We start from the raw sequence: 55,530 nt of genomic DNA, 5'->3' as shown, positions 1-55,530 counted from the left end.
CGACGGGCGCGGTGGCGGGCGGCAGTCCCCGGGAGCCGCCGGGCCCGGCCTGTGCCTGCCCGGTGCCGGACCCGGTGCCGGTGGTCAGGGCGGTGACGGCGATCCCGGCACCCGCGACGGCGAGGACCGCCACGAGCGCGACCACGAGCCGGCGCCGCGTCAGGGGCCGCCGCTCCCGGTGGCTCGCGGGACGACCGTCCCGGGGCCCGCTCTCCTCCCGGTGGCCGCTCGCGAGGTGCCCCCGGTCGCCGGCCGCGCCGCGTTCCCGGTCGCCGGCCGCGCCGTGTTCCCGGTCGCTCATCGGGCCACGCCCTCGCACTTCTTCATGGCCTTCTCGAACGTCTGCTTCCCCGCGCCCTGCGGCATGGGCAGGGCCTTCTGCATGCCGCCGTCGAAGTTCGGGTCCGGCATGTCGTAGCCGTTCTCGCGCATGCAGCGCGCGTAGGCCAGCGCCTTGTCCTTGTCGGCCTGCGTGGGCTCCTTGCCCCAGCCGGCGCCGCCCGCCTTGTCCTGGCAGGCCTTGAACGCCGCCTCGATCTTCTCCTTGCCGACGCCGTCGCCGCCGACGGTGAGGCCGACGCCCTGCTCGCCCGGCTTGGGCTCGGGCACGTCGAGGCCGTGCTCGCGCAGGCACTTGCGGTGCTCGAAGGCCTGGTCGGCCTTCTTTCCCTCCTCGCCACCGCCCGCTCCGGGCGGCGCCTCGCCGCCTCCGCCGGAGCAGGCGGTGGCGGTGGCGGTGGCGAGGAGGGAGAGGAGCGTGAGGGCCGCGAAGGCGGCGGGCCGTGTGGTCTTCCGTGAGGTCGTCATGGCGGCGAGGGTGCCGCGAAGGGATGTTTCGCCTCTCTCAGCGGTTTCGCTTACGCCGGCGAAAGGTGCCCCTCGGGTACACAGGGGCCATGCGCGTACTGCTGGTGGAGGACGAGGCGTTCCTCGCCGAGATGATCGCCGAGGGGCTGCGCCGCGACGCGCTCGCCGTGGACGTCGCGGCCGACGGCCTCGAAGCGCTGCACAAGCTCCGGTTCGGGGAGTACGACGTCCTCGTCCTGGACCGTGACCTGCCCGGGACGCACGGCGACGAGGTGTGCCGCCACGTGGTCGGACAGCGGCTGCTGACCCGGATCCTGATGCTGACGGCGGCCGGAAGCGTACGGGACCGGGTCGAGGGCCTCGGCCTGGGCGCCGACGACTACCTGACCAAGCCCTTCGCGTACGACGAGCTGCTCGCCCGGGTGCTCGCCCTCGGCCGGCGCGCCAGGCCCGCGCTGCCGCCCGTCCTCGAACGGCGCGGGATCGTCCTGGACACCGCCCGCCGCCAGGCCAGCCGCGACGGACGGCACCTGCACCTGTCGCGCAAGGAGTTCGGGGTCCTGGAGGCGCTGCTGCGGGCGGAGGGCGCGGTGGTGAGCGGCGAGGACCTGATCGAGCAGGTCTGGGAGGAGCACACCAGCTACCGCACCAACGCGGTACGGGTCACCTTGAGCAAACTGCGGGCCAAGCTGGGCGAGCCGCCGGTGGTGGAGACGGTGCCGGGCGCGGGCTACCGGATCGGTGCCTCGTGAACCGCGTGGTGAGGAGCGAACGGGCCCGGCTGACCGCCCTGTACACGGGACTGCTGGTGCTCGCCGGCGCGGTGCTGACCGGCGTCGTGTACTGGCTGGTCCGGGAGGGCCTGTACGCGTCGATCAGCACGGCCGTCACCACCGCCGTACCGGCCCGGCGCCTGGAGGACCTGCCGGACGGCGCCTCCACCGCCCTGCCCACCGGTCTCCCCACGCCTCTTCCCAGCGCCTCGCTGGTGACCCCGGCGCCCAGCACCGGACCCGGCGTGGGCCGGCTCCCGGTCGCCATCGCGATCACCCGGACCGTCAGCGACGCCGCCGAGTCCGCCGCCCTCGACCGGCTGCTCACCGTCTCGGTGATCGTCCTCGCCTGCTACGCGGTCCTGTCGGTCGCGCTCGCCTGGTGGGCGGCCGGCCGGGTGCTCCGGCCGATCGCCGTCATCACCGACACCGCGCGCCGGCTGTCCGGCGAGGACCTGCTGAAGGCCCCGCCCGGCCAGGGCCCGTGGGGGCGGATCGCGCTGGACGCGCCGCCCGGCGAGCTCAAGCGGCTCGCCGACACCTTCGACGCCATGCTCGGGCGGATGGAGCAACTGGTCTCCGCCCAGCAGCGGTTCGCCGCCAACGCCGCGCACGAGCTGCGCACACCGGTGGCCGTGCAGCGCGCGGCGGCCGAGATCGGGCTGGCCGGTGACCCGTCGCCCGAGCGGGTGGCGCGGATCCGGTCGAAGCTGATCGAGGTCGCCGACGGCAGCGACCGGATCATCGAGGGCCTGCTGCTGCTCGCCGCCTCCGGCCAGGGCATCCGGGAGCGCCGCCGGGTGGCGGTCGACGAGCTCGCCCGCGCGGCGGCGGCCGCCCTCGCGGACGAGGCGGACGGACGCGGGGTGAGCCTCGCCGTCCGGGCCGGTCCGCTGGCCGTCGACGGGGACCCGGTGCTCCTGGAGCGGCTGCTGCACAACCTGGTCGCGAACGGCGTACGGCACAACGTCCCCGGCGGCCGGGTGGAGATCCGCACCGGCCCGGACGGCATCGCGGTGTCCAACACGGGCCCGGCGGTGCCACCGGACACGGTCCCGCTGCTGTTCGAGCCGTTCCGGCGGGTGAACGAGCGCACCCACGGGCCCGGCGAGGGCGCGGGGCTCGGTCTGTCGATCGTCGACGCGGTCGCCCGCGCGCACGGGGCGACGGCGGCGGCCACGGCGAACGAGGAGGGCGGCGGCCTGACGGTGACCGTCCGGTTCTAGCCGCACGCTCCTCCGGTCCGGCGTCCGGCCGCGTGCGTCTCCGGGCCGGGCGTCCGCCCGCGGGCGTCTCGCGGTCGCGTGTCTCCCGGTCGCGTGTCGTCCGGTCGCGTGTCGTCCGGCCGCGTGTCGTCCGGCCGCGTGTCGTCCGGCCGCGTGTCCTCTAGCCGTACATCCCGTCGATCTCCCGGGCGAAGTCCCGCAGCACCGCGCGCCGTTTGAGCTTCAGGGAGGGCGTCAGGTGGCCGCTGCTCTCGGTCCACTCGGTGGTCACGACGCGGAAGGCGCGGATCGACTCGGCCCGCGACACCAGGCGGTTGGCGTCGTCGACGGCCCGCTGGACGACGGCGAGCAGCTCCTCGTCCCTGGTGAGCTCCCACAGCGCGAGGTGGTCCTTGTGGCGCATCCGCCGCCAGTGCATCAGGCCCTCGTGGTCCAGGGTGACGAGCGCCGTGACGTACGGGCGGCCGTCGCCGATCACCATGCACTGGGCGACCAGCGGATGGGCGCGCAGCCACTCCTCCAGCGGGGCCGGGGCGACGTTCTTGCCGGCGGAGGTGACGATCATGTCCTTCTTGCGGCCGGTGATCCGCAGATGGCCCTCGTCGTCGAGGCTGCCGAGGTCACCGGTGGGGAACCAGCCCTCGTCCGTGTACGGCAGGGCGACGCCGCGCTGGGAGTCCCAGTAGCCGGCGAAGACGTGGCCGCCCTTGAGCCAGACCTCGCCGTCGCGGGCGATCCTGACCGCTGTCCCGGGCAGCGGGCGGCCGACCGTCCCGGGGCGCGGGCCGCGCAGCGGGGTGACGGTGGCGGCGGCCGTGGTCTCCGTGAGGCCGTAGCCCTCGTAGACGTCGATGCCGGCGCCGGAGAAGAACTCGGCGAGCCGGGCGCCGAGCGGTGAGCCGCCGCTGATGACGTGCCGGACGCGGCCGCCGAGGGCGGCGCGGATCCGCTTGTAGACGAGCGGTTCGTAGAGGGCGTGGGCGGCGCGCAGCCCGAGGGACGGACGGGTGCCGGCGGCGGCGGACTGCTGCCCGTAGCGCTCGGCGACCCGGGCGGCGCGGTCGAACGAGGCCGCCCGGCCCAGGCGTTCGGCGCCGGCGCGGGCGGTGTGGAAGACCTTCTCCAGGACGTACGGGATGGCGAGCAGGAAGGTCGGCCGGAAGGAGGCCAGGTCGGCGAGGAGCTCGTCGCCCTCGGCGGACGGCGCGTGGCCGACGCGGACCCGGGCGCGGACGCAGCCGATGGCGACCATGCGTCCGAAGACATGGGAGAGCGGCAGGAAGAGGAGGGTGGAGGCGGGTTCCTTGCTGAGGGAGCGGAAGACGGGGTGGAGGAGGGCGACGGCGTTGTCGACCTCGGCGAAGAAGTTGGCGTGGGTGAGGGCGCAGCCCTTGGGGCGGCCGGTGGTGCCGGAGGTGTAGATGAGGGTGGCGAGGGTCTGCGGGGTGAGCAGTCCGCGGCGGGAGGTGACGGCCTCGTCGCCGACCCGCGCGCCGGACCGGCGCAGCTGGTCGACGGCGCCGGTGTCGAGGACCCACAGGTGGCCGAGCGAGGGCAGTCGGCGGCGCTCGCCGGAGACGAGCCGGGCCTGGGAGGCGTCCTCGACGACGCAGGCGGCGGCGCCGGAGTCCTGGAGGATCCAGCGGACCTGGTAGGCGGAGGCGGTCGGGTAGAGCGGCACGGTGATCAGCCCGGCGGCCCAGGCGGCGAAGTCGAGCAGGGTCCACTCGTACCGGGTGCGGGCCATGAGGGCGAGCCGGTCCCCGGGCCGCAGGCCCTGGGCGATGAGGCCCTTGGCGACGGCGTGCACGTCGGCGGCGAACGCGGCGGCGGTGACGTCGTCCCAGCCGCCGTCCGGCCGCTTGCGCGCGAAGAGCGCGGCGCCGGGTTCGTCGCGCGCGGTCTCGTACGGCAGGTCGGCGAGCGATCCGCGCCGTGGGGGCGGCACGAGGGCGGGCGCGGACACCTCGCGTACGGTCCCGTCGACGCGGACCATGGCGAGGCGGCCCGACTCGGGCGTGGACTCGGGGACGGGCACGTGCGGCTCCTCGGCGTCGAGAACCGGCCAGTAACCTTACTTCCGAGTAAATGTAGGGCGCCGTACGCCATTTGGACAGGAGCGGTCCTCGCGAGGCACCCGCCGGGCACGCTCCCGCCACCCCGCGCCCTTCCGCGCGCACCCGCGCCGCACGCCCCGCGCCCTTCCGCGCGCGCCCGCCCCGCACGCACCGCGCCCTTCCCGCCCGCACCCGCGCCCCGCACGCGCGGGCGCCCCGGACCAGGGGCGCAGGGGCGGTCCGGGGCGCGTCGCGGTGGGTCGCGGTGGGTCGCTTGGTGTCGGGCGGATCAGGCGGCGGCCGGGACCGCGACCTTCTGCTCGGCCTCGCGGGCGTCCGTCGGCTCGTCGACCGGGGAGGCCGAGGCGGACTCGTAGGCGGCGACGTCCAGGATCTTCTCGCGGGCGGAGACGAGGACCGGGACCAGGGCCTGACCGGCCACGTTGGTGGCGGTGCGCATCATGTCGAGGATCGGGTCGATCGCCATGAGCAGGCCGACGCCCTCCAGCGGGAGGCCCAGGGTGGACAGGGTCAGCGTCAGCATGACCGTCGCGCCGGTGAGGCCGGCGGTGGCCGCCGAGCCGATGACCGAGACGAAGGCGATGAGCAGGTACTCCTTGACGCCCAGCTGCACGTCGAAGATCTGCGCGATGAAGATCGCGGCGAGCGCCGGGTAGATCGCGGCGCAGCCGTCCATCTTGGTCGTGGCGCCGAACGGCACGGAGAAGGAGGCGTACTCCTTCGGGACGCCGAGGCGCTCGGTGACCCGCTGGGTGACCGGCATGGTGCCGACCGAGGAGCGGGAGACGAAGGCCAGCTGGATGGCGGGCCAGGCGCCCTTGAAGAACTGCAGCGGGTTGAGCTTGGCGACGGTCGCGAGGAGCAGCGGGTAGACGCCGAAGAGGACCAGGGCGCAGCCGATGTAGACGTCGGCGGTGAAGGTGGCGTACTTGCCGATCAGGTCCCAGCCGTAGTTCACGATGGCGCGGCCGATGAGGCCGGCGGTGCCGATCGGGGCGAGCCGGATGACCCACCACAGGGCCTTCTGCAGCAGCTCGAGGACGGACTCGGAGAGGGTGAGGATCGGCTGGGCCTTCTCGCCGAGCTTGAGCGCGGCGATGCCGGCGACGGCGGCCATGAAGACGATCTGGAGGACGTTCAGCTCGGTGAAGGGCGTGATGACGTCCGTCGGGACGATGCCCGTGAGGAAGTCGATCCAGCTGCCCTTGTGCTCGGGGAGCTTGCCGTCCTTCGGCGTGAGGCCGGTGCCGGCGCCCGGGTTGGTGAGCAGGCCGATGGCGAGGCCGATGCCGACCGCGATCAGCGAGGTGATCATGAACCAGACGAGGGTCTGCGCGGCGAGGCGGGCCGCGTTGTTGACCTTGCGCAGGTTGGTGATGGACACCAGGATCGCGAAGAAGACGAGCGGGGCGACCGCCAGCTTGAGCAGCTGGACGAAGATGCCGCCGACCTGGCTCAGGGTCTCCTTCAGCCAGCTGACGTCCTGGCTGCGGGCGATCCAGCCGAGCAGCACGCCGAGGACGAGACCGGCGACGATCTGGGCCCAGAACGGGATCTTGGGTATGCGGGACTTCGCCACGGGCGCGGACGCGGACGAGGACGCGGACACGGGCACACTCCACTGGTGCGTATCGGGAAATACGGGACGGGGGGTGCGGTACACACGCTCTCAACGCGCGGACCGCTGCATGATGCCGGGTCAGAGCGCGCGGCAACAGACCGCGGACAGGCAGCGGCACAGATCGACGTGCAGGCGCGCCACGAGCGGGGTGCTCACGGCATCGGGGAGGTGCACTGCGGTCGTCATGCCGGTCACGTTAACACTTGAACTTTGAGAACCTCAAAGCCCTTCTTTGGGGTGGTCGAGCACGGCGAGTCCCTGGGAAACGCAGAACACCCCAGGTGGAGAGCCTTCGAAGCTCCACCCGGGGTGTTCCGTTACGTCCGGTCGCGTCCTGGTGTGAGGTACCTTACGCAGCCTTTACGGCGCTCAGGCGAGGTCCTCTGCCGAGCGGTTCGCCTCCAGGCGACCCTTGGCGCGGTCGACCTTGTTCACGATCTGCACGCTCATCTCGTCGCGCTGCTTGCGCAGCAGCACGAAGCTCAGCGGCGCGGAGACGACGACGGAGAGCAGGAGGACCCACAGCAGGTTGGAGTCGCCGAGGCCGCGCGGCAGCACGCCGGCGTAGACCAGGCCCCAGAGCGCGAGGAAGCTGCCGGCGAAGATGCCGAGGCGCAGCAGGCTGTAGCGAAGCATGTGAGTCCCTCCCATACAGGACAAGCGTCCCTCCAGTGAAGCACGGCCCCTGCCGGGGTCCGCCGCCGACCCTTGAACCGCAAGGGAAGTAATAGATACCCTCCACCTATGACCCTTACGTTCACCCTGGATCCCGCCGTCGACCGCGAGCTCCGCGACGGCGTGCTCGCCCTCTGGGCCGACGTGTCCAACGCGGGCGGCGCCGTCGGATTCGTCCCGCCCGTGACGCCGGAGGAGATCCGGCCCGCGCTGCTGCGGCACCTGGTCGGGATGGCGGAGGGCACCACGCGGCTGCTCGTCGGGCGCGACGAGGACGGCGCGGTCGCCGCGACCGCCTTCTTCACGCACAACAGCCACCCCCTGATGACGCACTGGGTGTGGCTGTACACGGTGATGGTGCACCCCCGGCACCAGGGCAAGGGGTACGGGCTCGACCTGATGGCCGCGGCCGAGCGGGCGGCCCGTACCGGCGAGGGCTTCGAGCACGTCGAGGCGATCCGGCTGACCTGCCGCGGCGGCACCGGCGTCGACGCGTTCTACGCGCGGGCCGGCTACAAGGAGGTCGGACGCGTCCCGGCCGCCATCCGGGTGGCCCCGGGCGACGACCGCGACGACATCATCATGCTGCTGCCGCTGGGACGGTGAGTCCGCGCGGGCGGGGCCTCCGCGTCCCTCGGGGCGTCAGACCCGCATCGGCTGCGGCGACTCGCGGCGCAGCGGGTCCGGGCCCGGGTACTCGCGGATCACCTCGTAGCGCGTGTTGCGCTCGACCGGGCGGAAGCCGGCGTCCCGGATCAGCTCCAGGAGGTCCTCCCGGGTCAGCTTGTTCGGGGTGCCGTAGTTGTCGGCGTCGTGCGTGATCTTGTACTCGACGACCGAGCCGTCCATGTCGTCCGCGCCGTGCTGGAGGGCGAGCTGCGCGGTGTGGAGGCCGTGCATCACCCAGAACACCTTGACGTGCGGGACGTTGTCGAAGAGCAGCCGGGAGACGGCGAAGGTCTTCAGCGCCTCGGCGCCCGTCGCCATCGTCGTGCGCGCCTGGAGCCTGTTGCGGACCTTGCCGTCCCGCATGTCGACGAAGTCGTGCTGGTAGCGCAGCGGGATGAAGACCTGGAAGCCGCCGGTCTCGTCCTGGAGCTCGCGCAGCCGGAGCACGTGGTCCACGCGGTGGCGCGGCTCCTCGATGTGCCCGTAGAGCATCGTGCTCGGGGTCTTCAGGCCCTTCTCGTGCGCGAGGCGGTGGATCCGGGACCAGTCCTCCCAGTGGGTGCGGTGGTCCACGATGTGCTGCCGGACCTCCCAGTCGAAGATCTCGGCGCCGCCGCCGGTCAGCGACTCCAGACCGGCCTCGATCAGCTCGTCGAGGATCTCGGAGGCCGAGAGGCCCGAGATGGTCTCGAAGTGGTGGATCTCGGTGGCGGTGAAGGCCTTGAGCGAGACGTCCGGCAGCGCCTTCTTCAGCTCGGAGAGCGAGCGCGGGTAGTAGCGCCAGGGCAGGTTGGGGTGGAGGCCGTTGACGATGTGGAGCTCGGTGAGGTTCTCGCTCTCCATCGCCTTCGCGAGGCGCACGGCCTCCTCGATGCGCATGGTGTACGCGTCCTTCTCGCCGGGCTTGCGCTGGAAGGAGCAGTAGGCGCAGGAGGCGGTGCAGACGTTCGTCATGTTGAGGTGACGGTTGACGTTGAAGTGGACGACGTCGCCGTTCTTCCGCGTCCGCACCTCGTGGGCGAGGCCGCCGAGCCAGGCCAGGTCGTCGGACTCGTACAGCGCGATGCCGTCCTCACGGCTCAGCCGCTCTCCGGCGAGAACCTTCTGTTCCAGTTCCCGCTTGAGCCCAGCGTCCATCTCCGGCCGCCTCCCATGTTTCCGAAATCAGGCTTCCCCAACCGTACTCCCCCGCCCTCCGCGCGGGAGCGGCCCCCGTCGGCGCCGCCGGTCAGGCCTCTTCCGGCAGGTCGCCGACCCGGTTCTCCCACTTCGTGGACAGCACGATGGTGGTACGGGTGCGGGAGACGCCCTTGGTGCCGGAGAGCCGGCGGATGGTCTTCTCCAGGCCGTCGACGTCGTTGGCGCGGACCTTGAGCATGAAGGAGTCGTCGCCGGCGATGAACCAGCAGTCCTCGATCTCGGCCAGGTCCTTCAGCCGGCGGGCCACGTCCTCGTGGTCGGCGGCGTCGGAGAGGGAGATGCCGATGAGTGCGGTGACGCCGAGGCCGAGCGAGGCGGCGTCGACGGTGGCGCGGTAACCGGTGATGACCCCGGCCGCCTCCAGACGGTTGATGCGGTCGGTGACGGAGGGGCCGGAGAGCCCGACGAGCCGTCCGAGCTCGGCGTACGAGGCTCGGCCGTTCTCCCGCAGGGCCTGGATGAGCTGCCTGTCCACGGCGTCCATAGGTACGAAGCCTTCCATTGTCCAGCGATACCGCGAGTTTGGGTATAGAATCAAAGGTACACAGGGTCCGACGCCCTGTGAATCGTTCATTCAGATCAAAGACGATCTTCAGGAGTGGTGTTCACCGTGTACACGATCGAGATGGCCTACGCCCGTATGCGCGAGCTGCAGGAGATGGCCAACCGCTCGCGTGCCCACCAGCCGTCCGCCTCGAAGCGCGCCGCCGCCAAGCGCCCCGCCAAGAAGCGCTAGCCCAGGCCCGGGACCAGGCCTTCGCCCTGGTCCGCGCCCAGCGGGAAACGCCCTTGGGCGTGTTTCGAAAGTCCCGTCTGCCCTTCGGGCAGACGACGCCACTTTCGAAACACGCCCTAGTCGGAACGGGAAGCGGCTCCACCGAGCTCCCCCTTCCACCGGCGGTACAGCTCGTGCGGCACCCCTGCCGCGTCGAGCACCCGCCCCGCGACGAAGTCCACCAGATCCTGGATGTGCGTCGCCCCCGCGTAGAACGCCGGAGAGGCGGGCAGCACCACGGCGCCCGCCTCGTCCAGCGCCACCATGTGCTTCAGCGTCTGCCCGTTCAGCGGGGTCTCCCGCACGGCGACGACCAGCGGCCGCCGCTCCTTGAGCGTCACGCTCGCCACCCGCTGGAGCAGGTCCTTCGAAAGCCCGAGCGCGATCCCCGCCACCGCGGCCGTCGACGCCGGCACCACCAGCATCCCCTTCACCGGGTACGACCCGGACGACGGCCCCGCGGCCAGGTCCCCGGCCGGCCAGTACCGCACGTCCGCCAGCCGGTCCGACACGTCGAAGGCGTCCGGCTTCCCGTCCGCGCCCCGCGCCAGCCAGGCCGCCAGGTCCTCGCGCCAGTGCGCGTCCCGGAAGGCGGCGCCCGTCTCGTCGAGCAGCGTCAGCCGCGAGGCCCGCGACACGACGAGATCGACGCTCTCCCCCGCGTCGAGCAGCCCCCGCAGCACGGCGGCGGCATACGGCGTACCCGACGCCCCGGACACCCCGACCACCCAGGGACGACGCTGCTGCTTCTCTACCGGCTCCACGCCGACGAGCCTATCCGGCCACTAGGGGGTCAGCCCGCGCACCAGCAGGTCGAGCAGGGCGCACACGAACAGGGCGATGCCGATGAAACCGTTGACCGTGAAGAACGCGCGGTTCAGACGGGACAGGTCGTGCGGGCGCACGATCGTGTGCTCGTAGCAGAAGGCCACCACCACGATCACCAGGCCCGCCCAGAAGAACGCACCCGCCTGCGTGGCCAGCGCGTACCAGACGAGCAGCCCGGTGGTCACGACCGCCGAGGCCCGCGCGCCCCACAGCGCCGCCGGGATGCCGAAGCGGGCCGGGACCGACATGACGCCCTCGGCGCGGTCCGCCTGGACGTCCTGGCAGGCGAAGATCAGGTCGAAGCCGCCGATCCAGATGCCGACCGCCAGACCCAGGATCACCGCGTCCCAGGACCACTCGCCGGTCACCGCCAGCCAGGCGCCGACCGGGCCGATCGACTGGGCGAGGCCGAGGATCGCGTGCGGGAAGTTCGTGAACCGCTTGCCGTACGGATAGACCACCATCGGGACGACGGCGAGCGGCGCGAGCGCCAGGCACAGCGGGTTCAGCAGGGCCGCCGCGCCCAGGAAGACCACGACCGCGACGCCCGCCCCGGTCCACGCCGACCGCACCGACACCGCGCCGGTCACCAGCTCCCGGTTCGCGGTGCGCGGGTTACGGGCGTCGATCTCCCGGTCGATGATCCGGTTGCAGGCCATGGCGAAGGTCCGCAGGCCCACCATGCACACGGTCACCAGGAACAGCGTCACCCAGTGGATCTTCCGGTCCAGCTGGTACATCGCGGTGAGCGAGGCGATGTACGCGAAGGGCAGCGCGAAGACCGAGTGCTCGATCATCACGAGCCGGAGGAACGCCTTCGTACGGCCCGGCCGCGCGCCGGGCACCGCGGCCGTGGTCACAGGCCGTACTCCTTCCAGCGGCGGTCCACCAGGGCCGCCGTCGCCGGGTCCGACTCGACCATGTCCGGCCAGCCGCCGTCCCGGGTGTAGCCCTCCTCGGACAGCTTCCGCGTCGCGTCGATGCCCGCCTTGCCGCCCCAGAACTGCTGGTAGGAGGCGTGGTCGAGATGGTCGACCGGGCCTTCGACGACCGTGAGGTCACGGGCGTAGTCGGTGTTGCCCAGCGCGCGCCAGGAGACCTCGTGGAGGTCGTGGACGTCGCAGTCCTTGTCGACCACGACGATCAGCTTGGTCAGCGACATCATGTGCGCGCCCCAGATGGCGTGCATCACCTTCTGCGCGTGCTTCGGGTACTTCTTGTCGATCGAGACGATCGCGCAGTTGTGGAAGCCGCCCGACTCCGGCAGGTGGTAGTCGACGATGTCCGGCACGATGATCTTGAGGAGCGGCAGGAAGAAGCGCTCCGTGGCGCGGCCCAGCGGGCCGTCCTCGGTCGGCGGCCGGCCGACCACGATCGACTGCAGCAGCGGACGCTTCCGCATCGTCACGCAGTCGATCTTCAGGGCCGGGAACGGCTCCTGCGGCGTGTAGAAGCCGGTGTGGTCGCCGAACGGCCCCTCCGGCAGCATCTCGCCCGGCTCGAGCCAGCCCTCCAGGACCACCTCGGCGTTGGCCGGGACCTGGAGCGGCACGGTCTTGCAGTCGACCATCTCGATCCGCTTGCCCTGCACGAACCCGGCGAACAGGTACTCGTCGATGTCGCCCGGCAGCGGCGCCGTCGACGCGTACGTCACGGCCGGCGGGCAGCCGAAGGCGATCGCGACCGGCAGCCGCTCACCGCGCCGGGCCGCCACCGCGTAGTGGTTGCGGCTGTCCTTGTGGATCTGCCAGTGCATGCCGATGGTGCGCTTGTCGTGCCGCTGGAGGCGGTAGAGCCCGAGGTTGCGGATGCCGGTCTCGGGGTCCTTGGTGTGGGTGAGGCCCAGGTTGAAGAAGGAGCCGCCGTCCTTCGGCCAGGTGAACAGCGCGGGCAGCCGGTCCAGGTCGACGTCGTCGCCGGTCAGGACCACCTCCTGCACAGGGGCGTTCTCCGACTTCACCTTCTTCGGCGGCACGTGGACCATCGAGCCCAGCTTCCCGAAGGCCTCGCGGACCCCGACGAAGCCGTGCGGCAGCTCCGGCCTGAGCAGCCCGCCGATCTTGTCGCTGATCTCCTCGTACGACTTCAGGCCGAGCGCCTTGAGGAGCCGGCGGTCGGTCCCGAAGACGTTCATCGCGAGCGGCATGGCGGAGCCCTTGACGTTCTCGAAGAGCAGCGCCGGGCCCCCCGCCTTGTTCACCCGGTCGACGATCTCCCCTACCTCCAGGTACGGGTCGACTTCGGCCTTGATGCGCTTGAGGTCGCCTTCGCGCTCCAGCGCCCGGAGCAGCGAGCGGAGATCGTCGTAAGCCATGGGGCCCAGTATCGGTCACCGGCTAGTCTTGACCTGTCACCGGGGCCGTCCCGATCGCGTCCCGTCACCGCTTCCAGGGGGCTGTCCCACATGCTCAGGGCACTGATGTTCATCCTGCCGCTGGCGCTGGTCATCTACTCGCTCATCGACTGCCTCAACACCCCCGAGGACGAGGTCAAGCACCTGCCCAAGGTCGTCTGGGTCATCATCATCCTGCTGTTCTGGATCGTCGGCCCGATCGTGTGGTTCGCCGCCGGCAAGCTGCGCCGCGGCCCGGCGGGCGGCTCCACGCCCAGCGCGTGGCACCGCAACCACCGCCCGGAGTGGGTGGCCCCCGACGACAACCCCGAGTTCCTGAAGTCGCTCCGCGAGGAGGCCGTGCCGGAGGAGAAGGGGGCGAAGGACGAGTCCCTCCTCAAGGACTGGGAGGCCGACCTGCGCCGCCGCGAGGAGGAACTGAAGCGCCGCGAGCAGGGTGACGGGACCCAGCGCGGCGAGGAGCTGCGGGGCGACGAGCGGCGCGGCGGGACCCAGCGCGGCGAGGACGTGGACGGCAAGGACGCCTGACATGGAGCTGCGGCTCCTCGTCACCTTCGAGAAGGTCGCCACGGTCCTCTCCTTCACCCGGGCCGCCGCCGGACTCGCCTACGCGCAGTCCAGCGTCACCAGTCAGATCCGGGCCCTGGAGACCTCCCTCGGCACCGAGCTGTTCGAACGGCTAGGCTCCCGCATCCGCCTCACCGAGGCCGGCGAACGCCTCCTGCCGTACGCCCGGCAGATCATCGCGCCGCCGAGCGCCTGGACGAGCCCGAACTTCCGGACCGTGAACCCGTGCCCGGTGAAGAACCCCCGGGCCAGGCTGTACGCGCCGAGCGCGACCGCGCCGAAGAGGCACCGGAAGAACACGACGGTGAACGGGGAGGCACCGGACTCGACGACGAAGATCCCGAGGGTGCCGGACAACACCATCGCCAGGGTCAGCTCGACCGTCCCCCGGACCTGCCCCGCCCCGGCCCGACTGACGCCGCTCTCGTTTCTCATGCCCCCGACGCTACGAACGCCCCCCTCACCCGGTCCACGAGCCGGTGGGGCGTCCTGCCGATGGCCCCATCGGGGCCGCCGATCGAGCCTGCCCGGCCCACCGGAATAGCCGAGCGGGAAGCGGAGTTGGCAAGGGTCGTCCCACGACACCGGAGTGACACATGACCCTCGACGCCGGAAACGGCTCCCCCCGTTCGTTCCTCTTCGTCCTCGGCAGCTCCCGAGCGGACGGCAACTCCGAGACACTCGCCCGCGCCGCCGCCGCGCACCTGCCCGCCGACGTCCCGCAACGCTGGGTGGACCTGAACCGGCTGGACCTGCCGGACTTCCAGGACGGACGGCACGACACGGGGGACCACGGGCCCTCGGCGGCCGAGGAACTGCTGTGGCAGGCCACGAGGGAGGCCACGGACATCGTCATCGTCTCGCCCCTGTACTGGTACAGCTTCTCCGCGCAGACCAAGCGCTACCTGGACTACTGGTCGGGCTGGCTGAACGCGCCCGGCTCCGACTTCAAGGAACACATGGCGGGCCGCACGCTGTGGGGAGTGACGGTCATGGCCGACTCCGACCACGCCGTCGCGGACGGCCTGATCACCGGCCTGAGCCATTCGGCGGCCTACATGCGCATGCGCTTCGGCGGCGTCCTGACCGGCACGGGCTCCCGCCCCGGCCGGATCCACGCCGACGAGACGGCGATGAACCGCGCCCGAACCTTCTTCCGCGGCGAGACCCCACTGGCCCGCTTCCCCTACGAGGAGGAGGCCGACGCCGTCGCGTGAGGCGGGGAGCCGGGCGGGGAAGGCTCCCCGCATGGACGAGGCACAGGCCGGACGGTGGCTGAGCACCGCGCTCGACGAGGCGCGGGCCGGGCTCGCGGAGGGCGGGGTGCCGATCGGGGCCGCGCTGTACGGGGCGGACGGGGTGCTGCTCGGGCGGGGGCACAATCGGCGGGTGCAGGACGGGGATCCGTCGGCGCACGCGGAGACGGCCGCGTTCCGGGCGGCGGGGCGGCAGCGCTCGTACCGGGGGACGACGATGGTGACGACCCTGTCGCCGTGCTGGTACTGCTCCGGTCTGGTCCGGCAGTTCGGGATCTCCCGGGTGGTGGTCGGCGAGGCCCGCACCTTCCACGGCGGGCACGACTGGCTGGCGGAGCAGGGGGTGGAGGTGCCGGTCCTGGACGACCCCGAGTGCGTCGCCCTGATGCGGGGGTTCATCGCGGAGCAGCCCACCCTGTGGAACGAGGACATCGGCGAAGGCTAATTCGCATAAATGTCCTACGCTTCGCGCATTTGTGTTAACCCTCGTGCTCTCTCACTCTGCAGCTCGCAAGGGCGCTTAGCGTGGATCGCGTGAAGCTGGTGATTCAGGTCAAGCTGTTACCAACACCCGAGCAGGCGGCGGCGCTCCGGGCGACACTTCACGCGTGCAACAAGGCTGCGAACTGGCTGTCGGAACAGGCCTTCACCCACACGCGGCCGACGCGAGCGGCACTGCAGGCATTGGCATACGGCGAGTTGAAGGCACAGGGGCTGTCGGCCCAACCGTCACTCCACGTACTGCGAAAGGTGGCCGATGCCTACACCACGCTGCGGGCGAGTCAGCAGACCAGGCGCCCGTGCCGGGCCGGCTCGAAGGGGAACGCCAAGCCCGCCGCCAAACCGATTTCGTTTCGGCCTGCTGCGGCGCAATCGTTCGACGACCGCTGTCTGTCCTGGCAGATGGGCGAACGTACGGTGTCGATCTGGACGACCACCGGGCGGATGAAGAACATCAGCTTCACCGGCCAGCCTGAGCGTCTGGCACTGCTTGCCATGTACCGGAAGGGCGAGTCGGACCTCTTCGAGCGGGGTGGCATGTGGTTTCTCGCCGCTACCTGCGAGATCCCCGAGGCGGAGGCCAAGCCCGCACCGTCCGGCTTCATCGGGGTTGATCTGGGGATCGTGAACATCGCAACGACGTCCACCGGCATCCGCCACACCGGACGTCAGCTCACTCGCCGACGAGCGGCGGACCGCGAGTTGCGTGCGAAACTCCAGCGGAAGGGCACGAAGTCGGCAAGGCGACGAGCAAGGCGCCACGCGGGCAAGGAGACTCGTCGGAGTCGGGACATCAATCACAAGATCAGCAAGCACATCGTGACGGAGGCTCAACGCACCGGTCGTGGAATCGCCCTGGAAGACCTCACGGGCATTCGCGAGCGGGTACGGCTACGCAAGCCCCAACGCGTCACTCTGCACTCCTGGGCGTTCCGCCAGCTTGGCACGTTCATCGCCTACAAGGCGAGACGCGCCGGCGTGGCGGTCGTACATGTCGATCCGGCCTACACCAGCCAGGAGTGCTCCCGGTGCCACCACATCGACCGGCGCAATCGGCCTTCCCAGGCCATGTTCGCCTGCAGGTCCTGCGGCTTCGTTGAGCACGCGGACCTGAACTCGTCCCACAACCTGGCTGCACGCGGCTGGTGGACGTGGGTCCGCGGGGCCGAGTCAGCGGCCCCTGCCCTCACACTCATGGCGTGAGGCTGGACGCAGCCGGGATGCGCCGAAGCCATCGGCGCCCCGAGCAGCAAGCCGGGAATACTTTTCCGCGCAGCTGACCATCAACTGGTACCGCCGAACTGCAACTCGCTCGCCCGGCCCGTCGAAAACCCTGACAGATGGCCAACTACCCGTCGATAATTTGGACTTGAGGATGTGATGGGGCACGTCTGGTGGGATTCGGGGGGTGGCGGGTGGACAGGGTTCTTCACGGCCGCGAGGCGGTGCTCCACCGCACGGGACTCGCCGCCCGGCTGATCGGGCTCGGTGGCGAAGGGCTCGCCCGCGTCCCGTACGAGCACGGTGACGACCCGCCCGTGGTCGTGTTCACCGGCGGGCGCGGCATGGGCAAGACCGCGCTGCTCAAGCAGCTGCGCAACACCTACAAGGGCGCCACCCCGCTCGCCCTGCTCGACTGCGACCGGATCGAGCCGCCCGCGGACCACGGGCCCGGCTGGACCGAGCTGACCGGCGCGCTCGCCGAGCTCGCCGTCCAGCTGGCGCCGCGGGTGACCGGGGCGAGACCGGTGCAGTTCCCGCGGCTCTCGCTCGGTCTGGTCGCGGTCGCCTCCACCGGCTGGACGCGGGACGACGACGAGCGGGCGCAGCGCGACCTCCAGCGGCTCGGCCCGGTGCTGTCCACCGTCGACGCCACCAAGGGCGCGGCGGCCAACTGGGTCACCAAGGTCCTCACCAAGCTGGCCGCCCGGTTCGCCGACGCCGCCGCACCGCTCGCCGGGCTGCTCGCCGAGGCCACCGTGGAGACGGTCCTGGAGGAGGTCTTCGGCAAGTTCCAGCAGAAGTCCGAGAGCTGGTACGGCAGTTACCGCAACGCCGGCGGACGCGGCAAGGCCGGGCTCCAGCAGCTCGCCGCCGACTTCGCGCAGGGCGGCCGGCGCCGCCACGAGGCCGAGGGCTTCCTCGTCGGCGCGCTGGTCGAGGACCTGTGCCAGGCCTACCGCGGCCTCACCCGGCTGGGCACCCGGCGCGGCCGGCCGCTGCTCCTGCTCGACAACGCCCACGGCGAACTGGGCCGCCGGCTCGTCGAACCGGTCCTGCGGGCCCGCCACGACGGACTGCGCGACAAGGTCGTGGTGATCGCCGCCTCCCGGGTGCGCGAGCACGAGGGCCTGCGCCACGCCCACCGGCTGCGGCTGCCGGAGACCGCGCACCGGGCGCCCGCGCCGCGCGGCGGCGACGTCACCTCCGGCATCCTCGCCGTCGACCTCGTCCCGCTCTCCCCCGCCCAGACCCAGGCGGCGTTCGACCGCCTCGACCCGTCCGGCCTCACCCCCGCCGACCTGGCCCGCGGCGTCCACCGGCTGACCGGCGGCCGGCCACTGGGCGTCACGCTGCTCGGGCAGGCCGCCGCGGAGGCGCCGCGCGCCGCCCGGCCCCACCTCACGCCCGGCGCCCTGCTCGACCTGACCGTCGAACTGCGCGAGGACGCCCACCCGGTGCCCGTCGCGCCCGCCCTGCTCGGCGCGCTGCTGCCGCAGCCGCGCCTCGAGCCGTTCACCGTGCTCGCCGCCGCCCACGACGAGGAGTCGGCGCGGCTGCTCGCCCGCACCCGGCTGCACACCGAGTCCCGCGACGGCGACATGGCCCTCCTCGTCCGCGACGCCTTACGCGCCGAGGACTGGCCCGAGGGCCCCGAGCACTTCGTCGCCGACCCGCTGCTGCGCGCCCTGCTGCTGCACCGGCTGCGCTTCGAGGACGCCGACCATCCGCGGTACGCGGTGTGGCGGGCGGTGCACGAGACGCTGCACCGGCACTACGGGCGGGAGGCCGCGCCCGCCGCGCACCTGCCGTACCGGCTGCACCACGAGCTGGCGCTGGGGCGGACCGAGGAGGCCGTGACCCATCTGCGGGTCACGTTCCCCGATCCCGACGTGGTCGGCTGGCTGGGCCGGCTGCGGTTCATCGCCTCCGCGCCGTACCCGCGCGAGCCGGGAGCCGGCGGGCCGGACCCGCGGCGGGCCGTCGCGCTCGGGAGACCGGCACCGGACCGGCCGCCGGGCGCCCGCGGCGCGGACGCGGGGCGGGACGGGCAGGGCGGGTGGGACGGGCTCGGCGGACCCGACACCGCCCCCGCCGCCCCGCCCGCGGCGCTTCCCGACGGACTCGGCGCCGAGGAGACCGCGCTCCACCTGTCCGTACGGCGCCTACTGCACGCCGTGTGGCTGCTGACCGATCCGCTCGCCCTGCCCGACGGCGAGGTGACCGAGAAGCTGGCGCACGAGCTGCGGCAGCTGTCCGGGCGCCATCTGACGGGCAACAGCCCGCTGTGGGACGCGGCCACCCACTGGCCGAGGGACATCCACGCCTGGCGGCGGCTCTCCCTGCCGCCCGGCCGCGAGGACGGAGTCTGAGCGATGACCGACCGGCTGCGCCACCGCTATCTCTACACCCCGAGGCAGAAGTTCTTCGCCGCCGTGCTCGCGCTGCTCGTGATCGGGCTGCCGCTGGGCTGGGCGGTGAAGACCTGGACCACTCCGGAGAACCGTTCCTGCGCGGCGGGTGTCGAGCGCCCGCAGGGCTCCGACGAGTGCGTCGGCGTCAACGGCGACGGCTTCGACTTCCGCGTCCCCGAACTCGCCGAGGTCGCCGGCCTGATCGGCCGCGAGAACGCCGCGCTCAAGCCCGACCAGTACGCCACCGTCGCCGTCCTCCTGCCCCTCACCTCGTCCGACCCCGGGATGCGCGTCAAGGTCCTGCACGAACTGCAGGGCGCCTACGCCCGCCAGTACCGCGCCAACCACGAGTCCAACAGCGAGACCCCCCGGATCCGCCTCGTCCTCGCCAACACCGGCAAGGGCAACGCCCACTGGAAGAGCACCGTCGACCGGCTCACGGCCATGACCGGGGCGCCGCACCGGCTGCGCGCGGTCACCGGCGTCGCCACCTCCTCCACGGAGGTACGGCTCGCCGTCACCGAACTCACCAAGGCGGGCATCGCCGTCGTCGGCACCACCATCACCGCCGACGACATCGCCAACGGACCCGGTCCCGGTCACAACCGCTTCCCCGGCCTCGCCCGCGTCTCGCCCACCAACGGCGACGAGGCCAAGGCCCTGGCCCACTTCGGCCGGGTGAACGCCGCCAAGGCCCTGCTCGTCCAGGACACCCGCACCGGCGACCACTACACCGACACCCTCAAGTCGGCCTTCGCCGCCTCCCTCAAGGGCGCGCCCTACGAACCGCAGCTGTTCACCTCGCCCGCCGACCCGACCGAGGAGGGCACCACCGCGAACACGTTCAAGCAGATCACCCACCTCATCTGCGACACCCGCGCGGAGACCGTGTTCTTCGCCGGCCGGCACACCCAGCTGCGCCAGTTCATCAACGCGCTGGGCGCCCGCGGCTGCGTCGAGCGCCCCTTCACGATCCTCACCGGCGACGAGGGCTCCTACCTGGGCGCCGACGCCAAGCTGAACCGCAAGGCCCTCAAGGCCAGGCTGACCGTCCGCTACGCGTCCCTCGCCCACCCCGACGCCTGGCGCCCCGCGCCCGGCCGACCGGTGCCGGCGACGGGCGGTTCGGCGGTCGCGTACGAGACGTTCCTGACGGACATCGCCCGCGCCGCGAAGGAGCCGGTCCCGCTCGCGGACGGGCAGGCCATCGTCGCGTACGACGCGATGGCGACGGCCGTCCACGCGATCCGCCAGGCCACCCCGGACGGCGCGGCCCACCCGGAGCTCGCGGACGTCGCGACCCAGTGGCCGCAGGTCAAGGGCTCGCTGCGGGTGCAGGGCGCGAGCGGCTGGATCTGCCTGGACAACTTCGGCAACCCGTACAACAAGGCGGTGCCGATCGTGGAGCTCGCGGAGGACGGTTCGCAGCGCTTCGTCGCCATCGCCTGGCCGGAGGGCGCACCCCCGGCGGCGAGCTGCCTGCCGCCGCGGCGGGGCTGACGCGGCCGAGGGGCCTGAAGCGCGCCTTCGGGCCCCCTACGGCGCTACCGCCGCCTTCGCGTCCCCACGGCCCTACGGCACCCACTTCGGCCAGGGCGCGTCCTCCCGCTCGTACAGCTCGCGCAGCTCGTCGCGGCGGTCCTCCGTCCAGTCGAGCCAGTCGGTGGGGTGGCCGTCCAGGGCCCGGGCGAGCCGCTCGAAGCGCTCGTGCCAGGCGGCCAGCATGCCCAGCCTGTCCTCGCGGGTGCCGCGGAACTCGTACGTGAAGCGCAGGACGGTCGCGGGCTCCAGGTGGAAGCGGATCCGCCGGTGCCCGGGGTCGACGGTGTACTCGGCGACGTTCTCCATGTCCCAGGCGGTCACCTGCCCGGACAGCACGGTGTCGCTGGTGAACCAGCGCAGGGCGACCCGTCCGCCGAGTCTGGGTTCGAGGAGGTCGGCCGCGCAGAGCCACTGCGGCAGGCCCTCCGGTGTCGCGACGGCCGCCCAGACGGTCACCATCGGATGCGGCAGCTCGATCACGAACCGCAGGTGATGCCGGTCGTCGTGGGTCTCGCTCCTGCCCCGGGGTATCTCGCTCATACCTCCAGCGTGGCCCCGGGGCGGGGCGGGTGCCATCCCGGAACCGGCCCGTGGCCGGTCCAGGGCCGGCCCGGGAACGGCCCGGGCCGGCGGCGGGGCCGGGCTCAGACGCCCGCGTACGAGTGCTTGCTGCTCACGAAGATGTTGACGCCGTAGTAGTTGAAGAGGAAGCAGGCGAAGGCGATGAGCGCGATGTACGCGGCCTTGCGGCCCTTCCAGCCGGCCGTCGCGCGGGCGTGCAGATACGCGGCGTAGCCGACCCACGTGATGAAGGACCAGACCTCCTTGGCGTCCCAGCCCCAGTAGCGGCCCCAGGCGTCGCCGGCCCAGATCGCGCCGGCGATGATCGTGAAGGTCCACAGCGGGAAGATCGCCGCGTTGACCCGGTACGAGAACTTGTCGAGGGAGGCCGCGGCGGGCAGCCGCTCCAGGACGGAGCGGGCGAAGGCGCCCGGGTTGCCGCCGGTCGCGAGCTTGTTCTCGTACGAGTCGCGGAACAGGTACAGCAGGGTGGCGACGGCGCCCAGGTAGAAGACGGCGCCGCAGAAGATGGCGGTGGAGACGTGGATCCACAGCCAGTACGAGTCGAGCGCCGGGACCAGCTGGTCGCTGGGCGTCTTCAGCCAGGTGACGGCCATGCCCAGGTCGAGCAGGACCGTGGTGACCAGCGGAAGGCCGATCCAGCGGACGTTCTTCTTCGCGACGAGCAGGGCGAGGTACGCGCCGACCGCCACCGTGGAGAAGGTGGTGGAGAACTCGTACATGTTGCCCCACGGGGCCCGCTGCACGGAGAGCGCGCGGGAGATCACGCCGGACGCCTCGATGAGGAAGGCGAGCGCGGTCAGCGAGATCGCGATCCGCCCGTAGAGGTCGCCCTTGACGGTGCCGCCGGCCGCGCCGGGGCCGTCGGGCACGTCGCGGGCGCCGACCGCGGCCCGGGTGATCACCTTCGGCTTGTCGAGCACGGCGGTGCCGCCGGCGGCGCCCTTGACCTGGACGGTCACGGCGGGTGCCGGGGCTGACCGCTGCGTGAGGGCGGCGGCGGTGCGGCCGACCTTGCTGCGGCTGCCGAACACCCACTCGGCGATGTGGGCGAAGAAGGCCAGGGTGTAGACGGCCATCGACGAGTAGACGAGCAGATCGCTGATCTGCGCCAGGCTCTCGTTGGTCTCGGCGGCGAGGATCACTTCTCAGCCCCTTCGGACTTCGCGGCGGGTTCCGCGGCAGGGTCTTCTGTGGATGCGGACTCGGGATCGGGCTCCGGCGCGGTGGGCGCCTTCGCGTGGAGCGCGAGCGCGAGCTCGGCCAGCTCCTCGGGCAGGCGGGCGGACTCGCTGCGGCCGAGGCCCGCCATCCCGACGACCGTGACGCCGTCCTCGCCCCGTACGGCCCGGACCCAGACCCGGCGCCGCTGGATGAACAGCGAGCCGGCGAGTCCGGCGATGGCGGCGATCGCGCCGGCGAGGGCGAGGCCGTTGCCCGGCTGCTGCGAGACCTGGAAGCTCGCCCACTCCTTGATCTCCTTCTCGAAGGTGATCGAGCCGGCGCCGTCGGGCAGCGTCATGGTCTCGCCGGGCAGGAGGCGGTTGGCCTTGCCGGTGCCTCCGTCCACCGCGAACTGCTTCATCTTCGCGGTGTCGAGCTGGTACACGTTCTGCGGCAGGCCGGAGTCGACCCGCAGGTCACCGTGGTAGCCGGTGAGCGCCAGGACGGGGAAGTCGAGCGCGGGGAACTGGGAGAACATCGTCCCCTTGCCGGCGCCCGCGAAGGTCGGCACGAAGAAGGCCTGGAAGCCCAGCTGCTCCTTCTTGCCGTTCTTGTCGCGGTAGCCGTCCATCACCTTGATCGCGCCGGTCGAGGTGATGTTGTTGTCGATCGGCAGCAGCGGCACGGGGCCGCTGGTGACGACCTTGCCGCGGCCGTCCCGGACGGTGATCACGGGCGCGTAGCCGTGGGCGATCAGATAGACCTTGGAGCCGCCGACCTCCAGCGGCTCGTTGACCCGGATGACCGTCTTCTTGTCCGGGCCGCCGTCCTCGGAGTAGCTGACGGCCGCCTCGAAGGTGCGCGGGGTGCCGCGCTGCGGGCCGTTCTTCTCGTACGTGCCGGTGAAGCTGTCGAGCCGGAAGCTGAACGGCGCCAGGTCGTCGACGGAGAACTGGGAGCCGGACCTGAAGTCGTCGTACTGGGTGAGCGTGTTGGAGAAGCCGTCGCCCTCGACGATGAGCTTGCCGCCCTCGGACTTGAAGAGCTGGCCGACGGCGAAGGCCACGAGGATGACGATCAGGGCGACGTGGAAGAGCAGGTTGCCGGCCTCGCGCAGATAGCCCTTCTCGGCGGCGACGGCGTCGCCCGCGGTGTGGGCGCGGAAGCGGCGGCCCGTGAGGGTCGCGAGCGCGGCGGCCCTGACGTCCTCGGGAGCGGCCTCGGTGCGCCAGCTGGTGTACGCGGGGAGCCGGGTGAGGCGCTTGGGGGCGCCCGGCGGGCGGCTGCGGAGCTGGCCGACGAACTGCCAGGTGCGGGGCACGATGCAGCCGATGAGCGAGACGAAGAGCAGGATGTAGATCGCGGAGAACCACACCGAGCTGTAGACGTCGAAGAGCTGGAGCTTCTCGTAGAGCGGCGTGAGGGTCTCGTGCGCCCTCTTGAACTGCTCGACCTTCAGCTCGTCCGCGCTGGTCTGCGGGATGAGCGAGCCGGGCACGGCGCCGAGCGACAGCAGGAAGAGGAGGATCAGCGCGACCCGCATGGAGGTCAGCTGCCGCCAGAACCAGCGGATCCAGCCGATGACGCCGAGGGCGGGGCCGCCGAGCGCCGTCTCCTCGGCCGGAGCGGTGGACAGCTGCTCCCCGGCCTCGCCGAGGTGGTCCTGCTCCGTCGGGTGCCCGGTCGTCTCGGTCTTGCCCGTTTCGGTCTTGCTCATGGATCAGATCCCCGGAGTGAAGTCGGCCGCCCAGGACTGCATCGTGGAGACGATCCCGTCCCAGGCCCCGGTGACGAGCAGGAGTCCGGTGACGATCAGCATGATGCCGCCGGTGCGCATGACCCAGACATAGTGCCGCTTCACCCAGCCGAAGGCACCGAGCGCCCGCCGGAAGGCGATGGCGGTGAGGATGAACGGCAGACCGAGGCCCACACAGTAGGCGACGGTCAGGAGCGCGCCGCGGCCCGCGCTGGCCTCGTTGGAGGCGAGGGCCAGGACGGCGGCCAGGGTGGGGCCGATGCAGGGGACCCAGCCGAGGCCGAACAGCACGCCCAGCATGGGGGCGCCGAGGAGGCCGGCCACGGGGCGCTTGTGGAAGCGGAACTCGCGGCGGGTCAGCCCGGGCATGGCGCCCATGAAGAAGGCGCCGAGGAGGATGGTGAGGGCGCCGAGCACCTTGGAGATGACCTCGCGGTGCATCTGGAGGGCGCCGCCGAAACCGCCGAACAGGGCGCCGCCGGAGACGAACACGACGGTGAAGCCGAGTACGAACAGCGCGGCCCCGCTCGCCATCCGGCCGCGCCGGGCCTCGGCCAGGTCGGTGCCGGTGACCCCGGTCACGTAACTGAGGTAGCCGGGGACGAGGGGCAGCACGCAGGGCGAGAAGAAGGAGACGAGTCCTCCGAGCACGGCGATGGGGACCGCCAGGAGGAGCGCTCCGCTGAAGACCGTCTCGTTCACGTCACTTCTCCGCGACCAGCGGGTCGATCACGGACTTCAGCCTGGCCTCGTCGAGCGCCATCAGGGAGCGCGCGGCGATCTTCCCCTGCTTGTCGAGGACGATGGTGGAGGGGATGGCCTGGGGCGGCAGGGAGCCCTTCGGGAATCCGCCGAGGATGAGCTTCCCGGCCGGGTCGTACAGGCTCGGGTAGGTGATGCCGTAGTCCGACTCGAAGTTGACGGCGTTCGACTTCTGGAAGTCGCGGGTGTTGATCCCGACGAACTCCACGCCCTTGGCCCGGTACTCCTCGGAGACCTTCGCGAAGTGCGGCGCCTCGGCCCGGCACGGCGCGCACCAGGAGCCCCAGACGTTGAGGACGACGACCTTGCCCTTGAAGCCCGCGACGTCGAGCCGCTTGCCGTCGAGCGTCTCCCCGGCGAGCTCGTTCACCGGCTTGCGCTCGCCCTTGGCGACGGTGGCGATACCCCCCGTGTTGGTCACGAAGTTGGTGTCGCCGCCGCCGCCCGACTTGCCCTTGGAGTCGGAGCTGCATGCGGTCAGCACCAGCGCGGCGGCCACGAGGGCGACCGCCGGCAGGGTGCGACGAGGGGCATGGCTGAGGCTCATGTGAAAAGTTTCGCATGGGCGTTTCGCCGATCTTGGGCACCCCCACTACGTGCCCGTAACGCCCCTTGTCAAGATCGTCTAAGCCGGGCGGGACGGGGCCGCGCTGCGCGGCCGGACTGCGCGGCCGGGCTACGCGGTCGGGCTCGCGGTCGGGCGGAGGAATGCGCTCCAGCCGCCCGCCGGGGACTGGCCGACCCCCAGGGTACGCAGCTTGGCGAGGATCTTCGGGTCCTGGACGTCCAGCCAGTCGACGAACTGCCGGAAGGAGACGAGTCGCACGTCCTTCTTTCCGGCCATTCCCTTCAGGGCCTCCTCGACGGCGTCCATGTAGATGCCGCCGTTCCACTGCTCGAAGTGGTTGCCGACGAAGAAGGGGGCCCGGTTGGTCTCGTACGCGCGCCGGAAGCCGGACAGATAGGCCTCGGTGGCCTGCTTGCGCCAGCCGGGATAGCGGGAGGGCACGCCCTTGGTCGTGTTCTTCGACTGGTTGGCGAGCATGTTGTAGTCCATGGACAGGACCTCGAAGGAGTGGCCGGGGAACGGTACGGCCTGGAGGGGCAGGTCCCACAGGCCGCCGCGCTTGACGGGCCACGTCTGCCGGCCGCCGGGCGAGCTGGCGTCGTAACGCCAGCCGAGGCGCTTGGCGGTGGGGAGCAGGTTGTCCTGGCCGAGCAGGCACGGCGTGCGGCCGCCGACGAGCTCCTTGGTGTAGTCGAAGGGCAGCGGGTCGAGATCGGTCCAGCCGCTGTGGGTCTTCCACTGGGTGACGAAGCCGACGGCCTGGTCGATCTCGTTCTGCCAGTCGGCCGGGGTCCAGTTGGCGACGGAGCCGGAGCCGCCGCAGAAGTGGCCGTTGAAGTGGGTGCCGATCTCGTGGCCCTCGAGCCAGGCCTGGCGGACGTACTTCAGGGTGTCCTTGATGTGGTCGTCGGTGAGGTAGCCGATGTCGGAGGCCCCGACGCGGTTGTTCGGCGGTCGGTAGAGGCTCTTCTTCGACTCGGGCAGGAGGTAGAGCCCGGAGAGGAAGAAGGTCATCGCGGCGTCGTGGTTCTTCGCGAGTTCGAGGAAGCGCGGGAAGAGGCCGTTGCCGACCTCGCCGGCGCCGTCCCAGGAGAAGATCACGAACTGCGGCGGGGTCTGGCCGGGCTCCAGCGGCACGGGGGCGTCGGGCTGGTGGGGCTGCTTGCCGGTGTCGGCGGTGGAACCGTCGCCGATGGGCCGGGCGTCGTCCTTGCCGGGAGTGGCGGAGGCGTCCGGCGTGCCGGTGACGTCACCCCCCTTGCCGGGACCGGAACGTCCGGGCTTGTCCTGGTTTCCACCACTACAGGCGGCCAGACCCAGTGCCGCCGCGGCACCAACTCCCGCCCCGAGCAGACTCCTTCGATTGATCCCGCGCATGACATCCCCATTCGCGCTGACACATGACCTGAACGTCATCCAAACCGACAATGGGTGAGATGCCGGGAGGAACACGGAGGTTCCCGGAAATTCGCACAAAAATTTCAGGGCGGTCGCACGACATGCCGTCGTCCGACCGCCCTGAGATCTACTCCCCGGGAACCCCGGCGTCCAGGGGTCCGGCGTCAGGAGGACCGCCGACCGGGGCGCGGGCCCCGGTCGGTCAGGCCCCGAACGCCTTCGCCTTGCCCCTCACCGGCTTCGCGCCCGCACGCAGGTGCACCGGCACGAGGTCCAGGGCCGGCTCGCTGTACCCGACCGACACGATCGTGTCGCCGCGGTACGTGAACGTGGTCAGCGAGGCGAGCGTGCACTGCCGGCGCCGCGGGTCGTGCCACAGCCGGCGCTTCTCCACGAAGCTGCGCACGATCCAGATCGGCAGCTGGTGGCTCACGCACACCGCCTCGTGGCCGCGCGCCGCGTCCTTCGCCGCGTCGAGCGCGCCCATCATGCGCACGACCTGCTCGACGTACGGCTCGCCCCAGGACGGCTTGAAGGGGTTGGTGAGGTGCTTCCAGTTGGCCGGCTTCTTCAGCGCGCCGTCGCCGACGCCGAAGGTCTTGCCCTCGAAGACGTTCGCCGCCTCGATGAGCCGCCCGTCCGTGGCCAGGTCCAGGCCGTGGGTCTTGGCGATCGGCGCGGCCGTCTCCTGCGCCCGCTCCAGCGGGGAGGCCACGACATGGGTGACGTCCCGGCCCGCGAGGTGCTCGGCGACCCGGTCCGCCATCTGCCGGCCGAGCTCGGAGAGGTGGTAGCCGGCCCGGCGGCCGTAGAGCACGCCGTCCGGGTTGTGCACCTCGCCGTGCCGCATCAGGTGGACGACGGTGATGTCGTCGGCGCCCGCCGCACCGTTCGCGGCGCTCACGCGGTGGCCTCCGCGGCGGCGCGGGCGGCGGCCGGCAGCGCGGCCGCGACCCGCTCGACGGCCCGCTCGTCGTGGGCGGCCGACACGAACCAGGACTCGAACGCCGACGGCGGCAGGTAGACGCCGTCCGCGAGCATCGAGTGGAAGAACGCGTTGAAGCGGAAGGCCTCCTGCTTCCTGGCGTCCTCGTAGTCGCGCACCTCGGTGGAGGTGAAGAAGACGGAGAACATGTTGGACGCGGTCTGCAGGCGGTGCGCCACGCCCTCCTTCGTCAGCGCGTCCGTGACGAGGCCCTGGATCTCGGCCGAGACCGCGTTCACCTTCTCGTACGCGGCCTCGTCGAGCAGCCGCAGCTGCGCGAGGCCGGCGGCGGTGGCGACCGGGTTACCGGAGAGGGTGCCGGCCTGGTAGACCGGGCCCGCCGGGGCGAGGTGGCCCATGACGTCGGCACGGCCGCCGAAGGCCGCGGCCGGGAAGCCGCCGCCCATGACCTTGCCGAAGGTCATCAGGTCGGGCTTCACGCCGTCGACGCCGTACCAGCCGGCCCGCGAGGTGCGGAAACCGGTCATGACCTCGTCGGAGATGAACAGCGCGCCGTTCTTCGCGCAGGCGTCCTTCAGACCCTGGTTGAAGCCCGGCAGCGGCGGCACGACGCCCATGTTGCCCGGCGAGGCCTCGGTGATCACGCAGGCGATCTCCCCCGGGTACCGGTGGAAGGCCTCCTGCACCGCCTCCAGGTCGTTGTACGGCAGCACGATGGTGTCGCCGGCCTGCGCCCCGGTCACGCCGGGCGTGTCGGGCAGGCCGAAGGTGGCCACGCCGGAGCCGGCCGCGGCCAGCAGCGCGTCCACGTGACCGTGGTAGCAGCCCGCAAACTTGATCACCTTGGCGCGGCCGGTGAAGCCGCGGGCGAGCCGGATGGCGGACATGGTCGCCTCGGTGCCGCTGGACACCAGGCGCACCTGCTCGACCGGCTCGATCCGCGCGACGATCTCCTCGGCGAGCGCGACCTCGCCCTCGCCGGGCGTACCGAAGGAGGTCCCGCGCGCCACCGCCGCCTGCACCGCCGCGGTCACCTCGGGGTGCGCGTGGCCGAGGATCATCGGTCCCCACGAGCAGACCAGGTCGACGTACTCGCGGCCGTCGGCATCGGTGAGGTACGGACCGGTACCGGACACCATGAACCGGGGCGTTCCGCCCACGGCCCGGAAGGCCCGCACCGGTGAGTTCACGCCGCCGGGCGTCACAAGGGAGGCGCGGTCGAAAAGCGTCTGTGAGACTGGGGCTTCGTATGAATACGGCACTGTGATCCTGACCTGATCCTGACCTGCGAGGACGACGTCGAGTACGGGGGGAAGGTGTGGGCACCCTGTGGACTACGCCGGGGCGTGTCTCCGTCGCGTCTGCGAAACTGGGGCGTCATAAGGATGGCTCACGGAATCCATGGTGTCAGAGGCCACGGCGATCTTGCGGACAGGTGTTTCACCGTACGACCGTGGGGGAGGTCACTGTCACGATGATCGGGCCGCACGCGGAGACGGCGGCCGGAACAGCAGTCGGGTGGAGATATGCATCGCGGTGGCGGACCGGGCGAGGGGACTGACGACCTGGGTCCCGACCCTGTCCGGAGGGGGAGGCACCGGCGCCGGCGGACGGAAGAGCCGAGGGCCAACGAGCCGAGGACGGGCGGTGAGCCGCGTGCCGACGCACGCGGCGCCGACGCACGTCCCGACGCACGCCCCGAGTCGCGGGGCGCCGAGCCACGCGGCACCGAGCCCCGCGGCACCGAGCCCCGCGGCACCGACCCCCGCAAGCCTGACGGCCCGGTCGCGGGCGCCCCGAGCCAGGCCCCGACCCCCGGCGCGGGGTCCGGTCCCGCGCCCAGCCCCGCCCCCGGTCCGACGGCCGGTCCGGTCGCGGACGAGTCACGGCTCGGCCGGGCCCGGGCCCGGCGCGCCGCCCGGGCACGCGAGTCCGGCCCGGTCGAGGGACCGGCGACGCCGGGAAACGGGGGCAGCCGCTTGGGCGTGACCTACAAGTACTTCGGCGCGCCCAACAGCGCCACGGCCGCCCAGGTCCCGATCTCCATGCGTCCCGAGGAGCTCGGCGGCGACGAGCTCGGCATGGGCGGCATGTTCACCAAGATCAAGCCGGAGACCATAGCCGCGATGGTCCTGACCGGCATCCAGGGCATGCCGCTCCACAAGGTCCCGCCGCTGGAGCTGGTCGTCCTGCACCCCGACTACGCCGTGGTGAAGCTGCCGATGACCGTCGTCGACCCGCTCCGCGGCATCGGCGAGGAGTCCGTCGGCGCCGCCGCCTTCATCTGGTCCACGGTCCCCGACCGCGGCGGCCCGCAGGACGCGTTCAACGTCTACCAGCTGCTGCACGAGTGGCAGGACTTCAGCCACCGGCTGCACGAGGCGGGGCACCAGCCGTACTGCCTGGTCTGGCCGTAGCCCGTTCCGGGTCCCGGCCGGCGCCCCTCCCCGCCCCGTCTCCGGGGCCGTACGCGCTACACCACGAACTCGGCGGCGTCGGCGTCCGGGTCGGTGTCCGCGCGCTTCGTCACGACCACCGCCGAGGGCGTCCCGCCGGTCCGGTCCGTCCGCGTCGCCGCGCCGGTGGCCCTGCGCGCGTCGTCGACGATGCCCTCGGCCAGCTCGGCGGCGAGCAGGAACGGCAGGAAGCGGTTGGTCGGCGTCTCGTGGTCGCGGTAGCGGGCGAACGGCAGCAGCGAGGCGAACAGGGCCCAGCGGTACTCGAGGCTGCTGAACGCCCAGTTCGGCTGCTCACAGCCCTTGAGGATGGCCCGCAGCCGCTTCACGCAGGTCAGCACCCGGCGTACCTCGGGATCGGCCTTCTCCGGGATCTCCGGGTCCCACAGCGCGTCCCCGCTCAGCGCGTCCGCGAACCACGGCCGGATCTCGGCCAGCTGCTCGGGCGTCCAGGCGAAGGTACGGGACCACAGCGCGGACTCGAAGCGGGCGAAGTCCTTGCAGATGTGGCCGCGGTGGGTGGTCTCGAAGTCGATGAGGTACAGGTCGGGTTCCTCCCGGCCGGTGCCGCCGACCAGGACGTTCTCGCAGTGCAGGTCGCCGTGGGAGACACAGGTGAGGTACGAGCGGGTGGTGAGGCCCTCGTCGCGGTTGTAGAGCAGCCACTCGAGCAGCTCGGACGGGTCCTCCTCGTCCTCCCCCACCGCCGGCGCCTCCGCGTCGGCGCCCGCCCTGGCCACCTCGGCGATGTGCGCCACCAGCCACAGCGGGTTGGTCAGTTCCGCGTCGCGTGCGGTGAACAACGGGTGGGCCGCGAACGAGGAGCCCGCGAACAGCGCCCCGAGGGTGCGCGGCCGCCAGCCGAGCCCGCCCGGGACGCCGAAGACGCCGGCGACCTCGGGCGCCTCGAAGTGCTTCAGCTCCGTGCCGGCGTCCTTGCCCGGGGCGTAGCCGGTCCGCTCGTAGTCGTCGGGCCGCAGCGCCGGGTACTCGCCCCGCAGGTCGCCCATGGCGCGGCTGGCGTTGCTCAGCCACGGCCCGAGGGCCTCCAGGAGGAGTTCCCTGACGACCTTGCGGAGCGCCTCGTCCTCCAGGTCCTCGGTCTTGACCAGCCAGGCGCGCAGCGTGGTGGGCTCGTCGCGGTTGCGGAACACGTACGAGGTGAGGATGCCCTGGTAGCGGCCGCCGTTGGTGCTGTTGATGACGGTCGCGGTGGACACCGTGCACTTGCTCGACCGGACGGCGGGGTGCAGCAGCTCGCCGTACTCGTCGAAGTTCCGCTTCTCCCGCTGCACCTTGGCGGCCTCGTCGATCTTGAGGACGCCGATGGGGCCGAAGACGTTGGACGCGAGGAAGGTCGGCACCGGCCGGTCCGCGAACAGGGCGCCCTGCATCACCGCGCCGTTCGTCTTCGGGGCCAGCTCGACGGCCATGCCCTGGAGCAGCCGGCTGGGCAGCACGACGGAGTCCCGCTCGCTCAGCGACATCGAGGTGGACGACGCGCCCTGCCCCGCTCCCGGCTCCCACGCGTTGCGGATGACGCGGACGCCGCGGGCGGCGCCGAGCATGTCCAGGGCGCGCGCCCGCCAGAACTCCTGGACCTCGTCCTTGGTCTCCGGGCCGCTCGACGCCTCGTGCTGCTTGGAGTAGTACACGGCGGCGAGCAGCCGCTCGAGCCCTTCGGCCTTCCAGTTGGAGAGCAGCAGCAGGATGAAGGCGATGCTGTTCCAGCGCTCGGGCTCGACCGCCCACTGCCGCAGCAGCTCTCCCGCCCACGTGTCGGGGTTGTCGTAGCCGCCGGGGTTGACCTGGCTCTGGACCCGCCGGTGGTGCTTCATCCCGCCGGGCTCGACCGGTTCGGGACCGCCGACGAGAAGCTGGATGCCCACGGCGTGCCGCAGCCAGCGGCAGGCGAAGTCGATCTTCGGCAGGTGGTACACCTGCAGTTCGCCGACGGCGACGAGCGTCGTCGCCTCCGAGACGGCGAGGAGCAGTTCGCGCCGGTCGTTGTTGTAGCGGTGCTCCACCTGGAGGGTCTGGAGGTAGCCGAGGACGTCGGCGACGATCTGGTGGTCGTTCTCCGGCAGGTGCACCCGCAGGGACAGGTTGTGCAGCGCGGTCGCCAGCCACTGCAGCCGGATCCGCTGCCCGTCGTACGCCGTCCCGCCGCGGGTGAAGACGCGCAGGGCCCGGGAAGCGAGCTGCCGGACCTCCTTGGCCCGCTCGTGCAGCGGCCCGTAGACCTCGGTCGGCACGGAGACGCCGGTCAGCTGCTCGCGCAGCAGGGCCAGGTCCTTGTCGAGGATCTCCTCGAGCCGCCGGGCGGCCATCGGCGCGTTCCGGTCGATCATCCCGGTGACGTGCTCGGCGAAGGCGCCGAAGAGGTCGTCGGCGGGCGTCTCGTCGTCCCCGCCCGCCCGCCACTCCTCCAGGAGCTGGGCCCAGGTGACGGGCCGGTAGTCGCGGGACCCCGGCCCGTCGCCGTCGCCGTCGTCGCCGAAGTCGTCGTGCGAGCGGCGCCAGGACGACGGCGAGGACGGTGAGGCCGTCCGGGCCGGCCGGGCCGCGGGGGCCGCGGGCGGGGCCGAGGCCTGCTGCGGGAGCGGCGGGGCCTGCGCGGCGGGCGGCAGCGGGAAGGCGTCCTGTGACGCGGTGGAGTGCTGCGGCGCGGTGGAGTGCTGCGGCGCCTCGGCCGCGCGGGCCGGGGTGTGCGGCGGGGCCGCGGTGGGCGTCGGAGCCGGGGCGTGGGCGGGGGCGGGGGCGGGCGCGGCGGCGGCAGGCCGCCGGGGGCCCAGCTGCTCCAGGTTCTCCTCGCACTTGGCGATCGACCGGGCGTACCTCTCCGGATTGCGGAAGTTGTACAGCCGGATCGCGAGCTCGAACAGCTCGCCCGCCCGCTCGGGGTCGGTCCGCATGAGGTACTCCGACGCCACGGCGAGCGCCGTGTTGGCGATCTTGTAGGCAGGGCCGACCAGATTGCCTTCGAGCAGTTCCCGTCCGGCCTCGGCCATGACGGTGCGCGACCGGGCGAGGACCGAGGACAGCTGCGGCTCGGCGGCCAGCGCCTCCCTCATGGCCGCGTCGACCGTCGTTAAGTAGTGGTCGAAATCGTCCGCCGAGATGTATGGCGCCATTGCCATGCCCCCTTCGTGCCGCGAGCCCCGTGTGCTCGGTGTGCTCCACGGGCACCCCCCGCTCCGCGTGCTCCGCGATGTCCGCGCGACGCCGGATCGTTGGCAAGGATCTATCGCAGATCCACCGGGCGCGGGAGGCGCCATTGCGCCACGCGACCGTTGCCGCCCCGGAGGCCGCACAGGCCGTCCGGCGCCCCGGCGCGGGGTCACCGGACGGGCCCCTCGGACCGGCTCGCGGACAGCCGTCAGGATGCCGGCGCGAGGTCCTCCCGGAACCTCTTCTCCCCGGCCAGGAAGGCCGACTGGGGCAGCACGACGTTCACCCCGGCCCGCCCGCGGGTGATCTCGGCACGGCTCGCGCCGATCACCGTCCCCGCCTCGGCGTCCGCCGCGAGCGCGAGCAGCGCCTCGCGCAGCCGGGTCGCCTCCGGCTTGTCCAGGACCAGGTCGTACACCTCGAAGAAACGGATCTGCCGGTACGCCTCGCCCGGAACCTTCAGTGGTCCGTCGATGACGCGCCGAACTGACCGAAAACCGACCTCCCGGGCCAACGGGACCAGTTCCTCGTGTCCCACCTCGCCCAGTTCCTCGACGAGTTCACGGCGCAGACAGTCGGCCGAGGTCTCCCGGTCCACCTCCTTGTACAGCCAGCGGGCGAAGCCCAGGACGCGCAGCGCGCCCAGGAAGCCGCGCAGGTCGTGCCGCATCACCTCGCGGCTGCGCCCCTCCGGCTCGAAGCCGAGCCGCTCCAGGAACCGCTTGGCCGACTCCTGGTACTTCACGACACCGCCGGGCGGGCCGAACGCGCCGGGCCGGTTGACCGAGGAGAACAGCACGTAGTGGTCCTCCTCGTGGACCCGCAGCAGCACCGCCACGGACACCCGCGCCCGCGCGAACGGCGTCAGCAGCAGCCGCAGCAGCGTCAGATGCCTCCGGTTCTGCCACAACAGCCGACCCACTCCGGTCAGCAGAGCCACGACGATGCCGCCAACGATCTTCTCGACCACGGGGCGCCCCCTCCGTCACACACCGCATCACGCCACGCCACATCCCGAGCGCACCAATGTACGCGGGTCGGCAGGAGCGCCAGGGCGATCCGGAAGAGACGCCATCGGGGGCGCCCGGAGGGTCCGCAGGCGTTTCACCGCGGCTCTCGCGCTCATAAGTGCTGAAGTTAGGACGAATCGGATGTACTGCACGGAGTGCGTGTCAGCAGATCCCGAGAAAGGACCCGATGTGGCGAGCCCCGACATCCTGAACACCGTGCGCCCCCGCGCCATGAAGATCGGCGAGGTCGCGGCACGGACGGAACTGTCCCTGCGCACCATCCGCCAGTACGAGGACAGCGGCCTCGTCGTCCCGTCCGCCGCGTCCGAGGGCGGCTTCCCGCTCTACACGGACGCGGACGTCGCCCGGCTGATGGTGATCCGCCGGATGAAGCCGCTCGGCTTCACCCTCGACGAGACCCGCGAACTCCTCGACGCCGTCGACCGCCTCGCCGCCGACAGCCCCGGCACCCCCGCCGAACTCGACCCCGACACCCGCACCGCCCTCGTCGCCCGCGTCCGCGGCTACGAACGCGCCGCGGCCGGACGCGTCGCCGAACTGCGCGCCCAGCTGGCCCGCGCCGAGGAGTTCGCGGACTCCCTGAGGGCACGCGTGCCGTAGACCGCCGGGGCGGGCCGGGGCGAGCCGGGGGGCGGGGCCCGGCCGGGCCGAGCCGGGGTGGGCCGGAGGCCCGGAGGCCCGGAGGCCCGGAGGCCCGGAGGCCCGGAGGCCCGGAGGCCCGGAGTGACCCGGCCGGAAGAACGGCGGGGCCGGCGGTGGCGCGGCGCGGCCGGGCCGGGGCGGGGCGGTCCGTGGAGCCCGGTCCTACGGCTGGTTCTCCAGTGCCGCCGTCAGGTTCTGGAAGAAGCGGGCGTACGCGGCCGGGCTGGGCGGTGTCTCCGGGTTCCACGGCGCGAGCCGGGCGCCCGGCGGGACCACCTGCGGCGGCACCGCGTTGGCCCGGCTGTCGAAGAGCACCAGGCCCGGCGCGAGCCCGACGGCGTGCTCCCAGTCCGTGGTCAGCCAGCTCGCGCCCGGCCCCGGGCCCGGATCCACGAACCGCACGCCCAGCTCCGCCAGCCGCGCCAGCTCCGGCCAGGCGTGCGGCCGCGCCAGGTGCACCTGCTCGGGCCCCGCGCCGGACAGCGCCAGCACACCGAGCCCCGCCTGCCCGGCAGCGGCCCGTAACGCCGCCTCCGCGTCGCCCATCCGCCCGGTCGCCGCACCCGCCGTCCCCGCCGCCCCGAGGGCCCCCGCCAGCTCGCCGAACCGCGCCACGACCTCCGACAGCGTGTGCTCCCCGCCGACGGACAGCGTCACGAGCGGCACCCCGAGCCGCCCGGCGAGCTCCTCGTCCAGCGCGTACGGGCTCTTCCCGTCGTACGTCACGTCCACCACGAGGTCCACGCGGCCGGCCCGTTCCCGTACCCGCGCCTCGTCCAGGGCCCGACCGGCCCCCAGGTACGGGACGCCCGCCTCGGCCAGCCCGCCGGCCTTGACCGGGTCCGGCAGCTCGCCGTCGTGTGCGGAGCCGTAGACCGCGACCGGCCGCACGCCCAGGTCGAGCAGGGCCGCCCCGGCCCGTACGTACGCCAGCACCCGCTCCGGCCGGCGCGCGGCGGACGACGCCGCGCCCCGGTCGTCCGTGAACTCCCACCCGCCCGTGCCCCCGGACGCGCCACCCGACATGCCCGTGCCCGTTGCGTCCGCCATCGCGGCAGCTCCCTCCCGGCCGGAAATCTCCGTCCCCGCCACCTTGAGGCGCTTCCCGGACCCGCACAAGAGGGCCTGCGCGGCGGCGCGGGACGGGACTCCGGCCCCGATTCCCCCTGTCGGAAGACCCCCGGGGTGGTGTTGAGTGAACAGGTCGGGAGGAAGCAGCAGGAATCGTCAGCGCCGTACGGGCGTGGGGGCGGGTCACCCGCCGTCCGCCGTGGCGGACCGGGCCACCGCCGTCTGCCGTGGCGGACGGGACCTCCGCCGTCTGCCGTGGCGGACCGGACGATCGCCGTCGCCGTCGCCGTACGGACAGGTACCCCCGGAGTCAGCCATGACCGTGCCCGGCCCGTTCTCGGACCCCCGAGTGATCACCCTCTTCGGCCTGCTGGCCGTCTCCGCCGCCGCGTGGGTGGCCTTCGGTCTGCGGACCCGCGCCCGCCGCGACCACGCGGACGTCCCGCTGGAGCGGGTCTGGCACCCCCAGGAGTCGGTCGCGCTCACGCCGGCCGAGGAGCACGCGTTCGGCCAGGTCGTCTCACGCCTGTCCCTGGGCGCGGCGGGCCGCCCGCGCCAGATGTGGTGACCTGCGGCGTCGGCGGCACGGCTGATCGCCGGGCGTCCGCCGGTGGTGGCGCGGCCGTCGCCCTGGGGCTCGTCAGAGGGCGGCCGCCCAGGTCCGCGGGTCGCGGCCCGTCACCGCGAGCAGCCGTTCGAACGCGGAGGCCCCCTCGGGCAGCTCCACCTCGGCGCCGAAGACGCCCATCGCGCGGGCCGTCGGTGCCATCCCGGCCACCTCCCCGGTCAGCGCCGTCACGACCGCCGGGTCCGGCTCGTAGGCGCGGCCGGTGGCCCGGGCCAGGTCCCAGACGTGCACGGTCAGGTCGAGCAGCACCATCGCGCCGACCGTCCGCGCCGGCAGGTCCATCGCACCGGTCGTGCCCTCCTCCGCACCGGGTGCCGACCAGGCGTCGACGAGCAGTCCGGTCTCCTCCTCGAAGCGCTTCCGCCACTCCGGGCCGGCGAGCCGGTCGGGGTCGGCGCCGGAGAAGTCGGACGGCTGCTTGGCGGCGAGGAGCCGGAAGTTCTCGACGACCCGGAAGAGGTGGTTGAGCAGCCCGCGCACGTCGTACTCGGCGCAGGGCGTGGGCGCGCCGAGCTCCTCGTCCGCCGTGTCCCGCACGACGGGCACGGCGAGGGCGGCGGCGGAGCGGAGCAGAGGGGCGATGCGGTACTCCGCCCGCTGGTCCGGGCGGTGCTGCTCCTGTCGCGGTTGCTGCTGTTGCTGTTGCTGCTGGTCTTCGTACGTCGTCATGGTCCCGACGCTAGGCGCGACGCCACCGCCGGTCTTGAAGAAACACGCCAGTGCCGGCCGGGCCGTCGAGGGGCGCCTTAGCATCGGACCATGTCCGCCTCCGGTCCCGCGCCGCGCCGTGACACACGGGGCATCGTGGACCCGGCCGAGCTGCTGGCCCGGGTCCGTTTCCGCCGGTATGCGCCCGCGCCCGGGCTCCGCCCGTACCTGGAGCACTACTGGCTGATCGACTGGGACCTGGCGGAGCCGTACGCGACCCATGTCGTCCCGCACCCGTCCGTGAACGTGGTCTTCGAGCGCGACGGCGACACCGAGACCAACACCGGCACCGGCACCGGCACCGATTCGGCGGTGGTCTCGGGCATCGGTCTCGAGCTGTTCACGAAGGAGCTGACCGGCAGGGGCCGGGTCTGCGGCGTGCAGTTCCGGCCGGGCGGCTTCCGCCCGTTCGCGCCCGCGTGGCCGGTCTCGCACTGGACGGGCAGGACCGTCCCGCTGGCCGAGGCCTTCCCCGGCCGGGCCGCCCCGGAGCTCCCGGGCCGGGTCCTGTCGCCCGCCGGGGACCACGCGCGCGTGGCGGCGCTCGACGCGTTCCTGCTGGCCCACGGCCCGGCCGCCGATCCGGCTGCCGGGCAGGCGACCGCCCTGGTGGACCTGGTCCGGACGGACCGCACCGTGCGGAGGGTGTCCGCGCTGGCCCGGGCCGCCGGGCTCTCGCCGCGTTCGCTCCAGCGCCTGTTCGCCGCGTACGTCGGCGTCGGCCCGAAGTGGGTCATCCTCCGCTACCGCATTCACGAGGCCCTGGAACGCGCCGAGTCGGCCTCCCCCGCCGGGCCTCCGGACTGGGCCGCGCTCGCGGCCGACCTCGGCTACAGCGACCAGGCCCATCTCGTACGGGACTTCACCGCGACCATCGGCGTGCCGCCGACCGCGTACGCACGCGCGCGTGCGGCCGGACTCACGGCAGGGGCCTGAGCTCCCGGGTGAAGTGGAAGGCGACGATGTCGAAGCGCTCGCGCAGGTAGAAGCGGTGGGCGCCGGTGCGGTGGGTGCCGGAGTCGAGGTTGAGCTCGTAGCAGCCGGCCTCGCGGGCGTGGGCCTCCAGGTGCGCGATCATCGCGTGGCCGACGCCGCCCGAGCGGGCGTCCTCGCCGGTCACCAGGTCGTCCACGTACAGCTTCTTCAGGGAGCTGGTGTTGACGACGATCCGCCAGCCGGCGGCGCCGACGCAGCGCCCGTCGTCGGCGTACGCGGCGCTGAAGCGCAGGCCCTGGGCGTGTCCGGTCGCGTAGACGTCGCGGAACAGCTCCGCCGTGAGATGCGGACGCAACTCGCGGAGCACCGGCAGCAGCTCGGCCTCCAGACGCGGGTCACCGGGCTCGAGATCGATGATCTTCATACCGCCGACCGTACCCGCACACCGACAGCGGACCCGCACCGGCAGACCGACAGCGGACCCGCATCGGCAGACCGACAGCGGACCCGCACCGGCAGACCTGCGTCAGCCGGGTGCGGCGTCAGCCAGGTGCGGCGTCAGCCGGGCGCGGCGGAATTGCCTGGCCGGGAGGTGACGCACGGTGCCATCCTGGCTGCGTGAACGGACCGGAGATCCAGATCAGCTTCGCCCCCGCCCTGGGGCTCTTCGTCTCGGCGGAACGGCGCGGCGGGCACACCCCCGTCACCACGGACGGCGCCTCCTCGCTCGGCCACCTCGTGGAGTCGCTCGGCGTGCCGCTGACCGAGGCCGGACGGCTGCTCGTGGACGGGCGGCCCGTGCCGCCCTCGCACGTCCCGGCGGCCGGCGAGACCGTCGACGTGGAGGGTGTCCAGCGGCCGCAGCCGGTCCCGGGCGCCCCGCTGCGCTTCCTCCTGGACGTCCACCTCGGGACGCTGGCCCGGCGGCTCCGGCTGCTCGGCGTCGACGCCGCGTACGAGAGCGAGGACATCGGCGACCCGGCCCTGGCCGCGCTCTCCGCGAAGGAGCGGCGCGTGATGCTGTCCCGGGACCGCGGACTGCTGCGCCGCCGCGAGCTGTGGGCCGGCGCCTACGTGTACAGCGACCGCCCGGACGACCAACTGCGGGACGTCCTGGAGCGGTTCGCGCCGCCGCTCGCGCCGTGGACCCGCTGCACGGCCTGCAACGGGCCGCTCGCGGAGGCCGACAAGGACGCGGTACGCGAGCGGCTGGAGAAGGGCACGGAGCACACGTACGACGTCTTCGCCCAGTGCACCGCGTGCGAGCGGGTCTACTGGCGGGGCGCCCACCACGCGCGCCTGGAGGCGATCGTGACGGACGCGGTCCGCGAGTTCGGCGGCACACCGGCGGCCGGCTGAGCGCCCGCACTCAGTCGGCGTCGAACTCGCCCGCGCGCAGCCGCTCGACCTGGGTAGCGCTCAGGTCGATCGTGCGCCGCATGTAATCGGTGAGCAGGGTGATCTCGGCGTCGTCGTACGCGTCGAAGAGCTCGCCCCACGCCCGGTTGAGCCGCCGCCAGAACGCGGCGAGTTCGGCCGCCTTCTCGGGCACCGACGCCACCAGGACGCGGCGCCGGTCCTCGGCGTCGCGCTCGCGGCGGACGTATCCGGCGCGTTCGAGCCGGTCCACGAGGCGGGTGGCGGAACCGGTGGTGAGCCCGGTGAGCTCGGCGACCCGCCCGATGGTGACCGGTTCGCCCTCCAGGCTCAGCAGGCTGAGGCACTGCACGTCGGTCGGGTGCAGGCGCAGATGGTCGGCGACGGCCTGGTTGAACAGCGCGTAGGAGGCCATGTAGCGGCGCGCCTCGCCCTGCATCCCGGCCATCAGCGCCTCGCGCCCCGCGACCTTCTTCTGCGTCATGCAGAAAGCGTACGGTGCAGTGAACGCGCGCCGACGGCGCCGACGGCCTCCGCCACGGCGGTCACGTCCGCCACTCCCGGCGACGCGAACGCGATGAGCCGGGCCGCCGCCGCCCTCACGGCCCCTCGGCCGTCAGATACCGCTGCACCGTCGGGCCGAGCCACGCGATCACGTCCACGCGGTCCATCTCCACGACCGGCCCGAGGCGCAGCACGTACCGGGCGAGCGCCATGCCGAGGATCTGCGAGGCGACGAGTCCGGCGCGGCGCGGCGCGTCCGCGGGGTCGGGGCAGACGCCGGCGACGACCGGCCCGATCTGCTCCGCGAAGAGCCGCTGCATCCGTTCGGCGCCGGCCTCGTTGGTGACGCCGACCCGCAGGAGCCCGGTGAGGACGTCGTCGCGCTCCCAGCGTTCGAGGAAGTGGGCGACCAGGGCGGTACCGGCGTGCTGCGCGGGCAGCGAGCCGGGGTCGGGAAGCTCCAGCTCGATCGTGGAGGCGGCGGCGAAGAGCCCCTCCTTGTTGCCGTAGTAGCGCATGACCATCGACGGGTCGATCCCGGCGTCGCGCGCGATGGCCCGGATCGTGGCGCGCTCGTACCCGTCGGCGGCGAAGCGCTCGCGGGCGGCGTCGAGGATGGCGGCGCGGGTGGTGTCGGAGCGGCGTACGGTCATCATGCCAACAAGTGTAGGCCAACAAGCGTTGACACCCCAGGGAGGACGGCCCACAATTGCCAACAAGCGTTGACCAACAAACGTTGGCCAACGGACGTAGGCATCCCTGGAGGCAATGATGAGCACCAAGGGCACCCCCGGCACCCCCACCTCCCCGAGCACCTCCCCCGCCGCTCCTCCGCCCCTCCGCCCGTCCGCCTCCCCGGCCTCCCCGGCCTCCCCGGCCTCCCCGGCCTCCCCGGCAGCCGCTTCCCCGTCCCCGTCCGCGTCCGCGTCGCCCTCCCCGTCCGCCACCCCGGCCCCCTTCGACACCGACGTGCTCGTCGTCGGCGCCGGCCCCACCGGTCTCCTCCTCGCCGGGGACCTCGCCGCCGCGGGACTCCGCGTCACCGTCGCCGAGCGCCGCGCCGAAGGCCGCTCCAACCTGACCCGCGCCTTCGGCGTCCACGCCCGCACCCTGGAGCAGCTCGACTCCCGCGGCCTCGCGGACGAGCTGATCGCCACCGGCACGCCCATCACCGACCTGCGCCTCTTCGGCGGACTCTCCCTCGACCTCTCCCGGCTGCCCTCCCGCTTCCCCTTCCTGCTCATCACCCCGCAGTACGAGGTCGAGAACGTGCTCCACCGCCGGGCGGTGTCCACAGGTGTGGACTTCCGGTACGGGACGGAGCTGCGCGGCCTGGACCAGGACGCCGACGGCGTCACGGCGGAACTCTCGGGACCCGACGGACCGGCGACGCTCCGGGCCCGCCACGCCGTCGGCACCGACGGCCTGCGCAGCGCGGTCCGCTCCGCCCTCGGCCTGCCATTCCCGGGCGCCTCGGTGATCCGCTCGATCGTCCTCGCGGACGTACGGCTCGCGAAGGAACCCGGACACCTCCTCACGGTCTCCGCCTCCCCCTCCGGCAACGCCTTCGCGTTCGTCGCGCCCTTCGGCGACGGCTGGTACCGCGTCATGGGCTGGGACCGCCGCCGGCAGGTGGCCGACGACGTGCCCGTGGACCTCGACGAGGTCAGGGCGATCGCCCGGGAGGCCCTCGGCACCGACCTCGGCATGCACGACGCCCGCTGGATCTCCCGCTTCCACAGCGACGAACGCCAGGCACCCGCCTACCGCTCGGGCCGGGTCTTCCTCGCCGGCGACGCCGCCCACGTCCACTCCCCCGCAGGCGGCCAGGGCATGAACACCGGCCTCCAGGACGCCGCCAACCTCTCCTGGCGCCTCACCGCCGTCCTGCGCGGCGAAGCGCCCGACCCCGAGGCCCTGCTGGACGGCTACCAGGCGGAACGGCACCCGGTCGGCAGGAACGTGCTGCGCAGCAGCGGTGCCATCGTGCGCCTCGCGATGGCCCGCACACCGCTCCAGCGCGCCGCGCGCGACCTCGCCGCCCGGCTGGTCGGCACCGTCCGGCCGGCCGCCGCCCGCGCGATGGGCCAGATCAGCGGCATCGGCGTCCACTACGGCCCCGGAACCCGCCGGGTCCCGGACCTCAAGCTGCGCGAGGGCCGGCTGTACGAGCTGCTGCGCGCGGGCGAGTTCGTCCTCGTCACCCCCGAGGGCGCCGCCCCGGCCCTGCCCCGTACGGCCCCCGTCGCCGCCGACCGCGTCGTCCACGCCACCTGGGCGAACCCGGCCCGCCACGACACCCTCCTGGTCCGCCCCGACGGCTACACGACCCCGCTGTAGCGGGGGCGGCCACGGACGGCCGGGCGTTCCTGGTCGTCGAGGACGTGTCGCAGATAGCTCCGCGGGTCCGCCAGGTAGCGGCGCCAGTGGTCGACCACGCCCAGCTCCGCCCAGGCCACCCGCCGCATCCCGTGGTCGCCGACCTCCACGATGTCGGCGCCCGGGAGGGCCGTCAGCAGCGGTGAGTGCGTGGCGCACACCACCTGGCCGCCGCGCTTCACCAGCCGGTCCACATGGCCCAGCAGCTCCAGGCACGACGTGAAGGACAGCGCGGCCTCCGGCTCGTCCATCACGTACAGCCCGGGCTGCAGGAACTTCTCCCGGAACGCCGCCAGAAAGCCCTCGCCATGACTCAGCGCATCGGGTCCGAAGCCCTCCCGGTCCAGCGCGTCGAGCGCCGTCTCGGCCCGCAGGAAGAAGCCCTTGCGCGCCGCGCGGCTGCCCAGCATGCGGCGCCCGCGCGGCGCTGCGTCGAAGCGGATCCGCTCGCCGAGCACCGACCGGCCCCGCGAGGTGGCGTAGCGCCAGTCGAGCGAGCCGCCCCAGGAGTCGAGCCCGAATCCCTCCGCGAGCGCCTCGACCAGGGTGGACTTGCCGGAACCGTTCTCGCCGACCAGAAAGGTGACGGGCGCCTCGAAGCGCAGGCCCTCGGCCACGAGCTGCCGCACGCACGGCACCGACCAGGGCCACTCGCCCTCGTCGGAGGAGGCGACATGGGCGTACGCGCGTTCGACGATCACGGATCGAGTGTCACACGACGGCGGCCCGGAACTCCGGCGACCGGACAGCGGGCGAGACTCCGGCGCCCGGACATCGGGCGAAGACCCCGGCGACCGGACGAGGGCCGACGGCGCCGGTCCCCGGACCACAGCCGAAGGTCCCGGCCGCCGGCGGCCCGCCGCCGTCAGAACACGTACGGGTCGCCGGTGGAGAGGACCAGGACGTGGTGCCGGTCGTTGCGCGGGTTCGCGTCGGCGACGCCGTCCCGCCAGACCGTGCGGATGTCCACGGTCAGCTCGTCCGGACGGCCCGCCGTCCGCAGGTCGAGCGCGAGCTCGTCGGCCACGCCGGCCGCCCGCAGCTCGCCCGTACGACAGGAGACCACCCGGTCGCTGCTCCACAGGCACGACGGCGGCAGCTCCTGGCCGCCCGCCATCGGCTCGGAGAAGGCGAGCCGGACGGTCGCCTGGGAGACGTCCGTGGGCCCGTGGTTCTCGCTGACCAGCCAGACGCCCAGCCGCCCGTCCCACAGGGAGACATGCCCGTGGTGGGACAGATCCGCCTCGCCCCCGGCCTCCGCCGCCACACCCGTACCCGCACCCGCACCCGTACCGGCCACCACGGCGGCGGTCAGGGCCGCGCCGAACAGGGCCTTGCGCATCGCAGTCATGCCCTGAAGATACCGATTGATCCCCATATATTCTGACCATCGGTCAGCCGCGTGTCTCGGCCCGCGCCCCCACCCCGCCCCGTCCGCCCCGCCACCGCAGCCGCCTATCCTGACCAGGCGATCCCACGATCGAGACCCGTCGACACCGTCCGCGCGAGGAGCCCGTCATGACCGCCGCCCCCGGCAAGCCCATCGCCGTCGTCACCGGAGCGAGCAGCGGCATCGGCGCGGCCACCGCCCGGCAGCTCGCCGCCGCCGGCTACCGCGTCGTCCTCACCGCACGCCGCAAGGACCGCATCGAGGCCCTGGCCGCCGAGATCAACGCGGCCGGCCACCAGGCCACCGCGTACGCCCTCGACGTCACCGACCGCGCCGCCGTCGACGAGTTCGCCACCGCCTTCCCGACCCTCGGCGTCCTGGTCAACAACGCCGGCGGCGCGCTCGGCGCCGACCCCGTCGCCACCGGCGACCCGGACGACTGGCGCCGCATGTACGAGGTCAACGTCATCGGCACCCTCAACCTCACCCAGGCCCTGCTGCCCGCCCTCACCGCGAGCGGCGACGGCACCGTGGTCGTCGTCTCCTCCACCGCCGGCCACGCCACCTACGAGGGCGGCGCGGGCTACGTCGCGGCCAAGAACGGCGCCCGCGTCCTCGCCGAGACCCTCCGCCTGGAGATCGTCGGCACGCCGGTCCGCGTCATCGAGGTCGCCCCGGGCATGGTCAGGACCGAGGAGTTCGCCACCACGCGCTTCCGCGGCGACACCGAGAAGGCCGCCAAGGTCTACGCGGGCGTGGCCGAACCGCTGACCGCCGACGACGTCGCCGACACCATCACCTGGGCCTGCACCCGACCGCCCCACGTCAACATCGACCTCCTGGTCGTCCGCCCCCGCGCCCAGGCCTCCAACACGAAGGTCCACCGCGAGCTCTGACGACAAGGGCTGACACCACCCCGTTCGGGTGAATCACCACGAACACCACAACGCGGCCAGAACACCCGACCTACGGTCGACACAACTCCATAAAGAACGGCCCTCGGCCGGGACGGCAATCCCGGCCGAGGGCCTCACCATCAGGAAGGCACCTTCCCGTGGCTGAACCCGACCCTAGCGCGCCCGCGCTCTTCGACCTCGGCGCACTCACCCAGCCCGCCTCCGCACCGTCCTTCATGGACCTGGAGAACCCGGACTACGCCTACATGTTCGGCTTCCTTCAAACCGACGGACACCTCGCGGCCGGCGCGGGACGCAAAGGTCAGTTGACTGTCGAGATCAACGCCCGAGACATCGCGATCCTCGAGGAGTTCCGGCGACTGACCCCGTACAACAGCACCATCACCGAACGCACCCGGTCGACGAACTTCGCGGCCGTCAGCCACACCGCGATCTGGGGACTGTGCGCCCTGGAGGCCCGGACCAGACTCAACGAGCTCGGCCTGCCCTACGGCCGCAAATCGCGGCGGATCACCCCACCACGGGTGCCGTTCTCCCGTCCCGACTACCTTCGCGGCCTCATCGATGCGGACGGTTCCGTGGGCTTCACCGAGGAGGGGCTGCCCTTCGTCAGCCTGACCACCCAGAGCACCGCCATTGCCGTCTACCTCTGCCGCTACACCAACCTCGTCCTGGGCCTCCACAAACTTCCCGGCCGGAACAAGCGCGACAACATCTACACCGTGATGTACATGCGGGAGAGTGCCGTGGCGGTCGCCCGGCATCTGTACTCCCCCGGCGCGCTGGCCCTGCCGCGCAAGAGCGCGGTCGCGGCCGAGGTGCGCGCCTGGGAGCGACCGGCGGACATGCCGCCACGCCAACTCTTCCGGAAGCGCAGCTGGACCGCCCTGGAGGACCGGATCCTCCTCGACACGGACGACGACGAGGAGGCCGCGGCCACACTCGGCCGCACCGTCAAGTCGTGCACGATCCGGCGCTGGCGACTGCGCCGGCGCTGACCACGCCGGCTCGGGGGGCCGGCGCCACGCCGGCCCCCAGGGCGTCAGCCCTTGACGTTCACGACCTGCTTGAGCTTGGCGACCACCTCGACCAGGTCCCGCTGCTGCTCCATCACCTGCTCAATGGGCTTGTAGGCGCCGGGGATCTCGTCCAGGACACCGGCGTCCTTGCGGCACTCCACGCCCCGCGTCTGTTCCTCCAGATCCCGGACGGTGAACCGCCGCTTCGCCTCGCTCCGGCTCATCCGCCGGCCTGCGCCGTGCGAGGCCGAGTTCAGCGCCATCTCGTTGCCGAGCCCCTTCACGATGTACGAGCCGGTGCCCATGGAGCCCGGAATGATCCCGAACTCGCCCGACCCGGCCCTGATCGCGCCCTTGCGGGTGACGAGCAGGTCCATCCCCTCGTACCGCTCCTCCGCCACGTAGTTGTGGTGACAGGAGATCACCGGCTCGAAGGTGACCCTGGCCTTGCGGAACTCCCGGCGAATGACCTCCTGGAACAGCGCCATCATGATCGCGCGGTTGTACTTCGCGTACTCCTGCGCCCAGAAGAGGTCGTTCCGGTACGCCGCCATCTGCGGGGTGTCGGCGACGAAGACCGCGAGGTCCCGGTCGATCAGCCCCTGGTTGTGGGGCAGCTTCTGCGCCTCGCCGATGTGGTACTCGGCGAGCTCCTTGCCGATGTTCCGGGAGCCGGAGTGCAGCATGAGCCACACCGCCCCTTGGCCATCGATGCAAACTTCGCAGTAGTGATTTCCCGCGCCTAGGGTGCCCATCTGCTTCTCGGCCCGCTCCCGGCGGAACTTCACCGGATCGGCGACCGTGTCGAACCGCGACCAGAAGTCATTCCACCCCGCCGTCGGGAACTGGAACAGCCGCCCCGGGTCCACCATCTCCCGGTGCATCCCCCGCCCCACCGGAATCGCCTGCTCGATCTTCGACCGCAGCCGCGAGAGGTCGCCCGGCAGGTCGTTCGCCGTCAGCGAGCTCTTGACCGCGGACATGCCACAGCCGATGTCCACGCCCACCGCCGCCGGACACACCGCGCCCTTCATCGCGATCACCGAGCCGACCGTCGCGCCCTTGCCGTAGTGCACGTCCGGCATCACGGCCAGGCCCTTGATCCAGGGAAGGGTGGCAGTGTTCTGCAGCTGCCGCATCGCGCCGTCCTCGACCGAGGCCGGATCCGTCCACATCCGGATCGGCACCTTCGCGCCCGGTACCTCTACGTACGACATGTCCACCCACTTCCCCCGAAAAGCCTGATAACGCAAAAACCGGAACCAAAGCCCGTACAGGTGACCACGGACCGGCATCGACGGCTGCGCTTGCGATAGACATTGTGTTCACCGCGCCATGCGGAGCAGCAAACAGTTTTCGGGGGGACACCCCCGGAGAAGGGAGCCTGGGATCGTGCAGCGCAAGGCGTACGCACCGGGCCGCGCGCCTGGTCGGTCCGGTTCCGCGGCGCTCTCCGCGGTCGCGCTGGCCCTCGGTCTCGGGATCGGCCTTTCGGGCTGTTCCGCCGATGGTTCCCCGGACACCGAGGCGGTCGACTCGAAGGCGGGTCCCGCCGCTCCGACGGCGGCGCCGGGCCGCTACCGCACGCTGTTCGAGCCGTGCGGCGCCGTCCCGGCGACCACGCTGAAGGACCTGCTGCCGGGGGCCTCGGGGCTGCCCGAGCCCGAGCGGGACCGGGTCTACCGCGGCACCTCGGCGCCGACGTTCGACACGGACCGGCGGGTGGGCTGCGGCTGGAAGGCGGACGGCCCCGACGCCACGCACCGGCTGACGCTCGACGTCGAGCGGGTGGTGTCCTACGACCCGACGGTCAGCGACGACGACCGGGCGCAGGAGGTGTACGGCAGGAAGCAGGCCGCGGCGGGGATCGCGGCGCCGCCGACGGCTCCGGTGACGCCCGGCACGCCGTCGGGCACGCCGGGCACGCCGGGCGTGCCGTCGGATACGTCGGGTACGGCGGGAACGCCGTCGGGTGGCGGCGCCCCGCCCGCCAAGGCCGCCGGTGCCGGCGCGGGGGCGCAGGGTGCGTCCGGTGCGTCCGGTGCGTCTGGCGCGGTGGGTGCGCGGTCGGGCGCGGGGGCGGTTTCCCCGTTCGCCGGTCTTCAGCCGCAGGGTCCGCTCGCGCCTCCGCCGACCCAGGCGGCGTCGCCGGCCGGCGCGGGTGCGGCCCCGGGGCCCGGCGCGGCGGCCTCGGCGGGTGCGGCCACGCCGCCCGCCACGCCCGTCTCGCCTGCCACGCCGACGACGGGTCTGGAGAACCGTGTTCTCGAGGGTCTGGGTGACGTGGCGTTCCTGAAGGACACGCTCGCGACGCCCGGTGCGTCGGGTGCGCGGCGGCTGGTGAGCGTGGTGTTCCGCACATCGAACGTCATCGTGACGGTGTCGTACGAGGAGCAGACGACCACCTCGGCGGAGGTGCCGGACAGCAGGGAACTGCAGGAAAAGGCCCGGAATCTGGCGCGTCTGCTGGCGGAGCGGCTGGAGGAGTAGCGGTTCGGTCCCGCTCCGTGAGCGGGTCGGGACCACGTAACGTGTCGGCGTATCCCGCCCGTCGGCAGCCGGCCGCCGGCGGCCCGGACGCGTGCCAGGCGCCCGGACCGTACGACAAGCGACTGAAGGAACCATGCAGCGATCAGCCCCGCGACTCTCCCGCATACTCGCCTGTGCCGCCGTCCCGGTGATGCTCGTCGCCGTCGGCTGCTCTTCCGGTTCGGACTCCGGTGACGGGGGTTCCGGTTCGGGGGACAAGGCGGGGTCGTCGGCGTCGGCGACGCCGAAGGCCACGCAGTCGACGAAGTCGGTGGAGCCGGCGAAGTTCGCGGAGCTGCCGCAGGTCTGCTCGTCGTTGTCGGCGAAGACGATCGAGAGCCTCGTGCCGAAGGCGAAGAACAAGAAGGGCACGGAGACTCCGTCCAGTGACGCCGGCAGCCGTGGCGGCTGTTCGTGGAACGGTCTGGAGGACAAGGGCACGAAGGGTTCGCAGTACCGCTGGCTGGACGTGTCCTTCTACCGGTACGAGTCGGACGCGACGCTCGGCAGCGGTCAGGAGCGGGCCGCGGACAACTACGCCAAGGAGCTGGCGAAGGTCCAGGCGACCGAGGGCGCGAAGAAGCTGCGTACGGCGCCGGCCTCGGGTGTGGGTGACCAGGCGGACACGGTGACGTACGAACTGCGCAAGGCGAACGAGGACTTCCGTTACGCGTCGGTGGTGGCCCGTACCGGCAACGTGGTGGTGCTGCTGTCCTACAACGGTGCCGGTTACGAGGGTGCCGACGCCCCGTCGGAGAAGTCGATCCGGGACGGCGCGGTGAACGCGGCGAAGGAGGCCGTGGCGGCGGTCGCGGCGGCCAACAAGTAGCCGACCTGGGATCGTTTGTACGGTTTTGCACGGAGCCCGTCCCTCCCCAGAGGGTCGGGCTTCGCGCACATGTGCCAGTCTGTGCCCGCGAGATGTCGATCGACGGGAGGGATCGCGGGTGGCCGCGATGCAGCTGACACGCACGCACCGGATACTCATCGGCATGGTCGTCGCGGGTGCGGTGATCATCGCCGGTATCGGTTTCGCCGGCTCGTACGCGGCGGTGCGCGAGCTCGCCGTCGACAAGGGCTTCGGCACCTTCTCGTACTTCTTCCCGATCGGCATCGACGCGGGCATCTGTGTGCTGCTCGCGCTGGATCTGCTGCTGACGTGGATCCGCATTCCGTTCCCGCTGCTGCGGCAGACGGCCTGGGTGCTGACCGCGGCGACGATCGCGTTCAACGGCGCGGCGGCGTGGCCGGACCCGCTGGGCGTGGGGATGCACGCGGTGATCCCGGTGCTGTTCGTGGTCGCGGTCGAGGCGGCGCGACACGCGGTCGGCCGGATCGCGGACATCACGGCGGACAAGCACATGGAGGGTGTGCGGCTGACGCGCTGGCTGCTGTCGCCGATCCCGACGTTCCGGCTGTGGCGGCGGATGAAGCTGTGGGAGCTGCGGTCGTACGAGCAGGTGATCAAGCTGGAGCAGGACCGGCTGATCTACCAGGCGCGGCTGCAGGCCCGGTTCGGCCGGGCGTGGCGGCGCAAGGCGCCGGTGGAGGCGTTGATGCCGCTGCGGCTCGCGCATCTGGGCGTGCCGTTGTCGGAGACGGCGCCGGCGGGGCTGGCGGCGGCGGGCATCGAGCCGGTGCTGCTGCCTCCGTCGCCGCCGGTGGCGGGCCAGGGGCAGGGCCAGGTGCAGGGCGGGGTCCAGGTTCCGGCGATGGTGGCGGCGGGGGCGACGCCGGAGCTGGAGCAGTCGCGCCCGCAGGGCCAGGTGCAGGTCCCGGGCCAGATCCCCGGTCAGGGCCAGGTGCCGGGTCAGCCGATGCCGGGTCAGGTCGTCGGTCAGGGCCAGGTGCCGGGTCAGCCGGGGCCGGGTCAGCCGGGGCCGCAGCCGATGCCGCAGTCGGCGGCGGAGGCGGCGGAGGCGGGCAACCCGTGGTTCCTGGCCCAGCAGGTGTCGCCGGAGGCGTACCAGGGCACGTACGCCCCGCAGATCGTGGAGGGCCTGGAGCCGATTCCGGTGCCGATTCCGCAGGGCCCGGACGATGTGCCGCCGCCGGGGCCGGAGCAGTTCGAGGAGTACCAGGAGTTCGTGGACGAGCAGCCGTCGCCGGACGAGTTCGCGGATGCCGCGTACAAGGCGATGTGGGACTACGTCGAGGAGAAGCAGGAGTTCCCGAACTCCGAGCAGCTCGACATCTGGCTCAGTGACACGTACGGGATCACGCACCCCCGCAGCTCGTCGATCCTGCGGGAACTGACCCCGCAGCTGCGCCGGCGCATCGAGGAGGAGTGGGCGGAGAACAACACTCCGTAGCCGCACTCCGCGTAGCCGCACTTCACCCCGCGGCACGTCGCAGCCGCGCTGCGGGGCCACGACGCACGGCGCCGGCAACGGAAACCGCCCTCCTCCGAAGGACTCGGAGGAGGGCGGTTTCCGTTGCCCGCTCGCCGGGCGGCGGTGGCTCAGGCGCCGATCAGCTTGCGCACCCGGTCCGCTCCGACCGCGAGCAGCAGCGTGGGCAGGCGGGGGCCCGTCTCGCGGCTGACGAGGAGCTTGTAGAGCAGGGCGAAGAACGAGCGCTGGGCGAGCTTGAGCTCCGGGGTGGGCTTGGCGTCGGGGGTGAGGCCGGCCATGACCTTGGGGACGCCGTAGACGAGGGTGGTGAGGCCGTCGAGGGACCAGTGGCTGTCCAGGCCTTCCAGGAGCAGCCGCAGGGACTCGCGGCCCTCGTCGTCGAGGGAGCCGAGGAGCTCGGTGTCGGGCTCGTCGCGGACGATGGTGCGCTGGCCGGCCGGGACCTGGTTGGTGATCCAGTTCTCGGCGCGGTCCAGGCGCGGGCGGACCTCGTCGAGGGAGGTGACGGGGTTGTCCGGGTCGAGCTCGCCGAGGATGCGCAGCGTCTGCTCGTCGTGGCCGGCGGTGATGTCGACGACGGAGGCGAGCGTGCGGTACGGCAGCGGGCGCGGCGTGCGGGGCAGCTCGCCGGCGGCGGTGCGGGCCGCGCGGGCGTGGGCGGCGGCGTCGGCCGGGAGGACGGTGCCGTCGGCGACCTTGGCCTCGAGCTTGTCCCACTCGTCGTAGAGCCGCTGGATCTCCTGGTCGAAGGCGATCTTGAAGGACTGGTTGGGCCTGCGGCGCGCGTACAGCCAGCGCAGCAGCTGGGGCTCCATGATCTGCAGGGCGTCGGCCGCGGTGGGGACGCCGCCCTTGGAGGAGGACATCTTGGCCATGCCGCTGATGCCGACGAAGGCGTACATGGGGCCGATGGGCTGGACGCCGTCGAAGATGCCGACGATCTGGCCGCCTACCTGGAAGGACGAGCCGGGCGAGGAGTGGTCGACGCCGGAGGGCTCGAAGATGACGCCCTCGTAGGCCCAGCGCATGGGCCAGTCGACCTTCCAGACCAGCTTGCCGCGGTTGAACTCGCTGAGCTTGACGGTCTCGGCGAAGCCGCAGGCGGAGCAGGTGTAGGCGAGCTCGGTGGTGTCGTCGTCGTAGGAGGTGACGGTGGTGAGGTCCTTCTCGCACCGACCGCAGTAGGGCTTGTACGGGAAGTAGCCGGCGCCGCCGCCGGAGCCGTCGTCCTCGGCGGCCGCGCCGGAGCCTTCGGCGGCTTCGAGCTCGGCCTCGTCGACGGGCTTCTGGGACTGCTTCTTCGGCGCCTTCTTGGTGCGGTACTGGTCGAGGATGGCGTCGATGTCGGCGCGGTGGCGCATGGCGTGCAGGATCTGCTCGCGGTAGACGCCGGAGGTGTACTGCTCGGTCTGGCTGATGGGGTCGTACTCGACGCCGAGCTCGGCGAGCGCCTCGACCATGGCGGCCTTGAAGTGCTCGGCCCAGTTGGCGTGCGGCGAGCCGGCCGGGGCCGGGACGGACGTCAGCGGCTTGCCGATGTGCTCGGCCCAGGTCTCGTCGATGCCGGCGACGCCGTTGGGCACCTTGCGGTAGCGGTCGTAGTCGTCCCAGGAGATCAGGTGGCGGACCTCGTGGCCGCGGCGGCGGATCTCGTCGGCGACCAGGTGCGGGGTCATGACCTCGCGGAGGTTGCCGAGGTGGATGGGGCCGGACGGGGAGAGGCCGGAGGCGACGACGACCGGTTTGCCAGGCGCACGTCGCTCCGATTCGGCGATGACCTCGTCCGCGAAACGGGAGACCCAGTCGGTCTCGGTGCTGCTCTGAGCCACGATCGGTTCGTCCTTCTTCCTTGGTCCTTGCTGACCTTGTTTCCCTCGCATCAGCCATTCTCCCAGACGGAAGGCGGCGCTCCGAGGTTGTCCACAGGGGAGAACATGCCGGGGTCGCGAACGGGTGGCGCCGTCCCGGCGTTGTCCACAGGGGAGAAAACACGTTGCCCGCCCGTGGGACACTTGACAAGCGATAAAGCCCGTACGACTCCCATCACAGGAACGGAAGCTCATGGCCTCGGTCCCTTCCCTTGCTTCGACCGTGCAGCAGCGTCTCGCGGAAGGTCTCTCGGCAGCCCTGCCGGAGGCCGGGTCCGCCGATCCGCTGCTGCGACGAAGCGACCGGGCCGACTTCCAGGCCAACGGCATCCTGGCGCTCGCCAAGCAGCTCAAGGGCAATCCGCGTGAGCTGGCGACCAAGGTCGTCGAGGCGATCCCGGCGAACGACGTCCTGCAGGACATCGAGGTGTCCGGCCCCGGCTTCCTCAACATCACGGTGTCCGACGCCGCCATCGTGAACACGCTGGCGGCGCGTGCCGCGGACGACCGCCTCGGCGTGCCGTTCAACGCGTCGGCGGGCACGACGGTGATCGACTACGCGCAGCCGAACGTGGCGAAGGAGATGCACGTCGGCCACCTGCGTTCCGCCGTGATCGGCGCGGCGATGGTGGAGATCCTGGAGTTCACGGGCGAGACGGTGGTCCGCCGCCACCACATCGGCGACTGGGGCACCCAGTTCGGCATGCTCATCCAGTACCTGATCGAGCACCCGCACGAGCTGGACCACAAGGAGCGGGGCACGGACGTGGAGGTCTCCGGCGAGGAGGCCATGTCCAACCTGAACCGGCTCTACAAAGCGTCGCGCGCGCTGTTCGACTCGGACGAGGAGTTCAAGACGCGGGCGCGTGCCCGGGTGGTGGACCTGCAGGCGGGTGACGAGGAGACCCTCGCCCTGTGGCAGCGGTTCGTCGACGAGTCGAAGATCTACTTCTACTCGGTGTTCGAGAAGCTCGACATGGACATCCGCGACCCCGACATCGTCGGCGAGTCCGGCTACAACGACATGCTGCAGGAGACCTGCAGCCTGCTCGAGGAGTCGGGCGTCGCGGTCCGCTCGGAGGGTGCGCTGTGCGTGTTCTTCGACGACGTGAAGGGCCCGGACGGCAACCCGGTCCCGCTGATCGTGCAGAAGTCGGACGGCGGTTTCGGGTACGCGGCGACGGACCTGTCCGCGATCCGTGACCGGGTGCGGAACCTGAAGGCGTCGACGCTGCTGTACGTGGTGGACGCCCGTCAGTCGCTGCACTTCAAGATGGTCTTCGAGACCGCCCGCCGGGCCGGCTGGCTGAACGACGAGGTCAAGGCCCACCAGCTGGCCTTCGGCACGGTCCTCGGCAAGGACGGCAAGCCGTTCAAGACCCGTGAGGGCGAGACGGTGCGGCTGGTGGACCTGCTGGACGAGGCGATCGAGCGGGCGACGGCCGTCGTCTCCGAGAAGAAGGAGAAGGCCGGTCTCACCGACGAGGAGGTCGTCGAGAACGGCCGCTACGTCGGCATCGGCGCGGTGAAGTACGCCGACCTCTCGACCTCCGCCGTCCGGGACTACAAGTTCGACCTGGACCAGATGGTGTCGCTCAACGGTGACACCTCGGTGTACCTGCAGTACGCGTACGCCCGCATCCAGTCGATCAAGCGGAACGTGACGGATGCCGAGCCGGCCGCCCACCCGGAGCTGGAGCTGGCTCCGGCCGAGCGTGCCCTCGGTCTGCACCTGGACCAGTTCGGCGCCACGCTCGCCGAGGTGGCGGAGGAGTACGCACCGCACAAGCTGGCCGCGTACCTCTACCAGCTGGCCTCGCACCTGACGGCGTTCTACGACCAGTGCCCGGTCATGAAGGCGGAGACGCGGGAGCTGAAGGAGAACCGTCTGTTCCTGGTGGACCTCACCGCCCGGACCCTCCACCAGGGCATGGCCCTGCTGGGCATCCGGACGCCCGAGCGCCTCTGATCCGGCTCGACACGCGGCAGCAGACGGTGACGGCCCCGCCCGGCGGCGGGGCCGTCACCGTTTCACTGCCGCCCCCATGCGCCCTTGTCGGGCCAGTAGCCGTACGTCGGCCGCCCCTCGATGGCGCTGGTGCGGAACGGCTCGCCGCCGTCGTCGATCCGGATGCGGCCCTTGGCGTCGCCGCTGCTCCAGTCGAGCTCGAGGTACCAGGCCGCGGCATGCTCCTCGGTGTGCACGTCGAGGTTGAGCACCTGGGGATCGCCGGTGGCGACCTTGTACGGGAAGTCCTTGGCCGGGACGACGCGGTCCCCGTCGTGTCCGGCGACCGGCTTCACGTACGGGCGGGGTGCGTCGAGGTCGACGTCGAAGGTCTGCGGGGTGATCCCGCTGCCGCAGCCGTCGCCCATCGCGTACGCGGTGCGGTCGAGGGGCCGGCCGCGTTCGACGACCCGCACGTGGAGCCTGCCGAGCACCACGGGTGCCTGGGTGCGGCCGGTGACGGTGAGCTGAAGCTGCATGTTCCCGCCGTCGATGCCGCCGAGCGAGCGGCCCCAGGTGCGGGTGTCCTGCGGCGGGGGCGGCGGCGGGACGTGGCCGGGGTCCTGGTCGAGCAGGAAGTACTGCCCGCAGGGCTCGGCCCAGTTGTACGAGCTGATCCCGACGCTCAGCGGCGCGGGCGCGGTGCCGGCGGGTGCCGCGCCCGCGCCGCCGGGAGGCGTGTCGCCGACGCGCCCGACGAGATAGGCCCCGGGCACGGCGAGAACGACGACCGCGGCCGCGGCGAGGGCGCCTTTGAGGCGGGCACGGGAAGGATCCGAGACCGGCTCGGGCGCGCCGGGGGTGGTGGGCAGGTCGCCGGTGGACCCCGGGGCGGCGGGCCGGCCGGGGGCGGGCCGGCC

The 55,530-nt window shown here is 72.2% G+C and carries 51 protein-coding genes and 3 pseudogenes (1 of these 54 only partly in view); 23 read left to right on the top strand and 31 right to left on the bottom strand.

Going from position 1 to position 55,530, the window contains the following annotated elements:
* Both ESG85_RS02285 and ESG85_RS02280 read right to left on the bottom strand, forming a co-directional pair.
* Positions 1-301, bottom strand: partial view of a peptidoglycan-binding protein gene (locus ESG85_RS02285; protein ID WP_128976312.1) — the start only. Its footprint begins 941 nt before the window's first position; the window shows 301 of its 1,242 coding nt (coding positions 1-301); the start codon lies at positions 299-301; the stop codon falls past the left edge of the window.
* Positions 298-807 (bottom strand): hypothetical protein, encoded by a 510-nt coding sequence (locus tag ESG85_RS02280; protein WP_128976311.1) that lies wholly within the window; start codon positions 805-807, stop codon positions 298-300. The genes ESG85_RS02285 and ESG85_RS02280 overlap by 4 nt, the downstream gene beginning before the upstream one ends.
* 89 nt (positions 808-896) lie before the next feature.
* On the opposite strand from ESG85_RS02280, the gene ESG85_RS02275 reads away from it, so the two are divergent.
* The gene (locus ESG85_RS02275) at positions 897-1,559 is read left to right on the top strand and encodes a response regulator transcription factor (RefSeq protein WP_128976310.1); all 663 of its coding nucleotides are present in this window, start codon (positions 897-899) and stop codon (positions 1,557-1,559) included.
* The gene (locus ESG85_RS02270; RefSeq protein ID WP_374050303.1) at positions 1,556-2,806 is read left to right on the top strand and encodes an ATP-binding protein; all 1,251 of its coding nucleotides are present in this window, start codon (positions 1,556-1,558) and stop codon (positions 2,804-2,806) included. The genes ESG85_RS02275 and ESG85_RS02270 overlap by 4 nt, the downstream gene beginning before the upstream one ends.
* Before the next feature lie 160 nt (positions 2,807-2,966).
* Here the strand turns inward: ESG85_RS02270 and ESG85_RS02265 are convergent, their stop codons facing one another.
* The 3 genes from ESG85_RS02265 to ESG85_RS02255 all read right to left on the bottom strand — a co-directional run bounded on the left by ESG85_RS02265 (position 2,967) and on the right by ESG85_RS02255 (position 7,141).
* Positions 2,967-4,802, bottom strand: coding sequence for an AMP-dependent synthetase/ligase (locus ESG85_RS02265; protein ID WP_128976323.1), 1,836 nt, complete (start codon positions 4,800-4,802; stop codon positions 2,967-2,969).
* Positions 4,803-5,152: 350 nt separating this feature from the next.
* A complete protein-coding gene (locus tag ESG85_RS02260; protein ID WP_128976309.1) occupies positions 5,153-6,493 on the bottom strand; it encodes a dicarboxylate/amino acid:cation symporter in 1,341 nt (446 codons plus the stop codon).
* A gap of 381 nt (positions 6,494-6,874) precedes the next feature.
* On the bottom strand, positions 6,875-7,141 hold the full coding sequence (locus ESG85_RS02255; RefSeq protein WP_128976308.1) for a DUF4229 domain-containing protein: 267 nt from the start codon (positions 7,139-7,141) through the stop codon (positions 6,875-6,877).
* Between the two features lie 108 nt (positions 7,142-7,249).
* Here ESG85_RS02255 and ESG85_RS02250 point away from each other — a divergent pair, with 108 nt between their 5' ends.
* A complete protein-coding gene (locus ESG85_RS02250; protein ID WP_128976307.1) occupies positions 7,250-7,786 on the top strand; it encodes a GNAT family N-acetyltransferase in 537 nt (178 codons plus the stop codon).
* A gap of 36 nt (positions 7,787-7,822) precedes the next feature.
* On the opposite strand, the gene mqnE is transcribed toward ESG85_RS02250, so the two are convergent.
* Positions 7,823-8,986, bottom strand: a complete 1,164-nt coding sequence (gene mqnE / locus ESG85_RS02245) for an aminofutalosine synthase MqnE (RefSeq protein WP_128976306.1) — start codon at positions 8,984-8,986, stop codon at positions 7,823-7,825.
* Between the two features lie 91 nt (positions 8,987-9,077).
* Positions 9,078-9,533 carry an Lrp/AsnC family transcriptional regulator gene (locus ESG85_RS02240; RefSeq protein WP_128976305.1) on the bottom strand — a complete coding sequence of 152 codons (456 nt, stop codon included), beginning with the start codon at positions 9,531-9,533 and terminating at the stop codon, positions 9,078-9,080.
* A 126-nt stretch (positions 9,534-9,659) separates the two neighbouring features.
* Here ESG85_RS02240 and ESG85_RS36540 point away from each other — a divergent pair, with 126 nt between their 5' ends.
* Positions 9,660-9,785 (top strand): hypothetical protein, encoded by a 126-nt coding sequence (locus ESG85_RS36540; protein WP_281287981.1) that lies wholly within the window; start codon positions 9,660-9,662, stop codon positions 9,783-9,785.
* Between the two features lie 116 nt (positions 9,786-9,901).
* On the opposite strand, the gene ESG85_RS02235 is transcribed toward ESG85_RS36540, so the two are convergent.
* The 3 genes from ESG85_RS02235 to ESG85_RS02225 are packed head-to-tail and all read right to left on the bottom strand — an operon-like array spanning position 9,902 to position 12,966.
* The gene (locus ESG85_RS02235) at positions 9,902-10,588 is read right to left on the bottom strand and encodes a UbiX family flavin prenyltransferase (protein WP_128976304.1); all 687 of its coding nucleotides are present in this window, start codon (positions 10,586-10,588) and stop codon (positions 9,902-9,904) included.
* A gap of 21 nt (positions 10,589-10,609) precedes the next feature.
* Positions 10,610-11,512 (bottom strand): menaquinone biosynthesis prenyltransferase MqnP, encoded by a 903-nt coding sequence (gene mqnP, locus ESG85_RS02230; protein ID WP_128976303.1) that lies wholly within the window; start codon positions 11,510-11,512, stop codon positions 10,610-10,612.
* A complete protein-coding gene (locus ESG85_RS02225) occupies positions 11,509-12,966 on the bottom strand; it encodes a menaquinone biosynthesis decarboxylase (protein ID WP_128976302.1) in 1,458 nt (485 codons plus the stop codon). Before ESG85_RS02225 ends, mqnP begins: the two co-directional genes overlap by 4 nt.
* A 90-nt stretch (positions 12,967-13,056) precedes the next feature.
* Between ESG85_RS02225 and ESG85_RS02220 the strand changes: the two genes are divergently transcribed.
* Positions 13,057-13,533, top strand: coding sequence for a PLD nuclease N-terminal domain-containing protein (locus ESG85_RS02220; RefSeq protein WP_128976301.1), 477 nt, complete (start codon positions 13,057-13,059; stop codon positions 13,531-13,533).
* Position 13,534: 1 nt separating this feature from the next.
* A pseudogene (locus tag ESG85_RS02215) lies at positions 13,535-13,750 on the top strand (LysR family transcriptional regulator); the annotation flags it as partial.
* Here ESG85_RS02215 and ESG85_RS02210 read toward each other — a convergent pair.
* Positions 13,744-13,935, bottom strand: a pseudogene (locus ESG85_RS02210) (EamA family transporter); the annotation flags it as partial. The pseudogenes ESG85_RS02215 and ESG85_RS02210 overlap by 7 nt on opposite strands.
* Before the next feature lie 233 nt (positions 13,936-14,168).
* On the opposite strand from ESG85_RS02210, the gene ESG85_RS02205 reads away from it, so the two are divergent.
* The 5 genes from ESG85_RS02205 (at position 14,169) to ESG85_RS02185 (ending at position 20,464) form a co-directional block, all read left to right on the top strand.
* Positions 14,169-14,789 carry a flavodoxin family protein gene (locus ESG85_RS02205; RefSeq protein ID WP_128976300.1) on the top strand — a complete coding sequence of 207 codons (621 nt, stop codon included), beginning with the start codon at positions 14,169-14,171 and terminating at the stop codon, positions 14,787-14,789.
* 31 nt (positions 14,790-14,820) lie between these two features.
* Entirely contained in the window at positions 14,821-15,273 is a 453-nt protein-coding gene (locus tag ESG85_RS02200) for a nucleoside deaminase (protein ID WP_128976299.1), read from the top strand.
* Between the two features lie 89 nt (positions 15,274-15,362).
* Complete coding sequence (locus ESG85_RS02195; protein WP_128976298.1) at positions 15,363-16,532, top strand: RNA-guided endonuclease InsQ/TnpB family protein; 1,170 nt, start codon at positions 15,363-15,365, stop codon at positions 16,530-16,532.
* A 212-nt stretch (positions 16,533-16,744) separates the two neighbouring features.
* A complete protein-coding gene (locus ESG85_RS02190) occupies positions 16,745-18,922 on the top strand; it encodes a hypothetical protein (RefSeq protein ID WP_128976297.1) in 2,178 nt (725 codons plus the stop codon).
* 3 nt (positions 18,923-18,925) lie between these two features.
* A complete protein-coding gene (locus tag ESG85_RS02185) occupies positions 18,926-20,464 on the top strand; it encodes a type 1 periplasmic-binding domain-containing protein (RefSeq protein ID WP_128976296.1) in 1,539 nt (512 codons plus the stop codon).
* Between the two features lie 72 nt (positions 20,465-20,536).
* Here the strand turns inward: ESG85_RS02185 and ESG85_RS02180 are convergent, their stop codons facing one another.
* The 8 genes from ESG85_RS02180 to hemL all read right to left on the bottom strand — a co-directional run bounded on the left by ESG85_RS02180 (position 20,537) and on the right by hemL (position 28,944).
* A complete protein-coding gene (locus tag ESG85_RS02180; RefSeq protein WP_128976295.1) occupies positions 20,537-21,046 on the bottom strand; it encodes an SRPBCC domain-containing protein in 510 nt (169 codons plus the stop codon).
* Between the two features lie 104 nt (positions 21,047-21,150).
* Positions 21,151-22,233: a c-type cytochrome biogenesis protein CcsB gene (ccsB, locus tag ESG85_RS02175; protein ID WP_128976294.1), complete on the bottom strand. Its 1,083-nt coding sequence runs from the start codon at positions 22,231-22,233 to the stop codon at positions 21,151-21,153.
* The gene (gene resB / locus ESG85_RS02170) at positions 22,230-23,969 is read right to left on the bottom strand and encodes a cytochrome c biogenesis protein ResB (protein ID WP_128976293.1); all 1,740 of its coding nucleotides are present in this window, start codon (positions 23,967-23,969) and stop codon (positions 22,230-22,232) included. The genes ccsB and resB overlap by 4 nt, the downstream gene beginning before the upstream one ends.
* A gap of 3 nt (positions 23,970-23,972) precedes the next feature.
* Positions 23,973-24,710 (bottom strand): cytochrome c biogenesis CcdA family protein, encoded by a 738-nt coding sequence (locus ESG85_RS02165; protein ID WP_128976292.1) that lies wholly within the window; start codon positions 24,708-24,710, stop codon positions 23,973-23,975.
* A 1-nt stretch (position 24,711) separates the two neighbouring features.
* Positions 24,712-25,317 carry a TlpA family protein disulfide reductase gene (locus tag ESG85_RS02160; protein WP_128976291.1) on the bottom strand — a complete coding sequence of 202 codons (606 nt, stop codon included), beginning with the start codon at positions 25,315-25,317 and terminating at the stop codon, positions 24,712-24,714.
* A 129-nt stretch (positions 25,318-25,446) separates the two neighbouring features.
* On the bottom strand, positions 25,447-26,715 hold the full coding sequence (locus tag ESG85_RS02155) for a polysaccharide deacetylase family protein (RefSeq protein ID WP_128976290.1): 1,269 nt from the start codon (positions 26,713-26,715) through the stop codon (positions 25,447-25,449).
* Positions 26,716-26,938: 223 nt separating this feature from the next.
* Positions 26,939-27,586 carry a histidine phosphatase family protein gene (locus ESG85_RS02150; RefSeq protein WP_128976322.1) on the bottom strand — a complete coding sequence of 216 codons (648 nt, stop codon included), beginning with the start codon at positions 27,584-27,586 and terminating at the stop codon, positions 26,939-26,941.
* 50 nt (positions 27,587-27,636) lie between these two features.
* The gene (gene hemL, locus ESG85_RS02145) at positions 27,637-28,944 is read right to left on the bottom strand and encodes a glutamate-1-semialdehyde 2,1-aminomutase (protein ID WP_128976289.1); all 1,308 of its coding nucleotides are present in this window, start codon (positions 28,942-28,944) and stop codon (positions 27,637-27,639) included.
* Positions 28,945-29,661: 717 nt separating this feature from the next.
* Between hemL and ESG85_RS35625 the strand changes: the two genes are divergently transcribed.
* Positions 29,662-30,099, top strand: coding sequence for a hypothetical protein (locus ESG85_RS35625; protein WP_246094774.1), 438 nt, complete (start codon positions 29,662-29,664; stop codon positions 30,097-30,099).
* A 56-nt stretch (positions 30,100-30,155) separates the two neighbouring features.
* On the opposite strand, the gene ESG85_RS35260 is transcribed toward ESG85_RS35625, so the two are convergent.
* Together ESG85_RS35260 and ESG85_RS02130 are read right to left on the bottom strand one after the other, a co-directional pair.
* Positions 30,156-33,278 (bottom strand): phosphotransferase, encoded by a 3,123-nt coding sequence (locus ESG85_RS35260; protein WP_181018938.1) that lies wholly within the window; start codon positions 33,276-33,278, stop codon positions 30,156-30,158.
* 239 nt (positions 33,279-33,517) lie between these two features.
* Positions 33,518-34,279 carry an SMODS-associated NUDIX domain-containing protein gene (locus ESG85_RS02130; RefSeq protein ID WP_128976287.1) on the bottom strand — a complete coding sequence of 254 codons (762 nt, stop codon included), beginning with the start codon at positions 34,277-34,279 and terminating at the stop codon, positions 33,518-33,520.
* Positions 34,280-34,550: 271 nt separating this feature from the next.
* Here ESG85_RS02130 and ESG85_RS02125 point away from each other — a divergent pair, with 271 nt between their 5' ends.
* Positions 34,551-34,940, top strand: coding sequence for a MerR family transcriptional regulator (locus ESG85_RS02125; RefSeq protein ID WP_128976321.1), 390 nt, complete (start codon positions 34,551-34,553; stop codon positions 34,938-34,940).
* 204 nt (positions 34,941-35,144) lie between these two features.
* Here the strand turns inward: ESG85_RS02125 and ESG85_RS02120 are convergent, their stop codons facing one another.
* Entirely contained in the window at positions 35,145-36,032 is an 888-nt protein-coding gene (locus tag ESG85_RS02120) for an ABC transporter substrate-binding protein (RefSeq protein WP_246094773.1), read from the bottom strand.
* Positions 36,033-36,369: 337 nt separating this feature from the next.
* Here ESG85_RS02120 and ESG85_RS02115 point away from each other — a divergent pair, with 337 nt between their 5' ends.
* Entirely contained in the window at positions 36,370-36,621 is a 252-nt protein-coding gene (locus tag ESG85_RS02115; RefSeq protein ID WP_128976286.1) for a hypothetical protein, read from the top strand.
* Positions 36,622-36,693: 72 nt separating this feature from the next.
* Here the strand turns inward: ESG85_RS02115 and ESG85_RS02110 are convergent, their stop codons facing one another.
* Positions 36,694-37,350: a TIGR03086 family metal-binding protein gene (locus ESG85_RS02110; protein ID WP_128976285.1), complete on the bottom strand. Its 657-nt coding sequence runs from the start codon at positions 37,348-37,350 to the stop codon at positions 36,694-36,696.
* Between the two features lie 90 nt (positions 37,351-37,440).
* Here ESG85_RS02110 and ESG85_RS02105 point away from each other — a divergent pair, with 90 nt between their 5' ends.
* Positions 37,441-38,325 (top strand): helix-turn-helix domain-containing protein, encoded by an 885-nt coding sequence (locus tag ESG85_RS02105; protein WP_128976284.1) that lies wholly within the window; start codon positions 37,441-37,443, stop codon positions 38,323-38,325.
* On the opposite strand, the gene ESG85_RS02100 is transcribed toward ESG85_RS02105, so the two are convergent.
* Entirely contained in the window at positions 38,309-38,749 is a 441-nt protein-coding gene (locus tag ESG85_RS02100) for a GNAT family N-acetyltransferase (protein WP_128976283.1), read from the bottom strand. The genes ESG85_RS02105 and ESG85_RS02100 overlap by 17 nt on opposite strands.
* Positions 38,750-38,943: 194 nt before the next feature.
* On the opposite strand from ESG85_RS02100, the gene ESG85_RS02095 reads away from it, so the two are divergent.
* On the top strand, positions 38,944-39,684 hold the full coding sequence (locus ESG85_RS02095) for a Mut7-C RNAse domain-containing protein (RefSeq protein WP_128976282.1): 741 nt from the start codon (positions 38,944-38,946) through the stop codon (positions 39,682-39,684).
* Positions 39,685-39,694: 10 nt separating this feature from the next.
* On the opposite strand, the gene ESG85_RS02090 is transcribed toward ESG85_RS02095, so the two are convergent.
* Positions 39,695-40,186: a MarR family winged helix-turn-helix transcriptional regulator gene (locus ESG85_RS02090; RefSeq protein WP_128976281.1), complete on the bottom strand. Its 492-nt coding sequence runs from the start codon at positions 40,184-40,186 to the stop codon at positions 39,695-39,697.
* 115 nt (positions 40,187-40,301) lie between these two features.
* Positions 40,302-40,862: a TetR/AcrR family transcriptional regulator gene (locus tag ESG85_RS02085; protein ID WP_128976280.1), complete on the bottom strand. Its 561-nt coding sequence runs from the start codon at positions 40,860-40,862 to the stop codon at positions 40,302-40,304.
* A gap of 115 nt (positions 40,863-40,977) precedes the next feature.
* Here ESG85_RS02085 and ESG85_RS02080 point away from each other — a divergent pair, with 115 nt between their 5' ends.
* Positions 40,978-42,546, top strand: coding sequence for an FAD-dependent monooxygenase (locus tag ESG85_RS02080; RefSeq protein WP_128976279.1), 1,569 nt, complete (start codon positions 40,978-40,980; stop codon positions 42,544-42,546).
* On the opposite strand, the gene ESG85_RS02075 is transcribed toward ESG85_RS02080, so the two are convergent.
* Both ESG85_RS02075 and ESG85_RS02070 read right to left on the bottom strand, forming a co-directional pair.
* Positions 42,528-43,286 (bottom strand): AAA family ATPase, encoded by a 759-nt coding sequence (locus ESG85_RS02075; RefSeq protein ID WP_128976278.1) that lies wholly within the window; start codon positions 43,284-43,286, stop codon positions 42,528-42,530. The two genes, ESG85_RS02080 and ESG85_RS02075, sit on opposite strands and share 19 nt — an antisense overlap.
* 164 nt (positions 43,287-43,450) lie before the next feature.
* Positions 43,451-43,936, bottom strand: coding sequence for a hypothetical protein (locus tag ESG85_RS02070; protein ID WP_128976277.1), 486 nt, complete (start codon positions 43,934-43,936; stop codon positions 43,451-43,453).
* Positions 43,937-44,103: 167 nt separating this feature from the next.
* Between ESG85_RS02070 and ESG85_RS02065 the strand changes: the two genes are divergently transcribed.
* Together ESG85_RS02065 and ESG85_RS02060 are read left to right on the top strand one after the other, a co-directional pair.
* Positions 44,104-44,871, top strand: a complete 768-nt coding sequence (locus ESG85_RS02065; protein WP_128976276.1) for an SDR family NAD(P)-dependent oxidoreductase — start codon at positions 44,104-44,106, stop codon at positions 44,869-44,871.
* A 158-nt stretch (positions 44,872-45,029) separates the two neighbouring features.
* Positions 45,030-45,890, top strand: a complete 861-nt coding sequence (locus ESG85_RS02060; RefSeq protein ID WP_128976275.1) for an LAGLIDADG family homing endonuclease — start codon at positions 45,030-45,032, stop codon at positions 45,888-45,890.
* Positions 45,891-45,934: 44 nt separating this feature from the next.
* Here the strand turns inward: ESG85_RS02060 and ESG85_RS02055 are convergent, their stop codons facing one another.
* Positions 45,935-47,128, bottom strand: a complete 1,194-nt coding sequence (locus ESG85_RS02055; RefSeq protein ID WP_128976274.1) for an RtcB family protein — start codon at positions 47,126-47,128, stop codon at positions 45,935-45,937.
* Positions 47,129-47,303: 175 nt separating this feature from the next.
* On the opposite strand from ESG85_RS02055, the gene ESG85_RS35620 reads away from it, so the two are divergent.
* The 3 genes from ESG85_RS35620 to ESG85_RS02040 all read left to right on the top strand — a co-directional run bounded on the left by ESG85_RS35620 (position 47,304) and on the right by ESG85_RS02040 (position 50,752).
* A complete protein-coding gene (locus ESG85_RS35620; RefSeq protein ID WP_246094772.1) occupies positions 47,304-48,401 on the top strand; it encodes a DUF3558 domain-containing protein in 1,098 nt (365 codons plus the stop codon).
* A 133-nt stretch (positions 48,402-48,534) separates the two neighbouring features.
* A complete protein-coding gene (locus tag ESG85_RS02045) occupies positions 48,535-49,269 on the top strand; it encodes a DUF3558 domain-containing protein (protein ID WP_128976273.1) in 735 nt (244 codons plus the stop codon).
* Between the two features lie 118 nt (positions 49,270-49,387).
* Positions 49,388-50,752, top strand: coding sequence for a DUF2637 domain-containing protein (locus ESG85_RS02040; protein WP_128976272.1), 1,365 nt, complete (start codon positions 49,388-49,390; stop codon positions 50,750-50,752).
* Positions 50,753-50,901: 149 nt separating this feature from the next.
* Here the strand turns inward: ESG85_RS02040 and lysS are convergent, their stop codons facing one another.
* Entirely contained in the window at positions 50,902-52,674 is a 1,773-nt protein-coding gene (gene lysS, locus ESG85_RS02035; RefSeq protein ID WP_181018937.1) for a lysine--tRNA ligase, read from the bottom strand.
* Between the two features lie 181 nt (positions 52,675-52,855).
* Between lysS and argS the strand changes: the two genes are divergently transcribed.
* Positions 52,856-54,631: an arginine--tRNA ligase gene (argS, locus tag ESG85_RS02030; protein WP_128976270.1), complete on the top strand. Its 1,776-nt coding sequence runs from the start codon at positions 52,856-52,858 to the stop codon at positions 54,629-54,631.
* A gap of 62 nt (positions 54,632-54,693) precedes the next feature.
* Here argS and ESG85_RS34815 read toward each other — a convergent pair.
* Positions 54,694-55,530: pseudogene (locus tag ESG85_RS34815) on the bottom strand (transcriptional regulator); the annotation flags it as partial.

Origin of the sequence: Streptomyces roseicoloratus (assembly GCF_004117935.1) — a bacterium.
GTDB lineage: Bacteria > Actinomycetota > Actinomycetes > Streptomycetales > Streptomycetaceae > Streptomyces > Streptomyces roseicoloratus.
The sequence above is the reverse complement of the archived record's forward strand: the minus strand, read 5'-3'. Positions and strand labels throughout refer to the sequence as shown.

Excerpts from the sequence above, each read along its gene's own strand:
- ESG85_RS02280 (WP_128976311.1), bottom strand. The coding sequence starts at position 807 with ATGACGACCTCACGGAAGACCACACGGCCCGCCGCCTTCGCGGCCCTC.
- ESG85_RS02275 (WP_128976310.1), top strand. The coding sequence starts at position 897 with ATGCGCGTACTGCTGGTGGAGGACGAGGCGTTCCTCGCCGAGATGATC.
- ESG85_RS02265 (WP_128976323.1), bottom strand. The coding sequence starts at position 4,802 with ATGGTCCGCGTCGACGGGACCGTACGCGAGGTGTCCGCGCCCGCCCTC.
- ESG85_RS02255 (WP_128976308.1), bottom strand. The coding sequence starts at position 7,141 with ATGCTTCGCTACAGCCTGCTGCGCCTCGGCATCTTCGCCGGCAGCTTC.
- ESG85_RS02250 (WP_128976307.1), top strand. The coding sequence starts at position 7,250 with ATGACCCTTACGTTCACCCTGGATCCCGCCGTCGACCGCGAGCTCCGC.
- mqnE (WP_128976306.1), bottom strand. The coding sequence starts at position 8,986 with ATGGACGCTGGGCTCAAGCGGGAACTGGAACAGAAGGTTCTCGCCGGA.
- ESG85_RS02240 (WP_128976305.1), bottom strand. The coding sequence starts at position 9,533 with ATGGACGCCGTGGACAGGCAGCTCATCCAGGCCCTGCGGGAGAACGGC.
- ESG85_RS02225 (WP_128976302.1), bottom strand. The coding sequence starts at position 12,966 with ATGGCTTACGACGATCTCCGCTCGCTGCTCCGGGCGCTGGAGCGCGAA.
- ESG85_RS02220 (WP_128976301.1), top strand. The coding sequence starts at position 13,057 with ATGCTCAGGGCACTGATGTTCATCCTGCCGCTGGCGCTGGTCATCTAC.
- ESG85_RS02205 (WP_128976300.1), top strand. The coding sequence starts at position 14,169 with ATGACCCTCGACGCCGGAAACGGCTCCCCCCGTTCGTTCCTCTTCGTC.
- ESG85_RS02200 (WP_128976299.1), top strand. The coding sequence starts at position 14,821 with ATGGACGAGGCACAGGCCGGACGGTGGCTGAGCACCGCGCTCGACGAG.
- ESG85_RS02185 (WP_128976296.1), top strand. The coding sequence starts at position 18,926 with ATGACCGACCGGCTGCGCCACCGCTATCTCTACACCCCGAGGCAGAAG.
- ESG85_RS02180 (WP_128976295.1), bottom strand. The coding sequence starts at position 21,046 with ATGAGCGAGATACCCCGGGGCAGGAGCGAGACCCACGACGACCGGCAT.
- resB (WP_128976293.1), bottom strand. The coding sequence starts at position 23,969 with ATGAGCAAGACCGAAACGGGCAAGACCGAGACGACCGGGCACCCGACG.
- ESG85_RS02160 (WP_128976291.1), bottom strand. The coding sequence starts at position 25,317 with ATGAGCCTCAGCCATGCCCCTCGTCGCACCCTGCCGGCGGTCGCCCTC.
- ESG85_RS02155 (WP_128976290.1), bottom strand. The coding sequence starts at position 26,715 with ATGCGCGGGATCAATCGAAGGAGTCTGCTCGGGGCGGGAGTTGGTGCC.
- ESG85_RS02150 (WP_128976322.1), bottom strand. The coding sequence starts at position 27,586 with ATGCGGCACGGCGAGGTGCACAACCCGGACGGCGTGCTCTACGGCCGC.
- ESG85_RS35260 (WP_181018938.1), bottom strand. The coding sequence starts at position 33,278 with ATGGCAATGGCGCCATACATCTCGGCGGACGATTTCGACCACTACTTA.
- ESG85_RS02125 (WP_128976321.1), top strand. The coding sequence starts at position 34,551 with ATGAAGATCGGCGAGGTCGCGGCACGGACGGAACTGTCCCTGCGCACC.
- ESG85_RS02120 (WP_246094773.1), bottom strand. The coding sequence starts at position 36,032 with ATGGCGGACGCAACGGGCACGGGCATGTCGGGTGGCGCGTCCGGGGGC.
- ESG85_RS02115 (WP_128976286.1), top strand. The coding sequence starts at position 36,370 with ATGACCGTGCCCGGCCCGTTCTCGGACCCCCGAGTGATCACCCTCTTC.
- ESG85_RS02110 (WP_128976285.1), bottom strand. The coding sequence starts at position 37,350 with ATGACGACGTACGAAGACCAGCAGCAACAGCAACAGCAGCAACCGCGA.
- ESG85_RS02105 (WP_128976284.1), top strand. The coding sequence starts at position 37,441 with ATGTCCGCCTCCGGTCCCGCGCCGCGCCGTGACACACGGGGCATCGTG.
- ESG85_RS02100 (WP_128976283.1), bottom strand. The coding sequence starts at position 38,749 with ATGAAGATCATCGATCTCGAGCCCGGTGACCCGCGTCTGGAGGCCGAG.
- ESG85_RS02090 (WP_128976281.1), bottom strand. The coding sequence starts at position 40,186 with ATGACGCAGAAGAAGGTCGCGGGGCGCGAGGCGCTGATGGCCGGGATG.
- ESG85_RS02085 (WP_128976280.1), bottom strand. The coding sequence starts at position 40,862 with ATGATGACCGTACGCCGCTCCGACACCACCCGCGCCGCCATCCTCGAC.
- ESG85_RS02080 (WP_128976279.1), top strand. The coding sequence starts at position 40,978 with ATGAGCACCAAGGGCACCCCCGGCACCCCCACCTCCCCGAGCACCTCC.
- ESG85_RS02070 (WP_128976277.1), bottom strand. The coding sequence starts at position 43,936 with ATGACTGCGATGCGCAAGGCCCTGTTCGGCGCGGCCCTGACCGCCGCC.
- ESG85_RS02065 (WP_128976276.1), top strand. The coding sequence starts at position 44,104 with ATGACCGCCGCCCCCGGCAAGCCCATCGCCGTCGTCACCGGAGCGAGC.
- ESG85_RS02055 (WP_128976274.1), bottom strand. The coding sequence starts at position 47,128 with ATGTCGTACGTAGAGGTACCGGGCGCGAAGGTGCCGATCCGGATGTGG.
- ESG85_RS02045 (WP_128976273.1), top strand. The coding sequence starts at position 48,535 with ATGCAGCGATCAGCCCCGCGACTCTCCCGCATACTCGCCTGTGCCGCC.
- lysS (WP_181018937.1), bottom strand. The coding sequence starts at position 52,674 with ATGCGAGGGAAACAAGGTCAGCAAGGACCAAGGAAGAAGGACGAACCG.
- argS (WP_128976270.1), top strand. The coding sequence starts at position 52,856 with ATGGCCTCGGTCCCTTCCCTTGCTTCGACCGTGCAGCAGCGTCTCGCG.